The organism is Streptomyces rubellus, from assembly GCF_036323805.1.
Taxonomy (GTDB): Bacteria; Actinomycetota; Actinomycetes; order Streptomycetales; family Streptomycetaceae; genus Streptomyces.
The window spans coordinates 283,649-340,849 of record NZ_JAZDCX010000002.1 but is presented as its reverse complement, the minus strand read 5'-3'; the positions used below and the strand labels follow the sequence as shown (position 1 = coordinate 340,849).

General features: G+C 73.6%; 47 protein-coding genes, 2 tRNA genes and 1 riboswitch (2 of these 50 only partly in view). Of the genes, 14 read left to right on the top strand and 35 right to left on the bottom strand.

Features of this window, described 5'->3' with window-relative positions; translation table 11 throughout:
* Positions 1–281, bottom strand: partial view of a cystathionine beta-synthase gene (locus V1L54_RS03880; protein ID WP_330116405.1) — the start only. Its footprint begins 1,144 nt before the window's first position; only the first 281 of its 1,425 coding nucleotides appear in the window; it begins with the start codon at positions 279–281; the stop codon falls past the left edge of the window.
* 193 nt (positions 282–474) lie between these two features.
* Between V1L54_RS03880 and V1L54_RS03875 the strand changes: the two genes are divergently transcribed.
* From V1L54_RS03875 to V1L54_RS03865, 3 genes are all read left to right on the top strand, one after another.
* A complete protein-coding gene (locus tag V1L54_RS03875; protein WP_330116404.1) occupies positions 475–1,569 on the top strand; it encodes an SGNH/GDSL hydrolase family protein in 1,095 nt (364 codons plus the stop codon).
* Positions 1,570–1,735: 166 nt separating this feature from the next.
* A complete protein-coding gene (locus V1L54_RS03870; RefSeq protein ID WP_330116403.1) occupies positions 1,736–2,956 on the top strand; it encodes an acetyl-CoA C-acetyltransferase in 1,221 nt (406 codons plus the stop codon).
* Between the two features lie 267 nt (positions 2,957–3,223).
* Entirely contained in the window at positions 3,224–4,225 is a 1,002-nt protein-coding gene (locus V1L54_RS03865; RefSeq protein ID WP_330116402.1) for a hypothetical protein, read from the top strand.
* Here V1L54_RS03865 and V1L54_RS03860 read toward each other — a convergent pair.
* A complete protein-coding gene (locus V1L54_RS03860) occupies positions 4,212–4,553 on the bottom strand; it encodes a hypothetical protein (RefSeq protein WP_330116401.1) in 342 nt (113 codons plus the stop codon). The two genes, V1L54_RS03865 and V1L54_RS03860, sit on opposite strands and share 14 nt — an antisense overlap.
* Positions 4,554–4,652: 99 nt before the next feature.
* Between V1L54_RS03860 and V1L54_RS03855 the strand changes: the two genes are divergently transcribed.
* A complete protein-coding gene (locus tag V1L54_RS03855) occupies positions 4,653–4,883 on the top strand; it encodes a DUF4287 domain-containing protein (protein ID WP_330116400.1) in 231 nt (76 codons plus the stop codon).
* A 350-nt stretch (positions 4,884–5,233) separates the two neighbouring features.
* On the opposite strand, the gene V1L54_RS03850 is transcribed toward V1L54_RS03855, so the two are convergent.
* Both V1L54_RS03850 and V1L54_RS03845 read right to left on the bottom strand, forming a co-directional pair.
* Positions 5,234–6,082, bottom strand: coding sequence for a Bax inhibitor-1/YccA family protein (locus V1L54_RS03850; RefSeq protein WP_330116399.1), 849 nt, complete (start codon positions 6,080–6,082; stop codon positions 5,234–5,236).
* Between the two features lie 415 nt (positions 6,083–6,497).
* Positions 6,498–6,579 (bottom strand) — tRNA-Leu (locus tag V1L54_RS03845).
* Positions 6,580–6,958: 379 nt separating this feature from the next.
* Between V1L54_RS03845 and V1L54_RS03840 the strand changes: the two genes are divergently transcribed.
* Together V1L54_RS03840 and V1L54_RS03835 are read left to right on the top strand one after the other, a co-directional pair.
* The gene (locus V1L54_RS03840) at positions 6,959–7,747 is read left to right on the top strand and encodes an ABC transporter ATP-binding protein (protein WP_330116398.1); all 789 of its coding nucleotides are present in this window, start codon (positions 6,959–6,961) and stop codon (positions 7,745–7,747) included.
* A 151-nt stretch (positions 7,748–7,898) separates the two neighbouring features.
* Positions 7,899–10,439, top strand: a complete 2,541-nt coding sequence (locus V1L54_RS03835) for an ABC transporter permease (RefSeq protein WP_330116397.1) — start codon at positions 7,899–7,901, stop codon at positions 10,437–10,439.
* A 131-nt stretch (positions 10,440–10,570) separates the two neighbouring features.
* Here V1L54_RS03835 and V1L54_RS03830 read toward each other — a convergent pair whose 3' ends face one another.
* Together V1L54_RS03830 and V1L54_RS03825 are read right to left on the bottom strand one after the other, a co-directional pair.
* Positions 10,571–11,899, bottom strand: coding sequence for a class I SAM-dependent methyltransferase (locus tag V1L54_RS03830; protein ID WP_330116396.1), 1,329 nt, complete (start codon positions 11,897–11,899; stop codon positions 10,571–10,573).
* Positions 11,900–12,174: 275 nt separating this feature from the next.
* Positions 12,175–13,566, bottom strand: coding sequence for an NAD(P)/FAD-dependent oxidoreductase (locus tag V1L54_RS03825; RefSeq protein ID WP_330116395.1), 1,392 nt, complete (start codon positions 13,564–13,566; stop codon positions 12,175–12,177).
* A gap of 463 nt (positions 13,567–14,029) precedes the next feature.
* Between V1L54_RS03825 and V1L54_RS29410 the strand changes: the two genes are divergently transcribed.
* On the top strand, positions 14,030–14,167 hold the full coding sequence (locus V1L54_RS29410; RefSeq protein WP_443076462.1) for a hypothetical protein: 138 nt from the start codon (positions 14,030–14,032) through the stop codon (positions 14,165–14,167).
* A gap of 44 nt (positions 14,168–14,211) precedes the next feature.
* On the opposite strand, the gene V1L54_RS03815 is transcribed toward V1L54_RS29410, so the two are convergent.
* From V1L54_RS03815 to V1L54_RS03785, 7 genes are all read right to left on the bottom strand, one after another.
* Entirely contained in the window at positions 14,212–15,168 is a 957-nt protein-coding gene (locus tag V1L54_RS03815; RefSeq protein WP_330116394.1) for a Ppx/GppA phosphatase family protein, read from the bottom strand.
* The gene (locus V1L54_RS03810) at positions 15,165–15,746 is read right to left on the bottom strand and encodes a DUF501 domain-containing protein (protein WP_330116393.1); all 582 of its coding nucleotides are present in this window, start codon (positions 15,744–15,746) and stop codon (positions 15,165–15,167) included. Before V1L54_RS03810 ends, V1L54_RS03815 begins: the two co-directional genes overlap by 4 nt.
* Positions 15,747–15,811: 65 nt before the next feature.
* Positions 15,812–16,378 carry an FtsB family cell division protein gene (locus V1L54_RS03805; RefSeq protein ID WP_330116392.1) on the bottom strand — a complete coding sequence of 189 codons (567 nt, stop codon included), beginning with the start codon at positions 16,376–16,378 and terminating at the stop codon, positions 15,812–15,814.
* A gap of 141 nt (positions 16,379–16,519) precedes the next feature.
* Positions 16,520–17,809: a phosphopyruvate hydratase gene (gene eno, locus V1L54_RS03800; RefSeq protein WP_330116391.1), complete on the bottom strand. Its 1,290-nt coding sequence runs from the start codon at positions 17,807–17,809 to the stop codon at positions 16,520–16,522.
* 300 nt (positions 17,810–18,109) lie between these two features.
* Positions 18,110–18,766, bottom strand: coding sequence for a LysM peptidoglycan-binding domain-containing protein (locus V1L54_RS03795; RefSeq protein ID WP_330116390.1), 657 nt, complete (start codon positions 18,764–18,766; stop codon positions 18,110–18,112).
* A gap of 4 nt (positions 18,767–18,770) precedes the next feature.
* Positions 18,771–18,943, bottom strand: a riboswitch (cyclic di-AMP (ydaO/yuaA leader).
* Positions 18,944–19,181: 238 nt separating this feature from the next.
* Positions 19,182–20,192: a transglycosylase family protein gene (locus V1L54_RS03790; RefSeq protein ID WP_330116389.1), complete on the bottom strand. Its 1,011-nt coding sequence runs from the start codon at positions 20,190–20,192 to the stop codon at positions 19,182–19,184.
* A gap of 132 nt (positions 20,193–20,324) precedes the next feature.
* Positions 20,325–21,551 carry a cytochrome P450 family protein gene (locus V1L54_RS03785; protein ID WP_330116455.1) on the bottom strand — a complete coding sequence of 409 codons (1,227 nt, stop codon included), beginning with the start codon at positions 21,549–21,551 and terminating at the stop codon, positions 20,325–20,327.
* 236 nt (positions 21,552–21,787) lie between these two features.
* Between V1L54_RS03785 and V1L54_RS03780 the strand changes: the two genes are divergently transcribed.
* Entirely contained in the window at positions 21,788–22,252 is a 465-nt protein-coding gene (locus V1L54_RS03780; protein ID WP_330116388.1) for a DUF4190 domain-containing protein, read from the top strand.
* Between the two features lie 8 nt (positions 22,253–22,260).
* On the opposite strand, the gene V1L54_RS03775 is transcribed toward V1L54_RS03780, so the two are convergent.
* Entirely contained in the window at positions 22,261–23,724 is a 1,464-nt protein-coding gene (locus tag V1L54_RS03775; protein WP_330116387.1) for an MFS transporter, read from the bottom strand.
* Between the two features lie 403 nt (positions 23,725–24,127).
* Here V1L54_RS03775 and V1L54_RS03770 point away from each other — a divergent pair, with 403 nt between their 5' ends.
* Positions 24,128–24,550, top strand: a complete 423-nt coding sequence (locus V1L54_RS03770; RefSeq protein WP_330116386.1) for a DUF4190 domain-containing protein — start codon at positions 24,128–24,130, stop codon at positions 24,548–24,550.
* 226 nt (positions 24,551–24,776) lie between these two features.
* On the opposite strand, the gene V1L54_RS03765 is transcribed toward V1L54_RS03770, so the two are convergent.
* From V1L54_RS03765 to V1L54_RS03745, 5 genes are all read right to left on the bottom strand, one after another.
* Positions 24,777–25,151, bottom strand: a complete 375-nt coding sequence (locus V1L54_RS03765; RefSeq protein WP_330116385.1) for a DUF6479 family protein — start codon at positions 25,149–25,151, stop codon at positions 24,777–24,779.
* A 42-nt stretch (positions 25,152–25,193) separates the two neighbouring features.
* Positions 25,194–26,267: a nucleoside triphosphate pyrophosphohydrolase gene (locus V1L54_RS03760; RefSeq protein WP_330116384.1), complete on the bottom strand. Its 1,074-nt coding sequence runs from the start codon at positions 26,265–26,267 to the stop codon at positions 25,194–25,196.
* A complete protein-coding gene (locus tag V1L54_RS03755) occupies positions 26,264–28,582 on the bottom strand; it encodes a polysaccharide pyruvyl transferase family protein (protein ID WP_330116383.1) in 2,319 nt (772 codons plus the stop codon). Before V1L54_RS03755 ends, V1L54_RS03760 begins: the two co-directional genes overlap by 4 nt.
* Complete coding sequence (locus tag V1L54_RS03750) at positions 28,579–29,922, bottom strand: hypothetical protein (protein WP_330116382.1); 1,344 nt, start codon at positions 29,920–29,922, stop codon at positions 28,579–28,581. The genes V1L54_RS03755 and V1L54_RS03750 overlap by 4 nt, the downstream gene beginning before the upstream one ends.
* A 159-nt stretch (positions 29,923–30,081) precedes the next feature.
* A complete protein-coding gene (locus V1L54_RS03745; RefSeq protein WP_330116381.1) occupies positions 30,082–30,732 on the bottom strand; it encodes a SurA N-terminal domain-containing protein in 651 nt (216 codons plus the stop codon).
* A 250-nt stretch (positions 30,733–30,982) separates the two neighbouring features.
* Between V1L54_RS03745 and V1L54_RS03740 the strand changes: the two genes are divergently transcribed.
* Positions 30,983–32,137: an acyltransferase gene (locus V1L54_RS03740; RefSeq protein ID WP_330116380.1), complete on the top strand. Its 1,155-nt coding sequence runs from the start codon at positions 30,983–30,985 to the stop codon at positions 32,135–32,137.
* Between the two features lie 102 nt (positions 32,138–32,239).
* On the opposite strand, the gene V1L54_RS03735 is transcribed toward V1L54_RS03740, so the two are convergent.
* The 6 genes from V1L54_RS03735 to V1L54_RS03710 form a co-directional block, all read right to left on the bottom strand.
* Positions 32,240–32,965 carry a hypothetical protein gene (locus tag V1L54_RS03735; RefSeq protein WP_330116379.1) on the bottom strand — a complete coding sequence of 242 codons (726 nt, stop codon included), beginning with the start codon at positions 32,963–32,965 and terminating at the stop codon, positions 32,240–32,242.
* A complete protein-coding gene (locus V1L54_RS03730) occupies positions 32,950–33,834 on the bottom strand; it encodes a hypothetical protein (protein ID WP_330116378.1) in 885 nt (294 codons plus the stop codon). The genes V1L54_RS03735 and V1L54_RS03730 overlap by 16 nt, the downstream gene beginning before the upstream one ends.
* Before the next feature lie 547 nt (positions 33,835–34,381).
* Entirely contained in the window at positions 34,382–35,815 is a 1,434-nt protein-coding gene (locus V1L54_RS03725; RefSeq protein ID WP_330116377.1) for a polysialyltransferase family glycosyltransferase, read from the bottom strand.
* A gap of 1 nt (position 35,816) precedes the next feature.
* On the bottom strand, positions 35,817–36,797 hold the full coding sequence (locus V1L54_RS03720) for a glycosyltransferase family 2 protein (protein ID WP_330116376.1): 981 nt from the start codon (positions 36,795–36,797) through the stop codon (positions 35,817–35,819).
* 171 nt (positions 36,798–36,968) lie between these two features.
* The gene (locus V1L54_RS03715) at positions 36,969–38,285 is read right to left on the bottom strand and encodes a serine/threonine-protein kinase (protein WP_330116375.1); all 1,317 of its coding nucleotides are present in this window, start codon (positions 38,283–38,285) and stop codon (positions 36,969–36,971) included.
* On the bottom strand, positions 38,282–38,890 hold the full coding sequence (locus V1L54_RS03710; protein WP_330116374.1) for a hypothetical protein: 609 nt from the start codon (positions 38,888–38,890) through the stop codon (positions 38,282–38,284). Before V1L54_RS03710 ends, V1L54_RS03715 begins: the two co-directional genes overlap by 4 nt.
* Positions 38,891–39,136: 246 nt before the next feature.
* Between V1L54_RS03710 and V1L54_RS03705 the strand changes: the two genes are divergently transcribed.
* Positions 39,137–39,733, top strand: a complete 597-nt coding sequence (locus tag V1L54_RS03705; protein WP_330116373.1) for a DUF4352 domain-containing protein — start codon at positions 39,137–39,139, stop codon at positions 39,731–39,733.
* A gap of 93 nt (positions 39,734–39,826) precedes the next feature.
* Here the strand turns inward: V1L54_RS03705 and V1L54_RS03700 are convergent, their stop codons facing one another.
* The 8 genes from V1L54_RS03700 to V1L54_RS03665 form a co-directional block, all read right to left on the bottom strand.
* Positions 39,827–41,863 (bottom strand): CocE/NonD family hydrolase, encoded by a 2,037-nt coding sequence (locus V1L54_RS03700; RefSeq protein WP_330116372.1) that lies wholly within the window; start codon positions 41,861–41,863, stop codon positions 39,827–39,829.
* 8 nt (positions 41,864–41,871) lie between these two features.
* Positions 41,872–43,146: an ATP-grasp domain-containing protein gene (locus V1L54_RS03695; protein ID WP_330116371.1), complete on the bottom strand. Its 1,275-nt coding sequence runs from the start codon at positions 43,144–43,146 to the stop codon at positions 41,872–41,874.
* Positions 43,147–43,342: 196 nt separating this feature from the next.
* A complete protein-coding gene (locus tag V1L54_RS03690) occupies positions 43,343–44,326 on the bottom strand; it encodes an aldo/keto reductase (protein WP_330116370.1) in 984 nt (327 codons plus the stop codon).
* 114 nt (positions 44,327–44,440) lie between these two features.
* The gene (gene mfd / locus V1L54_RS03685; protein ID WP_330116369.1) at positions 44,441–48,007 is read right to left on the bottom strand and encodes a transcription-repair coupling factor; all 3,567 of its coding nucleotides are present in this window, start codon (positions 48,005–48,007) and stop codon (positions 44,441–44,443) included.
* Positions 48,008–48,241: 234 nt separating this feature from the next.
* Positions 48,242–50,815: an ABC transporter permease gene (locus V1L54_RS03680; protein WP_330116368.1), complete on the bottom strand. Its 2,574-nt coding sequence runs from the start codon at positions 50,813–50,815 to the stop codon at positions 48,242–48,244.
* On the bottom strand, positions 50,812–51,600 hold the full coding sequence (locus V1L54_RS03675) for an ABC transporter ATP-binding protein (protein ID WP_330116367.1): 789 nt from the start codon (positions 51,598–51,600) through the stop codon (positions 50,812–50,814). Before V1L54_RS03675 ends, V1L54_RS03680 begins: the two co-directional genes overlap by 4 nt.
* A 412-nt stretch (positions 51,601–52,012) precedes the next feature.
* Positions 52,013–52,084 (bottom strand) — tRNA-Gln (locus V1L54_RS03670).
* Between the two features lie 25 nt (positions 52,085–52,109).
* Complete coding sequence (locus tag V1L54_RS03665; protein WP_330116366.1) at positions 52,110–52,793, bottom strand: hypothetical protein; 684 nt, start codon at positions 52,791–52,793, stop codon at positions 52,110–52,112.
* Positions 52,794–52,949: 156 nt separating this feature from the next.
* Between V1L54_RS03665 and V1L54_RS03660 the strand changes: the two genes are divergently transcribed.
* Positions 52,950–54,377, top strand: coding sequence for a sensor histidine kinase (locus V1L54_RS03660; RefSeq protein ID WP_330116365.1), 1,428 nt, complete (start codon positions 52,950–52,952; stop codon positions 54,375–54,377).
* A gap of 121 nt (positions 54,378–54,498) precedes the next feature.
* Here V1L54_RS03660 and V1L54_RS03655 read toward each other — a convergent pair whose 3' ends face one another.
* Together V1L54_RS03655 and V1L54_RS03650 are read right to left on the bottom strand one after the other, a co-directional pair.
* Entirely contained in the window at positions 54,499–55,011 is a 513-nt protein-coding gene (locus V1L54_RS03655; protein ID WP_330116364.1) for an SUKH-3 domain-containing protein, read from the bottom strand.
* Entirely contained in the window at positions 55,008–55,532 is a 525-nt protein-coding gene (locus tag V1L54_RS03650) for a YwqJ-related putative deaminase (RefSeq protein WP_330116363.1), read from the bottom strand. Before V1L54_RS03650 ends, V1L54_RS03655 begins: the two co-directional genes overlap by 4 nt.
* Positions 55,533–55,778: 246 nt before the next feature.
* Between V1L54_RS03650 and V1L54_RS03645 the strand changes: the two genes are divergently transcribed.
* Both V1L54_RS03645 and V1L54_RS03640 read left to right on the top strand, forming a co-directional pair.
* Positions 55,779–56,783 carry an SMI1/KNR4 family protein gene (locus tag V1L54_RS03645; RefSeq protein ID WP_330116362.1) on the top strand — a complete coding sequence of 335 codons (1,005 nt, stop codon included), beginning with the start codon at positions 55,779–55,781 and terminating at the stop codon, positions 56,781–56,783.
* 5 nt (positions 56,784–56,788) lie between these two features.
* Positions 56,789–57,201, top strand: partial view of an SUKH-4 family immunity protein gene (locus V1L54_RS03640; protein ID WP_330116361.1) — the 5' end (the start) only. The gene runs 1,639 nt beyond the window's last position; 413 of the gene's 2,052 nt are visible here — the first part of the coding sequence; it begins with the start codon at positions 56,789–56,791; the stop codon falls past the right edge of the window.

The window sequence follows — 57,201 nt, the reverse complement described above, 5'->3', positions numbered from 1 at the left end:
CAGACGAAGACGCAGCGGTAGCCCTTCCGCTGGGCCACGATCGCCAGCCCGACCCCGGTGTTGCCGGAGGTGGGCTCGACGATCACACCGCCCGGCGCCAGCTCGCCGGAGCGCTCGGCGGCCTCGATCATCCGCAGCGCGATCCGGTCCTTCACCGAGCCGCCGGGGTTGAAGTACTCGACCTTCGCCAGGACGGTGGCCCTGATCCCGGCCGTCACGCTGTTCAGCCTGACCAGCGGGGTGTTGCCGACCAGCTCGATCATCGACTCGTGATACTGCACCTGGGTTCTCCGCGCTCGGGGGCAGTCGCCGTCGCCTGCCCGTACCCGCCAGCCTAGGGTCCACTCCCCGCCGGGGAAGCCGTCGGGTGACGCGCGTTGCGCGACGGGCCGCGGCGGGCAACACACCGTTAGTGACGGGTGGTGGCGCACGGGCGCGTACACGGGAGGACCCCCTATGCCGAACATTCCGAACATGCCGAAGCTGCCGGGCGCGCCGGGTGTGACGGGCGTGCGCAGAGCGAGAGCGGCCCGCCGGATCGCCGCCGCCGCGGCCTACGGGGGCGGGGGTGCGGGGCTGCTCGGCGGCGCCGCCGTCGGCCTGCTGATGGTCCAGGCGCGGCTGGCCAGATGGCGGGTGGGCGAGTCCGGCGAGGTGCCGCCCCGGGCGGACGGGCTGTACGGCGCGGCCTTCGGGCGCACCGGGCCCGGCGCGCAGCTCCCGCCGCTGCGGCTGGCGGTGCTGGGCGACTCCACCGCCGCCGGGCAGGGCGTCCACCGGGTGCGGCAGACCCCGGGCGCGCTGCTGGCCTCGGGACTGGCGGCGGTGGCGGAGCGGCCGGTGCGGCTGCGCAACGTGGCGGTGCCGGGCGCCCGCTCGGACGACCTGGACCGCCAGGTGACCGAACTGCTGCTGGGCGGACACACCGAGGACGACGCGGACGGCACGGACGGCACGGGCACCGCGCCGGACGTGTGCGCCGTCATGATCGGCGCCAACGACGTCACCCACCGGATGCCGCCCGCCCGGTCGGTGCGGCTGCTGTCGGACGCGGTGGCCCGGCTGCGGGCGGCCGGCAGCGAGGTCGTGGTGGGCACCTGCCCGGATCTGGGGACGGTCGAGCCGGTCGACCCCCCGCTGCGGTGGCTGGTCCGCCGGGCGAGCCGGCAGCTCGCGGCGGCGCAGACGATCGCGGTGGTGGCGCAGGGGGGCCGCACCGTCTCGCTGGGCGATCTGCTGGGCCCGGAGTTCCGGGCGAACCCGCGCGAACTGTTCGGCCCGGACAGTTTCCACCCCTCGGCGGAGGGGTACGCGACCGCCGCCATGGCCTTCCTCCCCGCCCTCTGCACCACCCTGGGTCTGTGGCCGGAGGACGAGCGGCCGGACGCCGCCCGCCGCGAGGACATCCTCCCGGTCGACCGGGCCGCCGCGGCGGCCGCCGGAGAGGGCGGTACGGAGGTCGCGGCGGTCCAGGGCGGCCGCGGCCCCTGGGCGCTGCTGAAGCACCGCCGCGGGCGGCGGCCGCCCCCGGTGCCGGAGACCGCCGCCGCGCACTCCCCCGGCGCCTGACACCGGTGCCGCGCCGTACCGGGCTCCGGGGCCCGGTGCGGCAGACGGGTGAGCAGGCGCTCGGCAAAGAGGTCCGAATCACACACGGCGGGACGTGACCGCCACCATACGTATCGGTAGCTTTCCAGAAGTCCACCGTCCACCGCCCCGTTCCCTGGAGCAAGTGATGCCCGAAGCAGTGATCGTCTCCGCCGTGCGCTCGCCGATCGGACGCGCCTTCAAGGGCTCGCTCAAGGACATGCGGCCGGACGACCTGACCGCCGCGATGGTGCGGGCCGCCCTCGACCGGGTGCCGCAGCTGGATCCCGCCGGGATCGACGACCTGATGCTGGGCTGCGGCCTGCCCGGCGGCGAGCAGGGGCACAACCTGGGCCGGGTCGTCGCGGTGCAGCTGGGGATGGACCACCTGCCGGGCTGCACGGTCACCCGCTACTGCTCCTCCTCCCTGCAGACCACACGCATGGCGATGCACGCCATCAGGGCGGGCGAGGGGGACGTGTTCGTCTCGGCCGGCGTCGAGACGGTCTCCCGCTCGGTCAAGGGCACCTCCGACGGCCTGCCCGACACCCACAACCCGCTCTTCGCCGAGGCCGAGGCCCGTACCGCCGCCCGCGCCGAACAGGAGGGGGCGGGCTGGCACGACCCGCGCGAGGACGGGCAGCTGCCGGACGTCTACATCGCCATGGGCCAGACCGCCGAGAACCTGGCCCGGCTCAAGGGCGTGACCCGCGAGGAGATGGACGAGTTCGGCGTACGGTCGCAGAACCTCGCCGAGCAGGCCATCGCCGCCGGTTTCTGGGAGCGCGAGATCACCCCCGTGACCCTCCCAGACGGCACCGTGGTCGCCAAGGACGACGGGCCGCGCCCGGGCGTCACCCTGGAGGGCGTCCAGGGCCTCAAGCCGGTCTTCCGCCCCGACGGCCTGGTCACCGCGGGCAACTGCTGCGCGCTCAACGACGGCGCCGCCGCCCTGGTGATCATGTCCGACACCAGGGCGCGCGAGCTGGGCGTCACACCGCTGGCCCGGATCGTCTCCACCGGCGTCTCCGGTCTGTCGCCCGAGATCATGGGCTACGGCCCGGTGGAGGCCACCCGGCGGGCCCTGAAGCTGGCCGGGCTGACCATCGACGACATCGACCTGGTCGAGATCAACGAGGCGTTCGCCGCCCAGGTGATCCCCTCCTACCGGGACCTGGGCATCGACCTGGACCGGCTGAACGTCAACGGCGGCGCCATCGCCGTCGGCCACCCCTTCGGCATGACCGGTGCCCGGATCACCACCACCCTGATCAACTCCCTCCAGTGGCACGACAAGCAGTTCGGGCTGGAGACGATGTGCGTCGGCGGCGGCCAGGGCATGGCCATGGTCATCGAGCGGCTGAGCTGAGACCGCTCCCCGCTGCCGGGCGGATTCCCCGCCGGGGCCCCGGCGGGGTCCCTGAAGACCCCCTGAGACCCCGGTGAGACCGAAGTTCACCCAGGATGTGACCTATGTCCTGCGGGGCAGGTGTTCTTCCTGCTCAGGGCGGTCCGTTCGTCCGCCCGGAGCCCTTCCGCCGTCCTTTCGGGGGTGTTCACCGCCCGCTCCGACAGGAGATTCCCGGCGGGCTGCGGTAGGAATTCAGGGATCGCAGTTCCCAACGGGAGTACGTCAGTGAGCGCCATATCCCTCGTCCTGCTGCTCACCGCCGGTGCCGCCACGGCGGTGAGCGGCGCGGCCCTGTACGCCGTCCGCGGTCTGCGCCGGGCGGTGGACTCGCTGTGCGAGCAGCTCCTCGCCTCGGCCGCGCCGCACGGCGCCCCGGACGGGACCGCGCTGCCCGCGCCCCGTACGTCCCCGAGCCAGGCGGAGATCCGGTCCGCCGTGGCCGCCGCCCTCGCCGAGGAGCGCGAGCGCGAACTGGCCGAGGCCCGCGCCTTCTGGGCCGCCCAGGAGGCACGCGACACCTGCACCGAAAACATGCCGGCCGAGACGCACGGCACCGAGTACGGCACCGGCGCCGGCCACCGGGCCGACGACAGGCCCGCCGGACACGGTGCCGGCGGGGCGGCGGACGACGGCGCGGAACCGCTGGACGCGCTGCTGGAGCGTGCCCTGGGGAACGCCCACGAGAGCGGCCCGCCCATTCCGCACCAGCTCGACCGGGAAGGGATCGAGCGGGGGGCGGAACCGCGGCTCGGCTCCCGGCGGTCCGCCGACCCCGAAACGCCCGGCACCGGCGGAACCGACGCGGACACCGCCCGGGACGGTGCGGCCGACTCCCCGGAGCTGGCCGCCGCCCGCCGCCGCCATCCCTCGAACCCCGGCTTCGGTCTGGACGGCGAACCCGCCGGGCCGCCCGTCCCCGCCGGGCCCGGCGGCTGTGAGACCACCCGCCGGTGCCTGGCCGGACTGGCCGACGCCCGTACCCCGCTGACCGACGTCCGGTCCGGTCCGCTGGGCACGCTGGACGTCTACGTCTTCGCCGACGGCACCACCGTCTGCCTGGCACCGGGCCACCGCGAGGCCGCCGAGCGGCTCGGCACCGCCCTGCGCGAGGGCGCCGAGCCGGTGCTGCTGGGCGGCTCCGGGGTGTTCGGCGCGTACACCCTGACCTTCGCCTGCGGCGAGGAGCACGTCTACGTCCTGGCGGACCGGGTCATCACCTCGTTCTGAGTTCGGCGGCCTCCACCAGCGCCACGGCCTCGGCCGCGGCGTCGTCGGCGGCACCGCCGGCACCGCCGGCACCGCCGGCCGCGCGGAGCGCCTCCGCCAGGTCGTGCCCGGCGACGGCGAGCTGGTCGCCGACGGCGAAGACACCGGCGTCGGGCAGCCGCCGGGGGGCGCGGCCGGGGAACTCCAGCCGCTGGGCGCGGCCGGCCAGTTCCCTGGCCAGCTCCAGCCCCTCGGCCGCGGCGCCCCGTGCCAGGGCGCTGTGCGGCATGGCGCGCAGCCGGTCGGCGAGCCGCTCCACGGCGGTGAGCAAGGGGATCACATCGGGCACGGGGTCAACCCTACGCACCGCGCACGCCCCGTTGCCAAGGGGTGGACATTGGGGCACGGTGCAGTGAAGAGGACTCATCGAAAGCGTCCGGAGGCGCCGATGTCCCAGCCCTTCTCCAAAGAGGAAACCCACCGGAACCTGCTCTCCCGCATCCCCCGCTGCACCGGCCGGGACATCTCCGACTGGCTGCGCACCCTCGCCGACGCCCCCGCCTCTCCCCGTCTGGAGGACAGGGTGAGCTGGCTGCGCCGGGAGTACCACCTCGCCTACGGCCACGCCAAGGCCCTCGTCCGGGAGTACGAACTGCGACGGTCGGCCGGCGCCCACTAGCGCCGCGCCGGTCAGGACCTGCCCGACACGAGGCCCGGGGCCCAGATCTTCCCGGCTCTCGGGCCCCCGGGGCCGGGAGTGGGGGTATCTCCCGGCCGAAGGCCAGGGGTGGGGGTACCTGAGTGCCAGGGCGGCCGAGGCCGAGGGGCCGCGCCGGGGCGCCCTCCGCCCCCGCACCGGGCGTACCCGGGCGGCGCCGGCCCGGCCGGGGACGCACGAGCACCCGCGCGAGCACCACGGAAGCACACCGCAACGGGGGTCCGGAAGCCGGAAGGGGCCCGCGAGGCGATGCCTCGCGGGCCCCTGACGTGCCCTGCCCGGCCGGCGGCACACCACCACCGGCCGCCGGGTCAGTCGCTGCTCTGCAGGATGGCGATCAGCCGCAGGAACTCCAGGTAGATCCAGACCAGGGTCAGGGTCAGCCCGAAGGCGGCCAGCCAGGACTCCTCGCGCGGAGCGCCGTAGGCGATGCCGTCCTCGACCTGCTTGAAGTCCAGGGCGAGGAAGGCCGCACCGAGCACGATGCCGATGATGCCGAACATGATGCCCAGGCCACCGCTGCGGAAGCCGAGGCCGTCACCGCCGCCGAAGACCGCGAACAGCAGGTTGATGCCCATCAGCAGGATGAAGCCGATGGCGGCGGCCATCACGAAGCGGTAGAAGCGCCGGGTGACGCGGATGATGCGGGCCTTGTACATGAACAGCACCGCGGCGAAGACCGCCATGGTGCCCAGTACCGCCTGCATCGCCGCGCCGTTGGCGATGTAGCTGTCGACGTAGTTGCTGATCGCGCCGAGGAAGAGACCCTCGAAGGCGGCGTAGGCCAGGATCAGCGGCGGCGACGCCTTGCGCTTGAAGGCCTGCACCATGCCCAGGACGAACGCGATCAGCATCGCGCCCAGGGCCAGCCCCAGGGACAGGTCGGTGATCCAGGCGACCGTCGCCGTGGCGACCACCAGGCCCACCGTCATGGCCGTCCGGGCGACGACGTCGTCCATCGTCATCCGGCCCGCCTGCGGCGGGGCGGCGGGCGGCGCGCCCTGGGTCTGGGCGTACGGGTTGGTGGCGTATGGGTTCGCGGTCTGGGGGCCGCCCGCGTACGGGTTCCCGGCCTGCGGCTGCTGCGTGGCGTTGAAACCGGCGTAGCCGTTGTCTCGGCTGAATCCCCGTCGCGAGAAGACCGGGTTGCTGCTCCTCATCTCACTCCTCCATGGCCGCACCGCGCGGCCCTTCCTCCAGAGTAATGTCTTAGCAAAGACCGCACGGTAGTGCACTCGCTTGAACGACGGAAGGACTCGTGATTGTTCCGGTACCCGGCGTACAACCGGTGACACCCCGGAGGGATCCCGGCACGCTCCGGGGGCCGTGCCGCCCTCCGGGGCCCGCCGCCGCGCCGCGGGCTCCGGAGGGCGGCCGGGCACGGGTGTGAGCGGGGAGGCGGGGAGTGCGCGCGTGAGGGTGTGACAGTTCTCGCGCCGCCGGCGCTGTGAGAAGCGGGAGCACGTGTTCGCCGTTCGGCGGAACACACGGACGGGATCCCCGCGACCCTTCTGGACCCCCCGGAGGGCGGCGGCCGTGAAAAAACGTTTCCTTCTACCGGGGGTGAGTCCGGTGTGCCCGGAGCCGGATTCGAACCGGCACGGCCTGTAGGCCAACGAGGTTTAAGCTCGTCGTGTCTGCATTCCACCATCCGGGCACCGGCTCCTGCTGGGCCGCGCTGCCGACTGCCAACGGCCCCTCCCCTGGACGCTGGACGAGCCTAGCCGGGGCTCCCGTTCGAACAACGGGGCCATGGCCTCAAGTTGTCTGATTTTATTGGCAACTGATAGCGCATCAGCGGCGCGCGCCCCTCTTGGGTGCAGCTTGCCCACCCTCTCCCCACCTCCAGGAATGACGGAAAGTCGCTGCCCAGGGACGGGGCGCCAGGATGGTTCTCCTCCCCAGGGATGATCCGGGGCCGCCCCCGTCCCCCTGAGGAGCTCCCCGAAAACCGGTTCGGGGAGGGACGCGGGTGTCCGAATCCGCACCCACCATGGTGGGGAACCGTCAATTCGCTGTGACAGGAGCCCTCCCTCGTGACCACCACCCCCACCGGTGCCGCCACCGCCCTCACCACCCCCGACGGGACAGCGGCCGCCCGGGCCGAGAACCTGAGCAAGGTCTACGGCCAGGGTGAGACACAGGTGGTCGCCCTGGACGCCGTCTCCGTGGAGTTCACCCGCGGCCGGTTCACCGCGATCATGGGCCCGTCCGGTTCCGGCAAGTCCACGCTGATGCACTGCATGGCCGGACTGGACTCCTTCTCCTCCGGCTCGGCGTGGATCGGCGACACCGAACTGTCCGGGCTGAAGGAGAAGAAGCTGACCCGGCTGCGCCGGGACAAGATCGGCTTCATCTTCCAGGCGTTCAACCTGCTGCCCACCCTGAACGCGCTGGAGAACATCACCCTCCCGATGGACATCGCCGGCCGCAAGCCGGACAAGGAGTGGCTGGACCGCGTCGTGGAGACCGTCGGCCTGTCCGGACGGCTCAGGCACCGCCCCAACCAGCTCTCCGGCGGCCAGCAGCAGCGCGTGGCCGTCGCCCGGGCCCTGGCCGCCCGACCCGAGATCATCTTCGGCGACGAACCGACCGGCAACCTCGACTCGCGGGCGGGTGCGGAGGTGCTGGGCTTCCTGCGCAACTCCGTGCGGGAGCTGGGCCAGACCGTCGTCATGGTGACCCATGACCCGATGGCCGCCTCCTACGCGGACCGGGTGGTCTTCCTCGCCGACGGCCGCATCGTCGACGAGATGGCCGACCCCACCGCCGACGGCGTCCTGGACCGCATGAAGGCCTTCGACGCCAGGGGCCGTACGAGCTGAGGCGCGGCGCGCCCCGCCCGCCCGCTCCGGGAACCACACCTCCAGGGCCCCCTCAGGGCCGCCCCGGGGACCGCCGCACCCCGGGCGCGTCCCCTCACCGCGCACGCCCGGAAGCGCCCCACCACCCCGACTCCAGAACACGAGATCCCCCATGTTCCGAACCGCCCTGCGCAACGTGCTCGCGCACAAGGCCAGACTGCTGATGACCACGCTCGCCGTGATGCTCGGCGTGGCGTTCGTCGCCGGCACCCTGGTCTTCACCGCCACCCTCTCCGAGGCATTCGAACGCAGCTCGCAGAAGGGCTACGAGGCCGTCGACGTCTCCGTCCAGCCCGACTGGTCCACCGGCGGGGGGACGGACGGCGAGTCGGTCGACCCCGAACTCGCCCTCACCGAGGACCTGCTGGAGAAGCTGCGGGAGGTGGACGGCGTCGCGTCCGCCTTCGGGACCGCCACCGACACCGTGGCCCTGGCCGGCAAGGACGGCGAGCTCGTCGGTGACGGCTGGTCCACCTTCGGCAACAACCACGCCGCCGTGGACGGCGGAAAGGACCCGCGCTACGACCTGCGCGAGGGCCGCGCCCCGCGGCGGGCCGGCGAGATCGCGCTGGACTCCCGTACCGCCGAGCGCACCGGCTACGAGATCGGTGACACCGTGCGGCTGTCCGTCGACGGCCCCGTCCGCGAGGAGAAGGTCGTCGGCGTCTTCGACACCGACGACGGTTTCGTCGCCGCGGGCGGCGCCCTGGTGCTGTTCGACACCGCCACCGCGCAGCGGCTGTTCGCCTCCCCCGGCCACTACTCCGAGATCATCCTCGCCGCCGAGGGCGGGGTGACCCAGACGGAGCTGAAGGAGCGCGTCGAGGAGGTCCTGCCGCCGCGGACCGAGGCCACCACCGGCGACGAACTCACCGCCGACCAGGCCAGGATGGTCGAGGGCCAGATGGAAGGCATGCGCACCGGCCTGCTGGTCTTCGCCGGGATCTCGCTGTTCGTGGGCAGCTTCATCATCGCCAACACCTTCACCATGCTGGTCGCCCAGCGCACCAGGGAGCTGGCCCTGCTGCGCGCGGTCGGCGCCGGCCGCCGCCAGGTCACCCGGTCGGTGCTGATCGAGGCCCTGGTCGTCGGTACGGTCGCGGCGGCGGTCGGTCTGCTGGCGGGCATCGGGATCGGCGCCGGGCTGCGCGCCCTGCTGGGCGCCCTGGACCTCACCGTCCCCGACGGTCCGCTGGTGATCCCGCCGAACGCCGTGGTCGCCGCGCTGGCCGTCGGCGTCCTCGTCACCGTGCTCGCCGCCTGGCTGCCCGCCCGGCGCGCCGCGAAGATCCCGCCGGTCGCCGCCATGAGCAGTGTCCACGCCGCCGCCACCCCCCGCAGCCTGGTCGTCCGCAACACCATCGGCACGGTCCTGGCGGCCGGCGGCGCGGCACTCGTCGTGGCCGCGACCGGCATGGCGGACAGCGAGATGGTGATGGGCGCGGGCGCCGCGCTGACGGTGCTCGGCGTGTTCGTGCTGACCCCGCTGCTGTCACGCCCGCTGATAGCCGCGTCCGCCCCCCTCCTGCGCGGGTTCGGCGTCTCCGGGCGGCTCGCGCGGCTGAACGCCGCGCGCAACCCGCGCCGCACCGCGGCCACCGCGTCCGCGCTGATGATCGGCCTCACCCTGATCACCGGGCTGACCGTCATCGCCAGCAGCGTCCAGAAGAGCATCGACAACATGGCCGCGGAGTCCCTCCGGATCGACTACGTCGTCTCCATGGCCACCCCCGCCTACCTCTCCGAGGAGGTCGAGAAGACCCTGGAGAAGCACGAGGACGTCACCGCCCTCACCCCGGTGCGTCCCTCCTACGTCGAGTTCGGCGACGACTACCTGGACCTGCAGGGGGTGGACGCCGGCAGCTTCGGCGAACTGACCAGCCTCGACTTCACCCAGGGTTCGTACGAGGGGCTGGGCGGCGGGAAGATCCTGGTGGACTCCGAGACCGCCGACGCGCACGGCTGGAAGACCGGCACCTCCCTGGAGGCCGAGTACGAGGACGGGGAGCGCGGTGAGCTGACCGTCGGCGGTGTGTACCGCAGCAACGAGGTGTTCTACGGCGCCCTGATCGGCACCGCCGACCTTGACCCCCACCTGGGCAAGATCGAGAGCCAGCAGATCATGCTCTCCGTCCAGGGCGGTACGAGCGACTCCGCCAAGGACGCGCTGGCGAAGGCGCTGGGGGACAACCCCGCCATCCAGATCCAGAGCGAGCAGGACATCTCCGACAAGGCCGCCGGAGAGATCGCGATCATGCTGAACATCCTCTACGGGCTGCTGGCCATGGCCGTGATCGTCGCGGTGCTCGGGGTGGTCAACACCCTGGCGATGTCGGTCTTCGAGCGGTCCCAGGAGATCGGCATGCTGCGGGCGATCGGCCTGGAGCGGCTCGGCGTCAAGCGGATGGTGCGGCTGGAGTCGCTGATCATCTCGCTGTTCGGCGGCGTGCTCGGGGTCGGCCTGGGCGTCTTCTTCGGCTGGGCCGCCGGTGAGTTGCTCGCCGGCCCGATCACCACCTACGAACTGGCGCTGCCCTGGGGCCGGCTGGCCCTCTTCCTTGCGCTGGCCGCGCTGGTCGGCATCCTGGCCGCGCTGTGGCCCGCGCGCCGGGCGGCCCGCCTGAACATGCTGACGGCCATCAAGACCGAGTGACCCGGCCGGACGGCCCCACGGGCGGGGGCCCGGACCGCACTCGCGGTCCGGGCCCCCGCCCGTGCCGCCGGGTTCCGTCCCCGGGGCGGCTCCGGCCGGTCCCCGGCGCGGTCCCGGGGCTGAACCCCGGTTCAGTCCCGCCAGTCGCGGGTGCGCAGCGGCAGCCCCGAGACCCCGCTCTCCGGGGTGCGCACGGCCAGGATCTGGTTGACGCCTATCTCGTTGCGTTCGAAGGCGAGCGCGCAGGCCGCCATGTACAGCCGCCACACCCGGGCCCGGCCCGGACCGGCCAGCCGGGCCGCCCGGGGGAGGTCGGCCTCCAGGTTGGCCACCCAGCGGCGCAGGGTCAGCGCGTAGTGCTCCCGTATCGACTCCAGGTCGCGGACCTCGAACCCGGCCCGCTCCAGGAGCGTGACGGTCCGTCCGACGGGGGACAGCTCCCCGTCGGGGAAGACGTAGGCGTCGATGAACGGGTCCAACCGGTACTTCTCCTCGTCCGGCGCCGGGCGCCGGGCGATCTGGTGGTTGAGCAGCCGCCCGCCGGGCCGCAGCAGCGCGTACAGCCGGTCGGCGTACAGGCGGTAGCGCGCCGCACCGACGTGCTCGGCCATCCCTATGGAGGAGACCGCGTCGTACGGGCCGTCGACGACCTCGCGGTAGTCCTGGACCCGGATGTCGATCCGGTCGGCCAGCCCGGCCTCCGCGACGCGCTTGCGGGCCAGCCCGGCCTGCTCCCGGGAGAGGGTGACGCCCACCGCCGTCACGCCGTACTCGCGGGCCGCGTGCAGCACCAGCGAGCCCCAGCCGCAGCCGACGTCCAGCAGCCGCTGCCCGGGGCGCAGGGCGAGCTTGCGGCAGACCAGGTCGAGCTTGGCCTCCTGCGCCTCCTCCAGCGTCATGACCGGCTTCCCGTCGGCGTCCCCGCCGGCACTGCCGTCCCAGTAGGCGCACGAGTAGACCATGGACGGCCCGAGCACCTGGGCGTAGAAGTCGTTGCCGACGTCGTAGTGGTGGCTGACGGCGCGCCGGTCGCGGCGCAGGGTGTGCCGCAGCCCGGTGCGGCCCCGGACCTCCTCCCGGGGCGGAGGCGGCGGGGGCAGCGGCCCGGCCAGCGCCAGCAGCTCACGGCCGAGCCCGAGCCGGCTCTCCAGCCGCCGGGACAGCGGCGGGGCGGGGGCGGCGGGGGTCGCGGCCCGCTCCCACACCTGCCCGGCCAGCCGGCCCAGCGCCTCGTACAGGTCACCCTCGATGTCCAGCTCCCCGGCCACCCAGGCCCGGGCGAGCCCCAGTTCGCCCGGTCTCCACAGCAGCCTGCGCAGCGCGCGCCGGTGCCGTACGACGAGGACGGGCCCGCCGGGCGGCCCGGCCTCGCTGCGGTCCCAGGCCCGCACCCGGACGGGTACGGGCCCGCCCAGCACCTCCTCCAGGGCTCTGACGAGTCGTGCCGCGATCTGTGCCATCGGTCCCCCTTTTCCACGGAGCCGGCTGCCCCGCTTCACCGCGTTCACAGACAGCTATCCCCGCGCGCCCCGGCGTTCACGCCGGGGCGCGGCGGCACCGGCCGTGCCGTCCGTACGGCACGGCGGGCGGGCAGCACCGGAGAACGGCGGAGGGCAGCCGGGGACAGCGCGAAGGGCCGCCCGCCTCCCCGGCCGAGGGAGACGGGCGGCCCTTCGGAGGGCGCCGGAGCGGTGATCCGCCGGTGCTGTCCGCTACCGCCCGGCGCCGTCCGGCCTCAGGAGGCCCTGGCCTTCGGCCGGGCGTCGCCGGACTCCCGTGCCGCGGCCGAGACCGGCGCGGCGGCCTCGTAGAACTCCTCGCGCGGATTCTGCACCGCGCCGAGGGAGACGACCTCGCGCTTGAGGAACAGGGCGAGCGTCCAGTCCGCGAAGACCCGGATCTTGCGGTTCCAGGTGGGGACCGCCAGGCCGTGGTAGCCGCGGTGCATGTACCAGGCCAGCCGGCCCCTGAGCCTGATCTTGACGCGCTTGCCGACGGCGATCATCGCGACGCCCTTGCGGAGGCCGAGCCCGGCCACCGCGCCCTTGTTGGCGTGCCGGTACTCGGTCTGCGGGAAGCCCCGCAGACCGGCGATGACGTTGTCGCCGAGCACCTTCGCCTGGCGCAGCGCGTGCTGGGCGTTCGGCGGGCACCAGGCGTTCTCGTTGCCCGCCGCGCGGGCGGCGAGGTCCGGGACCTGGGCGTTGTCGCCCGCGGCCCAGATGTGGTCGGTGCCCTTGACCTGAAGCGTCGCCTCGGTGTCCACATGGCCGCGCGGGCCCAGCGGCAGGCCGTAGCGGGCCAGCGCCGGGTTGGGCTTCACACCGGCGGTCCACACGATGGTGTCGGAGTCCACCTCGAGGCCGTTCTTGAGCACCACGTGGCCGTCGACGCAGGACTCCATCGACGTGGACAGGTAGACCTCGACGCCGCGCTTCTTGAGGTGTTCCAGGCCCCAGCGGCCGAGCTCGGGGCCGACCTCGGGGAGGATCTTGTCGGCGGCGTCGACGAGGATGAAGCGCATGTCCTCGCGGCGGACGCTGGTGTAGTACTTCGCCGCGTCCCGGGCCATGTCCTCGACCTCGCCGATGGTCTCGGCGCCGGCGAAGCCGCCGCCCACGAAGACGAAGGTGAGCGCCCGGCGGCGGACCTCCTCGTCGTTCGTGGAGTCGGCCTTGTCGAGCTGCTCCAGGACGTGGTTGCGCAGGCCGATGGCCTCCTCCACGCCCTTCATGCCGATGCCGTTCTCGGCCAGGCCGGGGATCGGGAAGGTGCGGGAGACGGCGCCGAGGGCGACGACCAGGTAGTCGAAGGGCAGCTCGTATGCATCGCCGACCAGCGGCGCGACCGTGGCGACCTTCCGGTCCTGGTCGACGGCCGTGACCCGCCCGGTGAGGACCTCCGCCTTGGGGAGCACGCGCCGCAGCGGGACGACCACGTGGCGCGGGGAGATGGAGCCGGCGGCGGCTTCCGGGAGGAAGGGCTGGTACGTCATGTAGGAGCGCGGGTCGACGACGGTGACGGTCGCCTCGCCGTACCGCATCTTCTTCAGGATGCGGCGCGCTGCGTACATACCGACGTACCCGCCACCCACTACGAGGATTCGCGGACGCTCCGTGGTGCTCATGTCTTCGAGTATCCCCCGCCGTCCGGGGGGCACCTCGTGAGCCCCTTCACAAGCACCTTCGGTACCTGTGTTATAGTGCCCCGACTCGCGGTCCGGGCCTTCCGCGACACTGTGGGGCATCAAGCCTCCCAAGGCTCCGCACCCCCTCTGTGAGCTGCGATGTCTCATGTCGAGGACAGTGGCGGGCAATGTGCCGGACCTCCACGGGGACGGCACCGTAACGACCCCGAAACGCCCCCTCCCGGCCCCGGCCACCCGGAATTCGGCCTACCGGCCCGTAACGTGGACGGCTCACGCGGTTTTCCTTGTGAAGAACTTCACGAAGCTTTCCGGCGGGGCCCGTGGCCGTCGGCCCGGGCCACCCTCCCCACGTCTCCGGGGCGGTCAGCCCGGCAGCAGGTCGATCACCCCCGTGTCGTCCTCGTCGCCGTGTCCGTCGGCGAGCCGCCGCTCCATCAGCCGCATGTACGGAAGCAGGAGTTCGGCGCTGACACCCTGCTCCTCGGCCGTCCGCAGCAGCGTCGTGCTCGGCGCCTGGGGCCGCAGGCACGTGCTGGGGAAGGCGCCGGACGGTTCCGGGGCGGTGGCGCCCCGGCCCTGACCCGGCGGTGACGGGTGCCGGGCGGGCCGGGTCCGCCGGCACCCTCACACCTCGCCCAGCACGCTCCAGGCGATGCCGTCCAGGATGTCGTGCTCGCTCACCACGACCTCGGCCAGCCCGGTCCGCTCCATGACCGCCCGCAGGATCAGGGCGCCCGCGCCGATCACGTCCACCCGGCCCGGGTGCATCACCGGGATCGCGGCACGCTCGGCGTGGGTGGCGGCCAGCAGGCGGTCGGTGACCGCGGCGACCCGCGCGGCGGGGATCCGGGAGTGGTGGATGGCCGCCGGGTCGTACTCCGGCAGGTCCAGGGCGACGGCGGCGACGGTGGTGACCGAGCCCGCCAGCCCCACCAGGGTGCGGGCCTCGCGCAGCGGGACGGTCCTCTCCGCGAGGTCGAGGGCGGCGTCGATGTCGGCACGCAGCGCGGCGAGCTGCCCGGGGGCGGGAGGGTCGGCGATCGAGCCGTCCCGCAGCAGGTGGCGTTCGGTCAGCCGCACGCAGCCGATGTCCACGCTGCGGGCGGCCCGCACCGCGTCGTCGCCCACCACGAACTCGGTGGAGCCGCCGCCGATGTCCACCACCAGGTACGGCCGGGGCAGGCGCATGCCGCCGGTCAGCTCGCGGGTGGCGCCCGTGAAGGACAGCGCGGCCTCCTCGTCGCCGGTGATCACCTCGGGCCCGGTGCCCAGGATGTCCACCACCCCGCGCACGAACTCGTCCCGGTTCTCGGCGTCGCGCGAGGCCGAGGTGGCGACGAAGCGGACGCGCTCGGGGGTGACGCCGTGGGCGCGGATCGCCTCCGCGTACTCGCGGCAGGCCGCGAAGGTGCGCTCCAGCGCCTCGGGGGCCAGCCGCCCGGTGCGGTCCACGCCCTGGCCGAGCCGGACGACGGTCATACGGCGGTCGAGGTCGGTCAGGGTGCCGGTGGCCGGGTCGAGATCGGCCACCAGCAGCCGGACGGAGTTCGTACCGCAGTCGACGGCGGCGACCCTGGTCATGCGGTGCTCCCCTGTCCTCCGGCCGACTGCCCGGCCCCGCGGTCCCCGGTCCCGTCCTCCGGCCCGGCCGCGGACACGCACGGCCCCTTGCGCCACCACTCGGGCAGCATGGCGATCGCCTCGTCACCCAGCGGGTTGACGCCCGGTCCGGCGGCCAGCGAGTGGGCCACCAGGACGTGCAGGCACTTGACCCGGTCGGGCATCCCGCCCGCGCTGGGGAAGCCCGCCAGCACCTCGATGGCGTCCCGGCGGGCGAGGTAGTCCTCGTGCGCCCGGCGGTAGGCCGCGGCCAGCTCCGGGTCGGTCCGCAACCGCTCGGTCATCTCCCGCATCACGCCCTCGGCCTCCAGCGTGCCGATCGCGGAGGCCGCGCGCGGGCAGGTGAGGTAGTACGTCGTCGGGAAGGGCGTGCCGTCCTCCAGCCGGGGCGCCGTCTCCACCACGTCGGGCAGGCCGCAGGGGCAGCGGTGCGCGATGGCGCGCAGGCCGCGCGGCGGGCGGCCGAGCTGCCGTCGGAAGGCCTCGGTGTCGGTCTCGGTGGGCGCGGTGGGCGGAGTGCGGGGCGGGGGCGTTTCCATGGTTCCTCGAAGGGTGGCGGGCGTCGGACGTCGGAAGGGGCCGGAGCGGGGGCGGGCGCGGGCGGTCAGGGGCGGCCGGTGTCGGGCGGCCGACCCCCGGGACCCTCGGCGATCCCGGCGTCCGCCGCGTCCAGGCCCTCCCACAGCCGCCGGTGCCAGGACCGGCCGGGGGCCGTCTCCCGGCCGTCGGAGGAGCGCCGGGCGCGGGAGGACCCGTCGTCCTCCCGGTCCCGCTCCCGGCCCGTGCCGGCCGTGCCCTCCGGCAGGAGGAAGCCGGTCTCGCCGGGGCGCAGGTAGAGCAGGCGCTCGCGGGCCATCCGCTCCACATAGGCGGGATCCTGCCAGCGGGCCTTCTCGTCGCGCAGCCGCTCGACGCGCTCGCGCTTCTCCTCGACCAGGCGGCGCTGCTCGGCTATCTCCGCGCGCTGCGAGACGTACTGCCGCATCGGGTAGGCGAGGACGACGACGAGCGAGCACAGCACGAGGACGAGGAGCGCGGCGCGGCCGGTCAGCCTGCTGCGCCGCGGAGCGCGCATCCGGCGGTGCTGCGCCCGGTAGACGCGCTCCGCCGCCTGGGTGCCCAGCGCCCTGAGTCTGGTCGCGGTGGAGAACCGCTCCCGTTCCGCGGCCACCTCGCCTCCCCTGTCCTGCTCCGTGCGCGGTCGTCGCACGGACGTGTGCCCCCGCCCTCCCGCCACCGTACGGGACGGTGCCGGCGGGAGGGCGGGGGCGGTGCCCGGCGCGGCTGTTCCTACCGGCGGCTCACCGGCGGCTCACCGGTCCGCGGAGCGGAACCGCGGGAACGCCGAGCGTCCGGCGTACACCGCCGCGTCGTCGAGGATCTCCTCGATGCGCAGCAACTGGTTGTACTTGGCGACGCGCTCGGAGCGGGCCGGGGCGCCGGTCTTGATCTGGCCGCAGTTGGTGGCGACGGCCAGGTCGGCGATGGTGACGTCCTCGGTCTCGCCGGAGCGGTGGGACATCATGCACTTGAAGCCGCTGCGCTGGGCCAGCTCGACGGCGTCCAGGGTCTCGGTGAGGGAGCCGATCTGGTTGACCTTCACCAGCAGGGCGTTGGCGGCGCCCTCCTCGATGCCGCGGGCCAGGCGCTCGGGGTTGGTGACGAACAGGTCGTCACCGACGAGCTGGACCTTGTCGCCGAGGCGCTCGGTGATGGTCTTCCAGCCGTCCCAGTCGTCCTCGAACAGCGGGTCCTCGATGGAGACCAGCGGGTACGCCTCGACCAGCTCGGCGTAGTAGTCGGTCATCTGGGAGGCGGTGCGCTCCTGGCCCTCGAAGACGTAACGACCGTCCTTGTGGAACTCGGAGGCGGCGACGTCCAGGGCGAGGGCGATGTCCTGGCCGGGGGTGTAACCGGCCTGCTTGATCGCCTCCAGGATGAGGTCGAGCGCCTCGCGGTTGGAGCCGAGGTTCGGGGCGAAGCCGCCCTCGTCGCCCAGGCCGGTGGACAGCTCGCGCTCCTTCAGCACCTTCTTGAGGGTGTGGTAGACCTCGGTGCCCCAGCGCAGGGCCTCGGAGAAGGACTCGGCGCCGATCGGCGCGATCATGAACTCCTGGATGTCCACGTTGGAGTCGGCGTGCGAGCCGCCGTTGAGGATGTTCATCATCGGGACCGGCAGCAGGTGCGCGTTCGGCCCGCCGAGGTAGCGGAAGAGCGGCAGGTCGGACGCCTCGGAGGCGGCGTGGGCGACGGCCAGCGAGACGCCGAGGATGGCGTTGGCGCCGAGCGAGGACTTGTCCGGGGTGGCGTCCAGGTCGAACATCGCCTGGTCGATCAGGCGCTGCTCGGTGGCGTCGTAGCCGACCAGCTCCGGGCCGATCTGCTCGATGACGGCGAGGACCGCCTTCTCGACGCCCTTGCCCCCGTAGCGGCCCTTGTCGCCGTCGCGCAGTTCCAGGGCCTCGAAGGCGCCGGTCGAGGCACCGGACGGGACGGCCGCGCGGCCGGTGCTGCCGTCGTCGAGGCCGACCTCGACCTCGACCGTGGGGTTGCCTCGCGAGTCGAGGATCTCGCGGGCCACTACGACGTCGATGGACGGCACGGGGGTCTCCTTCGTGTGTGTCTGGCTGGGTGTCCGGCCGGAGTGCCGGACCGAGGTGTCTGCGGGGTTGCCGCCCCTGAGCCTATCCGCCCCGCGGCACCACCTCGCCGGGAGTCCGCGCCGTACGGCCGAACGGTCGGCGAAGACGCGCCGAAGACACGCCGAAGACTGCGGAAACACCGGCTCGACAGGGAACGGCACCATTTTGTTTCCGAAGTAAATAAACCCGATACGGCGCGCCCTCCGCAAGAGCGGTGACGCGCCGCACCGGGCCGGATCCGCCGGGTGACGGGCCCGGACTCAGACCCTGAGCTGCTGGCCCGGGAAGATCAGGTCGGGGTCGTCGCCGACCACGTCCCGGTTGGCCTCGTAGAGCCGCTGCCAGGTGGTGCCGTGGGCGGCGGCGATCTCCCGCAGGGTGTCGCCCGGCCGCACGGCGTAGGCACTGGCCTCGTCCGCGGCGGAGCCGGCCCCGCTCTCCGCCCCGGCCCGGGCGCCGCCCTGGACACCGGTCCGGGCATCGACCCGGACCCCGGTTCCGGTCCCGTCCCCGCCGTCCGGGTTCACCTGCGCCCGGGGACCGCCGGCGGTGAGCCCGCCCTCGTCCGCGCAGCCCCAGGCCCGCGGCCCCTGCATGGCCAGCAGCCGCTCGGCGACGGCGATCTGCTGCTCTCTGGTGGCCAGATCGGCACGCGGCGCGTACCGGGTCCCGCCCGCGGCCTCCCAGCTGGACTGCGAGAACTGCAGTCCGCCGTAGTAGCCGTTGCCGGTGTTGATGGACCAGTTGCCGCTGCTCTCGCACTCGGCGACCCGGTCCCAGGTGTCCACGGACGCCGCGGCGGCGCCCTGGGCACCCGCCAGCGGAACGGCGATGGCGGCGCCCGCGGCGCCGGTCAGGGCGGCCGCACGCACGGCCTTGACGGTACGGCTGTCGTGACCCTTGGCGGTGAACAGCATGAACGTCCCTACTCACCGACGCCTGCGAGGTGAGCTGTCGGGTTCGGGCCGTGAGCAGCCCGGCCGGACGGGGACGGGCGTCCCCGTACCGGCTTCACCCCAAGCCGCCGTGGGCGCGGTGCGCCCACGGCGGCGCCTACCTGGTTCCCCCGCTCCTGCCAGCGGCGCTGACGCGACGACTACCCCACCGGCCGCCGGCAGGATTCGGCGCTGCGGTCGGTGGCACTCGCGGTCGCGAGCGAGTAGACCGTAAGCACACCCGGGCAAATACCTCAAAACATGTCAGAACCCATTCCGTCACCCTTCCTGACGGCCAGAATGGTGGAGTACGCAGGTCAGGGGGCCGGCATTAGGCCGGACAGCGAGGACACGCCGCAAGGCCCCGGAATTGGTCCGGAAGGGTCATCCCGCGGGCTCAGTCGAGCTCGATCCCCTGCCCCGGCACGATCAGGTCCGGGTTCTCACCGAGGACGTCCTTGTTGGACTCGTACAGCTCGCTCCAGCTCAGCTCGTGCTGCTGGGCGATCCGCACGAGCGAGTCCCCCGGCTGCACGAGGTAGTCCCCGGCGGTGAGGCTCTCCTGGCCTCCCGCGGTGGCCGCGTCGGAGCGGTCGGCCGTCTCCCCGGCGCCCGCCTGCCGCTCCAGTTCCAGCTCGAGCGGGTCGCGCTCGCCGCGGTGCTTCCCGGCGCCCTCCGCCGGGCCGGCGCCCTCCGCGCCCTCGGCTCCGGCGGCCGGGTCCGTACCGGCCTCCCCGGACTCCTCGGCCGCCTCCGGCCCGGGGCTCTCGACGGCCGCCCCGTCGGCGGAGTCGTCCGCCTTCCCGTCGGCCTTCCCGTCGGCCTTCTCGCTCTTCTCGGCCTTCTCGGCCTTCTCGCTCTTCTCGGCCTTCTCGGCCTTCTCGCTCTTCTCGGCCTTCTCGGCCTTCTCGGCCTTCCCGGTCTTCTCCGGGGCGTCGTCCGCGCTCTTCTCGACGGCGGGGGCCGACGGGGAGGCGGGCTGCTCGCCGGGCAGGTAGTTCTCGGGGGCGATGGCCGGGGCCTCACCGGTGGTGTCGTAGCGCAGTCCGGCGTTGATGCCGCAGCCGGGCCAGGCCTCCGGCCCCCGGTCCGCGAGGATCTTCTCGGCTATCGCGATCTGCTGGCTGCGGCTGGCCAGGTCGGGACGGTCGGCGTAGGACAGGCCGCCGTACTCCTTCCAGAGCTTCTGGGTGAGCTGGAGGCCGCCGTAGTAGCCGTTGCCGGTGTCGGCGCTCCACAGGCCGTCGCTCTCGCACTGTGCGACCCGGTCCCAGGTGTCGAGGTCGGCTGCCTGGGCGCCCGAGGCGCCGAGGAGGGGTATGGCGATTCCCGCGCCGGTCATCCCCGCCGTGACGAACGCGGCGGGGGCCTGACGGGGGCGGCGGTGCTTACCGGTCCCGGAGAGCATGTGTGGGGCCTCTCGTACGTGGGGAGACAGAAAGGTTCTGCGGGTTGTTGACGGCAGAACGTAGCGCCCGAGACGGATCATCACAAGCCAGTGTCGCGTAGATCACGTGTAGGTCACGTAAGTGACACTGTGTCACCAGTGTACCGGTTCGAACTCCACCGGGAGCGCCCGCAGTCCACGCATGATCAGGCCGCCGCGCCACCGCAATTCGGGCGGTTCCGCCGCGAGCCGCAGGTCAGGGAGGCGCCCCAGCAGGGCGGACAGCGCGATCCGTCCCTCCAGCCGGGCCAGCGGCGCCCCCAGGCAGTAGTGGATGCCGTGCCCGTAGCCGAGATGCTGGTTGTCACTACGTGTAAGGTCCAGTACATCCGGGTGAGCGAACCTCTCCGGGTCGCGGTCGGCGGCCGCCAGCACCACCAGTACCGGGTCGCCGGCCTCGACGCGCTGCCCGCCGAGCTCCAGCGGCTCGGTGGCGAACCGCCAGGTGGCCAGTTCCACCGGCCCGTCGTAGCGCAGCAGCTCCTCCACCGCGCTCTCCAGCAGCCCGGTGTCCCCGGCGGCCAGCGCGTCCTGCAGGAGCCGCCGCTGCTCCGGATGGCGCAGCAGGGCGTAGGTGCCGTTGCCGATGAGGTTCACGGTGGTCTCGAACCCGGCGAACAGCAGGATGAAGGCCATCGCGGCGGCCTCGTTCTCCGTCAGGTGCTCGCCGTGGTCGCTCGCCCGGATCAGTCCGGAGATCAGGTCGTCGCCCGGTTCGCCGCGCTTGCGGTGGATCAGCTCGGCCAGATACGCGCGCATCCGTTTCACCGCCCGGCCCACCCCGCCGCGCGGCCCGCGGTCGTGGCGGATCATCATGCCCGCCCAGTCGCGGAAGTCGTCCTGGTCCTCGGCGGGGACGCCGAGCAGGTCGCAGATGGCGTGGATGGGCAGCGGGAAGGCGAACTCGTGGATGAGGTCGGCGCTTCCGCGCCCCGAGAAGCCGTCGACGAGCCGGTCGGCCAGCTCCCGCACCCGCGGCTCGAAGGCCGCCACCCGGCGCGGGGTGAACGCCTTGGACACCAGCCGGCGCAGCCGGGTGTGGTCGGGCGGGTCGATGTTGAGCAGATGCGTCATCAGGTTCGCGCTGCGCTCCCCCGGGATGCCGATCTTCCCCCGGCCGTGCGCGGTCTCGCTGTGGCGGGCGGGGTTCTTGCTCAGCCGCGGGTCGGCCAGCGTCTCGCGCGCGTCGGCGTACCGGGTCACCAGCCATGCCTCCACCCCGCTGGGCAGCACGGTCCGGTGCACCGGCGCGTGCTCGCGCAGCCAGGCGTACGCGGGGTACGGGTCGGTGGCGAACTCGTGGGTGAACAGGGCGGGCATCGGCGGCGGTACGGCGGTGTCCGGCCGGGTGTTCGGACAGGCTTCCGGGCCTCGGTTCTCCTGGTGCACGCCCCGACGCTAACGCGCCCGCCGGAGCGCGCCCTCCCCGCCTGCCCCTCCCCGGCTCCCCCGGCTCCCCCGGCTCCCCCGGTTCACCGGGGGAGCCCGATTGCCGGGCCGTGCCGGGGGTACGGCGCGGGGGACGGAACGGCGAGAACCGCCGGAAGGAGGCCGTGGTGTCCTCGCACTATCCCCCTCCACCTCCCCCGCCGCGGGACTGGGAGCCCTACTTCCCCGAACCGGAACCCGAGCCCGGGCCGGAGTCCGGTCCGGGGCCCGAGCCGCCCGCGGAACCGCTCCGGGACGGGCTGGGGACCGCCGCGCTGGTCCTCGGCCTGCTCGCCCTCCTGACCTTCTGGACCGTCGCCGGCGGCGCGGTGCTGGGGCTGTCGGCGCTAGTGCTCGGACTTGCCGGGCGCCGCCGGGACCGGCGCCACGGGATGCCGGGCAGCGGTACGGCACTGGCGGGGACCGTGCTGGGGTTCCTCGGCCTGGCGGGCGCCGTCCTCGTCCTCTCCGCGGCCACGGTGGCCGTGGAGTCGGGTGAGTTCGGCGCTCTGCGGCAGTGCCTGCGCGACGCCGGGGACGGCGCCGCGGTCGAGCGGTGCGTGGCGGACTTCGGCGAGGGCCTGTGGCCCTGAGCCGCGGCTCAGCGGACCGCCGCCCGGCGGCGACCCTCCCCCGGCACCCTCGGCAGCGCCAGCAGGATCAGCAGCCCGCAGCACAGCAGGATCACCGAGCCGGTGCGGAAGGCCAGCGCGTACCCCGGGGCGAGGCCCTCCGGGGTGTCGCCGGTGACCCGGGAGGCGGCGACGGTGGACAGCACCGCCAGGCCCAGCGAGCCGCCCATCGTGCGCGAGGTGTTCACCAGCGCCGAGACCACACCCGCGTCCCGGTGCGGCGCCCCGGTGGTGGCCAGGGCGGCGAGCGGGGTGGCCAGCAGCCCGACGCCGAACATCGCCGTCATCCCGGGCCCCAGGACCGTGCTCGCGTAACCGCCGTCGGCGGCCATGACCAGGCCGTACCAGAGGAAGCCGGAAGCGCCCAGCGCCACCCCGGTCAGCGCGGTGTTCCGGGCGCCCGCCCAGGGCATCAGCCGGGGCGCCAGCATGGAGCCGACCACGATGCTCAGCGAGTGCGGCAGAAAGCCCAGGCCCGCCTGGAGGGGCGTGAAGCCCAGCACGTTCTGCATGTACAGGGACATGAAGTACCAGGAGGAGAACGTCGCCGCGCCGCAGACGAACATCGCGGTGTTCGCACCCGCGACCGACGGAAGCCGGAACAGCCGCAGCGGCATCAGCGGCGCCGCGGCCCGGGCCTCCACCGCGACGAACGCGGCGAGCAGCGCCAGCCCGCCCAGCAGCGGCACCAGGGCGGCCCGCTCGTCCCAGCCGGCCGCCTCCGTCTGGACGATTCCGTACGCCACCGTGCCGAGCCCGCCGGTGACCAGCACCGCGCCGGGCACGTCCAGGCCGCGCCCGTCCCCGCCCGCCCGGTCCCTGACCAGGCCGAACGCCACCGCGGTCAGGACGAGCGCCCCGATGGGCACGTTGACCAGCAGCACCCACCGCCAGGACAGCGCGTCGGTGAGCACCCCGCCGACGAAGCCGCCCGCCGCGCCGCCACCGGCGCCCACCGCCGTCCAGGTGCCGATGGCCCGGTGCCGGGCCGGCCCCTCGGGGACGGAGGTGGTGAGCAGGCTGAGCGTGGAGGGCGCCAGCACGGCGGCGCCCACGCCCTGGACGGCCCGCGCGGCGAGCAGTTGCCAGGGCTCCTGGGCGAGGCCGCCGGCGAGACTGGCGGCGGTGAACAGGCCGAGCCCGGTCAGGAAGACGCGCTTGCGTCCGAAGAGGTCCCCGGCCCGCCCGCCGAGCAGCATGAACCCGGCGAAGGTCAGGGTGTAGGTGTTGACGACCCACTGCAGACCGGGACCGTCCATGCGCAGGTCGGCGCGGATGGAGGGCAGCGCGACATTGACGACGGAGACGTCGAGGACGACGAGGAACTGCCCGGCGCAGGCGGCGACGACGACCAGCCAGGGGGTACGGGCCCGGCGGGCGGTGTCCGCAGCGGGCGGTCGGCGGGTGTCGGCTTCCACCGGGTGTTCGGCCATGCCGTCATGCTAGGCGGGCCCGAAGACGCCGGACAGAGCGTGAAGCGGAAGGCGGGAGTCCGGATCGTTTCCCGGCCGTGGGCCCCTCCCCGGGCGCGGCACACGGCGTGGATTCCCGGAACTCCGGCCACCGCGCCGCACCGGTCTCCCGCCGCCGGGGACGGGGGGGGAAACCCACCCGCCCCCGGCCCTGGCGGGGGGAGCCGGCCTCCGCTCCCCCCCCGGGACAACGGAATGGCCGCGGACCACCGGACCGGGAAACACCCGGCCGGTTTCCCGCCCGCGCGGCGGACGTTTCGGCGGTACGGGCCAGGGCACCCGGACGGCGTGAAATCCGCGCCCGCGGGCGGAACTTCACGGGCCTGGCACAGCGGTCCACCAGTCGAGCCGAAAGGACTCCACAGTGACTTCGTACTCCTCGCCCGAGCAGGGCAGGGGCACCGGCGCCCCGGAAACCGCTCCGCACCGGGGCAACCCCCGCAACGGAATGGGAATCACCGCCCTGGTTCTCGGGATCCTCGCCCTGGTGACGTTCTGGACGGTCCTCGGTGGAATCCTGCTGGGAGTGGCGGCGATCGTGTTCGGCGTCATCGGTTACCGCCGTACGAAGCGCGGCGAGGCGACCAACGGCGCGATGGCGCTCATCGGCGCGATCACCGGCGCGCTCGGCCTGGTGGCCTCCGGCGTCATCCTGGCGGCGGGCGTCTCCCTGCTGAACTCCGAGGAGTTCGACAGCTACCAGGACTGCATACGCGAGGCCGACAGCACCTCCGAGGAACGGCAGTGCGCCGAGGACTTCAGCGACGAGATCAGCCCGAACAACTGACCTGATCCGGCCGGTCACCGCGACGGACCGCGGCCGCCCTTCCGCCGCCCGTGCGTTTGCTGTCGCGCACGGCCTCGACGACGGTGGGGTACCGCGCCTACGGCCCGGGGCGAAGCACCGCTCCCCCCTGTTCCCCCGGTGGTCCCCGGACGGAGGCCCGCCCGCCCTCCGCGCCGGGCACGGCCGGGCGGTGCCCGGCGCGCGCTCCGCCGCGGTCCGGAGCGGGTCAGGTGTGGCCGGGGCCTCCGGAGCCGAAGCCGCCGCTGCTGCCGGGACTCCAGGTGGGCCGCTCGTTCGGGTCACAGGGATGGGTGTCCTCGTGCTCCTGCAGCTCGTGGGGATAACGGCGCCTGCCGTCGGTGGGGATCGGGTCGTCGTCTCGGACGCCGTCCTCGTAGCCCCGCGGGTTCTCCGGGCGCTCGGAGGGCGTGGAGATGCCCTCGTCACCCCTCTTGAGCAGGCGCAGTCCGTACACCACGGCCAGGACCAGTCCGCCCGCGACGATGATCCCGGGAATCGCGGCACCGAATCCCTCCAGCGGCAACTCCAGGGCGACGGGAAGCGTGTCGTCCGCTGCGTATGTGCCGTATGTACCGTTCATGACCCTCGGGTACCCCCCAGCGGCCCGGTCACACGGTCCCGGTCACTCCGTCCCGGCCGCGCTCCCGCGGGACTCCGCCGCCAGGATGGCGTCCCGGTAGGCGCGGGCCGCCGCCCGCAGGGCCGTCTCCGGGTCGGTGCCCTCGGCCTCGGCGCGGGCGGCCAGGGCCAGCAGTTCGTAGCCGACGCCCCGGTTCCCGTCCAGGACCGGGCCCAGGGCGTCGCCGATGCCCGCCGTACGGGCCCGGCCCGCCAGCTTCGCGGCCAGGGACAGCGCGGGCTGGCCCAGCGGTACGCCCTCGGTCACCGAGGTGCGCCGCTTCTCGACCGCCTTGGTGCGCAGCCAGTGGGCCTTGACCTCCTCCGGGGTCTCGGCGGTGGCGTCGCCGAAGACATGGGGGTGGCGGTGGATCAGCTTCGCCACGATCGTGCCCGCGACGTCGTCGATCGAGAACGGCTCGCCGGGATCGTCCTCGGCGATCCGGGCGTGGAAGACCACCTGGAGCAGCACATCGCCCAGTTCCTCGCGCAGTTCCTCGCGGTCGCCCTCCTCGATGGCCTCGACCAGCTCGTACGCCTCCTCCAGGCCGTACTTGGCCAGCTCCCGGTGGGTGCGCGTTCCGCTCCAGGGGCATTCGGCGCGGATGCGGTCCATCACCCGCACCAGATCGAGCAGCCGGGCGCCGGGCAGGTCGTAGGAGCCGGGGAGCAGCTCCAGCTCCGGCAGCGCCGCGCGGCCGGAGCCGGCCAGCCGGGCGAGGCCGTCGGTCAGCTCCGGCTCGCCGTCGGCCCCGGCGATGACGGCCACCGTGCGGCCGCCGCCCCCATCACCGGCGCCCTCGTCACCGGCACCGCCGTCCCCGCCCGCGCAGAGGTCCGCCAGTTCGCGGGCCGTGGGCGCGGCGATCCCGACCGTCACCCCCGCCTGGCGGACGTACGGCAGCTGCGGGTGGTCCGGGTCCGCGCACAGCACGCGGTCGGCGGTGCGCAGTGCCTGCCAGGCGGGCCAGGACAGCAGTCCGGGGGCGACCCGGTGGCTGGTGGTGAGCAGGACGACACGGCCGGCGGCCGGGGCGGGCCGGGGGGACGGGGATGCCGGGGATGCTGTGGCGTTCACGCTCCGAACGTAACCGATGCGGGCCGCTCCCCGGCCGGGAGCGGCCCGCCCCCGGCGTCCGCCGCGACGGGCACGTCCAGCAGGCCGCCCAGCTCGGCGAGGTTGGCGCGGGTGGTCTCCCACAGCAGCCGCTGCCGTCCCAGGACGTCGGCCACCGCCGCCTCGTGGTCGTCCAGCAGGGCCGCCGCCCGCTCGGCCAGCCGTCCGCCCAGCTCCCGGTCGTGCACGGACACGCCCCACTCGGGGCGGCCGATGTCGGCCAGGAAGTACGCCAGCTTGGGGTGGGAGATCAGGCTGAGGATCGGGGTGCCGCAGCCGAAGGGGATCATCCCGGCGTGGCCGCGCATGCCGACGACCAGCCGGACGCGGCGGAAGCGGTCGTAGACCTCCGCGTTGGACAGGTCGTACAGCGGCTCGACGGGCAGCGCGATGCCGTGTTCCCGGCGCAGGTCGTACACGAACCGCTCGTCGGCGGGCGCGTGGGGCGCGTACCGCACCTCGGCGCGCTTGCCGATCGCGCGCACGGCCTTGGCCATCTCGGCCAGGAAGTGGCCGTAGTCGTGGCCGAAGCGCAGGCCGGCGCGGTCGTAGGCGCAGTTGAGCAGCACCGTGTCGGTGCGCTCCGCCGCGTCGCGCCAGCCGGGGGACAGCAGGCGCAGCACGGTGGTCGGACAGGGCTGGTGGCGCACCTTCTCGCGCAGGGACGGCGGCAGCAGCTCGCGGACCCGCTCGACGGAACCGTGGTTGCGCAGCCCGAAGAACGACGCCTTCTCGGCCAGGGCCCGCAGGCTCCCGGTGAACCGGGCGCGCCGGTAGACCTGCCCGTCGAAGACGTTGTAGCCCACCGCCAGGACCGCCAGTGGCACCTCGATCCGGGCCAGCGTCTCGTCCCGGACGTTCCACTGCCAGGCGCTGTTCCCGTTGGGCCAGGTGTCGGGCAGGAAGAGGCCGCCCCCGCCGACGACCAGGGCGCGCCGGGCGTTGACGCGCTCCAGCGCCACCTCGTCGAAGTGCCGGTGCACCGGCACCGACAGCCAGCGGCGCGGCCCGGTGTCGGGCCCGAAGCACAGCCGTACGGCCTCGGGGAGCACCTTGTCGCCCGCGTTCTCCTGGCCGGAGGCGAACAGCGCCACATGGGCGAGCTGCTCTCCGTCGGGGACGTCCGGGGCGGGCTCGGCCGGCAGCAGGGCCAGGTCGCGGCAGGTGCGGTTGACCGGTTCGCAGTCCAGGCCCTCGCGGGCGTGGGCGCGGGCCGCGTCCTCGTCGCCGCGCAGCCAGGCCAGCCGCGCCAGGCGGCTGAACGCCTTGGGCGCGACCTCGGGCGAGGCGGTGGCCAGCAGCAGGTGCGTCTCCGCCTCGGCGTAGCGGGACTCGGCCAGCAGGGCGCTGCCCAGCGTCTCGTGGAAGCGCGGCTGGTCGGCCTTGGGCGTCACCGACAGCAGCACCTCGACGGCCTCGGCGTAGCGGCCCTCGGCGGTGTGGTGGACGGCCAGCGTGCGGGCCAGGTCGACGGTGGCGCCGCGCTCGGCCAGCGGGCGGGCGAGATGGGTGAGGAGCTCGGGGTGCTTGGGGCCGGGCAGGGCGCAGTAGGCGGTGCGGAAGTCGTCGTCGGACAGCTCGTGGCGGGCCCGGGCGCGTTCGGCGGGGCCGTATCCCTCGTCCCGGCCGGCGCCCTCCGCCGCACCGTCGAACCGCAGGATCACGGTGTCCTCCGGCACGGGCGCGCCGTCGTACAGGCGGCGGACCAGGAAGTCGTGGCGGGCGGGGAGCGGGACGCACTCCAGGGTGCCGTCCGCCAGCCGGCCGGGGGTGTCCTCGGTGAGGTGTTCGCGCTGGATCACCAGCAGGCCCTCGCCGGTGTCCACCCGGCGGGGGCCGGACGGCAGCGGGAGCTGCGGGACCGCCGCCACACCGTGCCGGGCCCGCAGCAGTTCGCCGAGGTCGCCCAGGACGACCATGTGCGGGCTGAGGGCGATCACGGTGTCGTGGCCGGTCGTCCGGAAGATCTCGGCGCGGAGGTTCCGGCCGGCCGGGACGGCGCGGTCGGTGATCCTCGGGTGCAGCCGGCGGGCGGCGTCCAGGGCGTGCCCGGGCAGCCCGGGGTGCAGCAGGAGGAAGTCCTCGCAGACCCGGGGGTTGGTCAGGGCCAGGCTGCGCAGCAGGGTCAGCAGCCCGGGGAGGGTGTCCTCGTCGGCGTGGCAGGCGAAGGCGATCCGGCGCCGGCCGGTCAGGGCGGCGCTGTCCGCCGGGCCGCCGGCCGGGCGGTCGGGCCGGCCGGCGGCCGGTGCGGGGGTGTGCGGTCGGGGCACGGTCATCGAAGGCTGATCCTCGTCGGGGTGCGGTCCGTGGCGCGGGCCTCGACCCAGGCGCGCTCGGCGGGGCCGAGCCGGCCGGGGCCGGGCAGGTCGAAGCCGATCAGGTCCAGGACCGGGACGGCGTCCAGGAAGTCCAGCAGCCGCAGCACCGAGAAGGCGGTGCCCGGAGCGGGGTGCTCGGCGCCCTCGCCGATCAGGTCCGGGTCGGTCACCGGGCGGCGGAGCGTGTCGTCGCCGACCCGGCGCTGCGCGCCGGGCACCAGCCGCCGTACCGCCTGCCGCCACTGTTCGGCCGGGTCGCCCAGGAGCAGCCGGATGTCCACCGGGTGGTCCAGGCGCGCGGTGGTGCGGTGGTCCAGGACGTGGATGTCGGTGCGCTCCCCGGCGCCGGGGGCGGGGTGGGGGAAGGCGTCGCAGCGGATCACCAGGTCGTAGTCGTCGACTCCGGGGTCGGGCGGGTGCCCGGCGAGCTCCCGGGTGTTCGCCACCAGGCACACCGTCCGGCCCGCCACCGCGTTGCGCAGGTCCCACACCCCGACCGGTTCTGCGCCGCCGAGCAGCGGGTCGGGCATCCGGTCCCGCTCGGACAGCCGGCAGTAGGTGGCGTACAGCGCGGCCAGCCGGCGTACGGCCGGGTCGGCGGCGCCGTGCTCGCGCAGCCGCCGCCCCACGCAGGCGGTGAAGGCCGCGCGGACCTCGGCGGCGGGCCGCTCCTGCGCGACGGCCTCGGCCAGGGCACGTGCCTCGGCGCAGTCGTCCGCCGGGAACAGCCGCAGCGCCCCGGTCAGGCAGTCCCGACGCTCGGTGAGCGTGGCCAGGTGCGCGGCGACCGTACGGGCGCCGGGGCCGGGCTCGCACAGCTCCAGATGCCGCTCGTACGCCTCGGCGGCCGCCGCCTCGCGGCCCAGGGCCTCCAGCGCGCGGGCCCGCAGCAGCTGGGCGCCCCGGGACCGGCGGCGGACGGCCAGCGCGGTGTCCGCCAGCCGCAGGGCCAGCCCGGCCCCGTTCCCGTCGGCCGCCGGTCCCGCCGCCAGGGCGCGGTCGCCGGCGCGCAGCAGGGCGTCGAAGGTGTCCCGGTCGGCCGCCGGACCGGACCGCCCCGCGCGGGCGGCGTGGGCGGTGTAGGCGGCGGTCAGGGCGCCGAGCGCGGCCACCAGCCGGGGATCCCCGGGGCGGTCCGGCCCGGCCAGGGCGGCGAGCCGCCCGGCGCAGTCGTGGACGCACTCGGCGAGCGCGGCGCGCGCCGCGGCCTCGCGCGCGGCGCCCGGTCCGGCCGGCCGGAGGACCTCCGTCCAGGCCCTGGCCCTCCTCGCTCCCTCGGGCCTCTTCGTCCCCTTCATGGCTCTCCACGGTTCGGCGGCAGGACGCCGAACTGTGCCCGAGCGCGAGGCGGCGCACGTGGCGCCCGGGTGCCCTGCGGGTGAACAGTGGGGGAAGCGTCGGCGGGCCGCCGCACGGCGCGCCCGCCGGGCGGCCGTCAGGCACCCGGCGGGCGGACGTCAGGCGGGCTGCTCGGGCCCGGGGTTCGTGAGCTCCCTGATCCACGGCCGGTCGGCCTCGGCCAGACTGACCTGCTCGTCGTCCCACTTGCCGTAGCGCGGGTTGACGCTCACGTCCAGCTCCCTGGAGGCCTTCTCCAGCTCCGCACGCAGCTCCTCCTGGCCCTGCGGGGTCTGCAGGTTCGCGCCCAGCTTCTCGGCCAGCCCCTGGACCAGGAGCTGGACGCGCAGCATCTCGTCGATCTCGTCCGGGGTGGCGGCCTGCTGCCGCAGCATCAGCGACTCCAGCCGCTCCGGGCCGCCCACCTGGCGCGCGGCCAGCTCACGGGCCTCCTGGATCTCCGCGCGGCTCACCGTCACCCCGGCGTCCCCGGCGGCCCGCTCCAGCACCCGCCGGAGGACCAGGCCGCTGAGGGTGCTCCGGGTGAGCTGGCCGGTCTCCTTGATCAGGACGTCGGCCTGCTCGTGGTCGCGCTGGGCGGCCCGTACGGCCTCCACCTTCGACTGGACCTGCGACATCGTGATCCGCTCACCGCCGACGACGGCCGCCGCGCCCGCGTGGGCTTCACCGCCGCACGCGGTCAGCAGCGGCGCCGCGACGAGCACCGCTGCCGCGGCGGAGAGGGAGAGCGAGGTCCTGCGGCGGAACATTGAGCCTCCTGAGAGCGGCGGTGGAACGGACGGTGTGGACGGTGCTGGGGAACACCTGTGCAGGGCCGTCCCGGCGATGATCGATGCTAAGCAGTCCACTCGGCTCCCACCACCGTTTCGGAGCACCGTTCGGCACCGTTTCGGCCAACGAGCCGGGCGGCGGTACGGTTCCGGGCCGCGCGGGCCGCGTCGGCCCGCCGTTGCCCGCCGTTACCGTTCCGTACACCCGGGTGAACCACAGTGGTGCGCCGTGTCCAACGAAACAACCCTCCAGCCCTCCGGGAACGGCACCGGCACGGTCCCCGGGGGGAACGAGCCCCGGCAGCCCGCTCCCCCCGGCGCGCCCGCCGCCCTCTCCGCCGGTCCCCCCGGCGCGCCCCGCCCGCCCCGTGAGCACCGGTACGACGTGGACCTGGCGCGGCTGGTGTGCTCGGTCGCCGTGATGCTGGGGCACATCGGCGGCGTGTTCATCGCCGCGGTCGAGCGCGAGGAGGCCAACGGTCCCGCCGTGTACTGGACCGGGCACCTCGTGGAGGCCGTCAACCCCTTCGCGGTGCCGATGTTCTTCGCCATCGCCGGCTGGGCCGTGCTGGTCGGGGCGCCGCCCCGCGACAACCGCCGGATGTGGCGGCGGATCACCCGGAACGTGCTGCCGATGTTCGTCTGGACGGCCCTCTACCTGCTCTGGGGCCGGCTGTGGGGCACCAACGACGGGCCCGTGACCCGGCTGGCGCTGGACGCCGTCTTCGGCTCGGTCCGGCCCGCCTACCACCTGTGGTTCATGTACGCCTACATCCCGCTCGTCGTCGCGCTGGCCTTCGCGGTGCTGGTCCGGGCCGGGAAGCGGCCGTGGGGCCTGGGCGCCGTGCTGCTGGTGTGCGCGGCCGCGCCCTCCCTCCTGGCCGACCTGGAGCGGTGGACCGGCTGGGACCTGCCGCACTTCGGCTGGGGCTTCGGCGTCTACCAGCTGATGTACGCGCTGGCCGGCGCGCTGCTGTTCGCCCTCCCGCCGCACGCCGTGGCCGGACGGCGCCTGCTGTGGACGGTGCCGCTGCTGCTGTCGGCAGCCGGGGTGCTCTGGTACCACACCCAGGTCCACTACGTGCTCCCGAACGCGCATCCGCTGGTCGCCGTGATGACCATCGCCCTGCTCCTGACGCTCACCCGGGTGCGGGTGCCCGAGCGGTGGCGGCCGCTGCTGGGGCGGCTGTCCGGGGCGGCGCTGGGCGCCTACCTGGTGCATGTGATGGTGATCTCGGCGATCGTCGAGCCCCTGGTCACCCCGGAGCTGTCCGGCGCGGTCACGGGCCCGCTGTTCGTCCTGCTGCTGGCCGCGACGGTCGCGGTGTCGTTCGGCGCCAGCCTGCTGTGGGGGCGGCTGGGACTGCGCAGGTACCTGGGGTAGTGCTCCTGTCCGGTGCCGGCCGGGGGCGGGCCCGCCCCCGGCCGGCACCGAGGCGGGGAGGACCAGGCGGAAGACGGCGACCGGGTCCCGCTGTGGGCGGGTTCACCACGGTCTGCTCCGGCGGCTCGGGTCGAAAGGCCCCGTCCCCAGGTCACGCATGTGCTGGAACCGCCGGCTCGTGGCCATGTACCACTGTCCCAGGACGGCGATCGTGACCAGCGCGCCGACGGCGCACACCGCGACCGTCTCGAGCACCCCGCCCTGCAGGTACACCCATGTCCCGAGGCCGACCACCACGAAGAGCCATCCCCGCAGCCACACGAAGTAGAGGTGGGCGCGGAAGAAGACGAACTGGTGGACGGCCAGCACTCCCATCGCGACGAACCAGTGCCCGCTCTCGGTGACCGCCAGCCATCCGAGCAGACAGAACGAACCGACGAAGAAGCACCCGAAGAAAAACAGCCGCGCCAGGAAGGAGAGCAGCGCCCTGCGCACCATGACCTCCTTGGGCTGCGGGCCCTTCTTCGGCCACAGCAGGTAGGTCGGGGACCACCTGACCGGCCGGAACAACGCGGGCTTCACCTCCTCCTCGTCGGTGGCGGTGTTGTAGACGACGACCTCGTAACCGGCGGTCTTCCGCCAGCGGAAGACCGTGGTCGGAGGCGCCGCGTTCAGGTAGTCGAGTATTCTGACCGCTCCGTGCAGCTCACGGGGATTGCCCTGGGTGACGAGGAACAGCCCGAAGGTGCCGAGGAAGACGACCCGCGCCGTGAGCCACGCGGCGCTGAGCACGAGGTCGGGCGAGATGTCCATCAGCCGAGCAGCCACTCGACCAGTTCCAGCAGGTCCACGGGATCGAACGGGTCACCCGGGTCGACGGGGGCGTTGACGACCACCTCGCCGACGACCCGGGCGGCCCGTGAGCCGCCGTCCTCCAGGGCCTCCACCAGTGCGGCGCCACCCGCGACGGCGAGCGCCCACGCGGCGACCTTCCTGCCTCCCCGTCGCCCGGTGGGCGGGGCGGGCAGACCCCCCGCGATCGCCATGGCCGTCAGCAGCGCGCCACCGCGGCGGGGATCGGCCAGATCGTCGAACAGCGTGGCCATCGCCGAGGAGAACGACTTGTCGGCCACGGCGCGGGCGAACGTCTCGGCGGTGGGCCTGCGCTCGGCCCGCGCTCGTTCCACGAGCGCCGCGAGCCGGGGCGAGGTGATCCGGGCGAGCTCGCCCTGCCAGCCGGACGGCAGTTTTCGGGCGGTGACCACCGGCCACAGCGAGAAGACGATCAGGTCGAGCAGGATCTGCTCGGGCACCGGCTCGTCCGGCGGAGTGCCGGGCCCGGCCAGGTAGCCGATGACGCCGCCGACGACGAGGCGCCGGACCACGTCCCTGCGCCGTTCGCTCCCGGGACCGGAGTCGTCCAGCCCGGCGCGCACAAGGTTGATCTGCCGGACGTGCGCGATGCTCGCCCGGTCCCCGGCGTCCTCGACCGCCGCGCGGTAGTCCGCCGCGATACGGCCGACCCACGACCGCAGTGCGGGTAAGTCCAGCGGCCGCCGGTCGTCCCCGTAGTGATAGTGGATCTGTCCGGTGAACGTGCCGGCCTGCACCACCGGGCCGAAGACGACGGCGCCATCGGTGATCTGGTTGCGCACCGCCCCCGGCTTCGGGGCCGTCTCGTCGGCGCCACCACCCATCCCCCACCCCCCTCGGCGCAGGCTCGACCCGGTCGAGGGTAGCCAGCGGGGGAACGCCGGCGTAACCCGAACACCGGAATCCGGCCCGCCGCGCGGCAGCGGAAGGGCCTGCTCCGGGCGGCCTTCGCGGACCGGGCACCCGTCCGTCGTCGCCGACGCGTCGCCGCCCGAACCGCGGGTCCCGGCCGTGTGCCGGCCGGGGCCCGCCGCTGTGGCGCGGTCGGCCGTGGCTGCGAGCTGCCGGACCCCGGGAGTGCCGGAGCCCGCGCGCCGGGCGAGGAACGTCCGGCGAGCCCGCCCGACGCGATGGCGGTCGGCGCCGGTGCGGGCCGGGGCGGGAAGGTCGCGCGGTTCTCCTCGGCGAGCCGCACGGTCGAACGGGCCGACCCGTCCTCGTACCGGCCGACTCCGCCCACCGCCGGGACACCCGACGGGGTCCGGTTCCCGGCCGGACCGCTCGGCCGGACACCCGGAACCGCGCCGGAGTACCGGCTCCCGCGGCGGGGACGGGCCGGGGCCATGGACCGGCCCGTCCCCGCCGCCGCTCTCAGCTCCCGCGGTCCGCGCGGGCGCGGGCGGCGGCGGCCCGCCTCACCCGGCGCGCGGCGCGCAGCGCGGTACCGCTGCCCGGCAGCCGCCGCACCAACCCGGGCGTGAGGCCGCCGGGGAGACCGAGCGCGGTCAGCCGGCGCCGTTTGAAGTAGCGCGCGGTGTCCTCGCCGAGGTGGACGGTCAGCCACTCCTCGGCCCCGGCCCGCAGACCGGGGTACCGCTCGGCCTGCATGCAGTACCCGACGGCCCGCACCAGCGGCCCGATCCGCCGTACCGCCGCCGCGGAGTCGGTGACCACCTCGCCCCGGCGCTCCGTCTCCAGATCCGGCACGAGGGCGTCGACGACGGTCAGCGGGACGCGGTTGCTGTTCTGGTACGGCGCCAGCCGGTCCAGCAGCGGCTCGGTGCCCACCCGGGCGACGGGCACCCCGTACAGCGCGGAGGCGGTGAGCATGGCCGTGGAGAAGCAGCCCACCACCAGCCGGGGGCGGCAGCGCCGGAACACCGTCTCGGCCAGCATGGGGCGGTCCAGGACGATCAGCCGCACCCCGGCGTCCGCGGCGGCCTTGTCCAGCGTCCTCGAGTAGCTCACGGGGGCCGTGGGGTGGGGCTTGAACAGCACGGACCGGTGCCCGGCCGCGGCGGCGCCGCGCAGCATCCGCTCGTGCAGCGCCTCCTCCTCGGCCACGGTGAGGATGCCCAGCGCCGCCAGGTACTGGCCCAGCAGCACGGCGGTGGGCGCGTTCTCCGTGCCCGCGGCCGGTACGGCGTCCGGCCCGTCCTCCGGTGCGGGTTCGTCGAGCTCGTCCAGCACCGCCCGGAACACCTCGTTCGGCACCAGTTCGGCCGGCACCCCGTACTCGGTCAGCAGCAGCGGCCGCAGACCGGGCACCAGATCGAGGTGGAGCAGGCGCCGGATGCGGCAGGCGGTCGTCTGCGGCAGCTTCTCGCGGGTGGGGCCGTAGCTCATCAGGCCGTCGGCGTAGACGTGGACGGACGCGCTCGCGAACACCGCGGCCAGCGCCTTCGCCGGGCTGACGTGCACCGACTCCACCACCAGGTCGACCGGCCCGTCGCCCAGCTCCCAGTTCGCCCGGAACAGCCGCTCCCACAGCGGGGCGTCGTCGGCCGCCGGGGCCCAGGTGCCGGGGTGGTGGGGGCGGATGGTGTCGTTCCAGTCCACCACCCGGTCGAAGCGGGCGGCGATCCGGTGCCAGCCCCGCATCCCGTCCAGCCGGGAGGCGGTCTCGGGCACCTCGGCGTTGTTGGAGACCAGCAGCACGCGCAGCGCCCGGTGCCGGGGTCCGAACAGACCCGCGTCCAGGGCGGCGGCCAGGGTGGCGGCGCCGTAGAGCGTGGAGACCTCGAAGAGCTGGACGGGGGTGCGCCCGCCGGCCGTGGCGCCGGGCGTGTCGGTGGTGTCCGGCATGTCAGGCCGCCTTCCGGGTCGCGCCGCCCAGCAGCCGCCGCAGCGTCCGGGCTCGTTCGTGGTCCATGGCCGCCAGCGTCTCCCCCAGCACCTCGCGCGGCATGCGGCGCAGCGCCGCCGCCGACTCGTGCCGCAGCCGCCGGGCGGCGGCGGGCTCGTAGCGCTGCGCCCCGGCCGCGTGGAAGGCGATCATGGCGCAGTAGGTCCGCACGATCTTGGGCAGGAAGCGTTCGGCGTCCCGGTCGGCGGCGACCTCGGCCAGGATCAGGTCATGGGCCGGGATGAAGTCCAGCTGCCGCGCGTCGCGGATCTGGGTCAGGGAGTTCGCCACCCCGCGCCGGTAGAAGACCCCCAGCAGGCCGACCACGGCGAACGTCCGCGCGCGCAGGTGGAGCTGCCAGGTGAACACCCGGTCCTCGGCGGTGCGCAGATGCTCGGTGAACCGCAGGCCGGCCCCCTCGCCGGGGTCGAACAGGGCGCGGCGGTAGATCCCGGCCCAGACGAAGGGGTAGTCCACCATCGTCTCCATCTCGGGCGGCGCGACGGCGTCCCGGGGGTCCAGCACGGCGTCCCGCCGCCGCGCGGGCGCCCGCTTGACGGAGCGCGCGCGGCCGGTGGACCGCACATGGTCGGTGCGGACGAAGTCGCAGCCCAGCTCCTCGGCGGCGGCCACCAGCTCGTCCAGATAGCCGGGCGCGTACCAGTCGTCGCCGTCGAGGAAGGTCAGGTAGTCGCCCTCGGCGGCGTCGATGCCGGTGTTGCGGGCCGCGGAGATGCCCCGGTTCTCCTCGTGGCGCAGCAGCCGGGCGCGCGGCAGCCCGGCCGCGGCCCGCTCCAGGATCTCCCCGGTGGCGTCCGTCGAGCAGTCGTCGACCAGGATGAACTCCGTCCCGGGCCGCGCGTTGGCCGCGAGGCTGCGCAGGGTGTCCGGCGCGTAGTCCTGGACGTTGTGGAAGGGGACGATGACTGAGAGCTTCGGCACGTGGTTTCCAGACGCTGCGGGCAGGACGGCGCGGCCGGTCGCGGCATTGAACCACCCGGCCCCGGCTGGAGGGTAACCACGCGCCCGGCCCGGCGGGTGCCCGTCGGGGGACGCCCGGATTAACTCTCGGCGTACGGCCGGTGGCGGCCCGGCCGGGCAGCGGCCGCCGGGTCAGCGGCCGAGCCGCTCCCGGCACAGGGACTCGTCCCGGCGGAGCTGGGCCACCACCGGGTCGTACGGCCCGCGCTCGGCGGTGTACTCCTGGGCGAGCCGGGTCAGCTCGGGCAGCGCCCGGGCGTACTGGCCGGTGTCCAGCAGCACCGCCGCGTACTGCTTGCGCAGGGTGCGGACGACGGGCGACTGCGGGCCGTGCTCGGCGACGGCGACGGGCAGGGCGCCGCCGAGCAGTTCGGCGACCCGGGTGTAGTGGCCGGCGGCGAGCAGGGCGCGCGCCTCCTCCAGGGTGGCGCCCAGTCCGGCGGGCGCCGGGGACGGCGGCGGAGCCGCCGGAGGCGGCGGCCCGAAGCCCGGCGCGGGGGCGGCGGACCCGGCGGGGCCGTACGGCGGCCACGGCGCCATGGGCTCGCGGAACGGGCGGGTGGGGTCCAGCGGCAGGGCCGGTCCGGGTGCCCCGGGCCGGGGCAGCAGCGGGGCGAGGGCCGCGTACACCTCGTGGGCGTCGGCGGGACGCCCCTCCGGATCGCGGTCCAGCAGCCGCCGCACCAGGTCGGCCAGCTCCGCGGGCGCCTCGGGGCGCAGTTCCCGCACCGGGTGGGGGGTGTGGTGGAGCTTCTTGTACAGCACCCCGTGCGGTTCCGGGGCGTGGAAGGGGACCCGTCCGGTCAGCAGCTCGTACAGCAGCGTCCCCAGCGCGTACAGGTCGGCGCGGGGACCGACGGGGCTGTCCCCCACGGCCTGCTCGGGCGCCATGTAGGCGGGGGTGCCGACGAGGGCGCCGGTACGGGTCAGCCGGGCGGTCTCGCCGCCCGTCCGCACCGACGCGATGCCCAGGTCCAGGATGACGGCCCGGCCGTCCTCCCGGACGATGACGTTGCCGGGCTTGAGATCCCGGTGGACGACGCCGACGCCGTGCACCGCCGCCAGCGCGGAACACAGCTGGGCGGCCACGGCCACCGCCCACCACCAGGGGTAGGGCTCCCGCTCGGCGAGGTGGTCGCGCAGGTCGCTGCCCTCCAGCAGCTGCATCACCAGATACAGGTCGTCGCCGTCCCGGCCGGCGTCGTGGACGGCGACCAGGCCCGGATGGTCGAGCTGCGCGGTGACGCGGCACTCGCGCTCGAACCGCTCCCGCAGCTCCTCGGGGTCCGTACCGCCCGACAGCGAGGCGACCTGACCGGAGTGCATCAGCTTCACGGCGATCCGGCGCCCGCCGAGTCCGTGGTCGCGGGCGCCCCACACCTGGCCCATGGCGCCCCGGCCCAGTGGTCCGGTCAGCTCGTACCGCCCGGCGATCAGCCGTCCGTTCACCGGCTCCCCTGCCCGTGCCCGTCCCGTCGTCCGCGCAGCAGCGCGTCCAGCTCGTCCAGCTCCGAGGCGACCTGGCGCATGCGCGTCGACGGCGGCTGCGGCGGCTGCGGCTGCGGCTGCGGCTGGGACGGTACGGGGGCGGTGGGCCCCGGATACCCGTAGCCCCCGGGCCCGGCCGCGGGAGCGGCGGCGTACGGCGCCGGATACCCGGCGGAAGGCGGGCCGGAGTGCCCCACGAGGGGATACGGCGCGGGGTCACGCGGGAAGCGGTCGCCGAGGACGGCGTGCACGGTGGCGCCGCCGAACAGCAGCACCATGTACAGCCCGGCCAGCAGGGAGGCCGTCCCCTCCTCGCCCTCCGGCTCGTTCGCGGGCACGTTGACCAGCAGCACCACGTAGACCGCGGTCAGCACGACAAAGACGGCGAGGACCGCCCAGTCCGCCCGGCGCCCGCGGATGACCGCGAAGCGCAGCGAGGGCACCCAGGACAGCAGTCCGAGCGACAGCAGCGGGACCGCGGCGAACAGCAGCCGTACCACCATGCCCCCGGCGCCCGGCCCGCGGCGGGAGGGCACGGGGGGCGGGGCGGCGGCCGGACCGTACATCAGCGCTCTCACTCCTGGTTCCGACTGGTCCCGACATCGTTCGCAGCGAGGGTATACACCGCCCCGGACATCCCGGGCCCGCTCCCGGGACGCCGATACCGATCCGATGCCGGACGGGTCCCGGCACCCCGCCATCCGGCATCCATTGACATCTCAATGAGATAACCGTGCATTGACTCTATTCACACGCCCTGCTGTAGTTGGTTCACCGTTCAAGGCTCCACACGTCCGGAAGGTGTCCCGCCCATGCCCGCTCAGCAGAACCGCCCCGCCCGCAAGCGTCTGACCGCCGCCGCGGCCGTCGCCGTCCTCGCCCTGGGCGGTCTCACCGCCTGCGGGACGGCGGAGGAGCCGACCACCACCAAGGCCACGGCGTCCGGTGCGGACAAGAGCGGGGACGCCGAGGACGCCGGGGACGCCGGGAAGAAGGAGACGGAGACAGCGGAGGACGGGCCGCTCGGCGCGGGCGACACCGCGAGCTACGACAGCGGTCTGAGCATCACCGTCTCCGAGGCCGTCCCCTACACCCCCGGTGAGTTCTCGATAGGCCACACCGAGGGCAACAAGGCCCACAAGGTCACCGTCACCCTGGAGAACGCCGGCGACGAGAAGATCGACATCAGTCTGGTCATGCCCGCCGCCCGCGCGGGCGAGGAGGGCGTGAACGCCGAGCAGGTCTTCGACGACAAGGTCGGCGAGGGCTTCCAGGGCAACCTGCTGCCGGGCAGGAAGGCCACCGCGGAGTACGTCTTCGACGCCCCGGCCGACGCGAGGAACCTCGACGTCGAGGTGGACCTGCTGGACTTCACCACCGAGCCCGCCCAGTGGAGCCTGCCGCTCTGAGGGGCACCCCGCCGGGCGCGGACCGGGCCTGCCCCGCTGCCGTCGGCGGCTCCCCGGGGGACAGGCCCCTTCCACAGGTCCGCGCCGGGCGCGTCAGACGTGGTCGCGGGGCAGGCGCTCGTTCCAGGTGCGGGAGAACACCCGGTGCTCCCCCTCGTAGCCGTCCAGCGTGGCGTCCAGCAGGAACTCCTCCTCGGTGCACCGCAGCACCTGGCGGGTCACCGTCCGCGCCCGCCATTCGCCGCGGGAGAACTCCATCGTCCACTCCGTCTCGCCCCGTGCGGAGGTGAGGTCGTCGGCCACCGAGGCGTAGCGCTCCCAGGCGCGGCGGCGCACCGTCAGGTCGATGCCGTCGAAGCGGACCGTGCCGCCGTCCTTGACGATCTCCAGCGCCGACTCGTAGTCCACCAGGTCCCGGGTGACCGTCCAGCGCTGCTCGGGCGGGGTGAGCTGGGTGGTCCGCAGCGGCTCGGTGCCCTCGGGCTCGCCGAACGGGTCCCCGTACACCTCGTCGGACTCGGCGGTCGGGCGCGCCGGCAGCGTCAGGGTGCTGGCGGGCGTGTACACGCTCAGCAGCACCGGCCTCGGCGGCGGCCAGGCCAGCGGCCAGTACGACGTGGACAGCGACAGCCGGATGCGGTGGCCCGGCGGGAAGGCCTGCGCCACCCCGTTGAGCCGCACCGTCGCCCGGTAGCGGCGGCCCGGCACCAGCGGCTCGGGCTCGTCGCGGCCGTCGCGGCGGGTGAGGTTCAGCAGCCCGTAGGTGACCCGGGTGGCACGGCCGTCCGGGGCCACGTCCGATAGCCGGGCGGCCACCGTCGCCACCGGCTCGCTCACCGAAAGCTCCAGCTCCACGCTCGGCGCGCCGAGGATCTCCACCCGCTCGGTGAGGACGTCGCTGTCGAACACCAGGGAGCCGCCGTCCTCCTCGCGCTGGTCGTACGGCAGGTCCGGCGGCGCGTTGTACGAGGCCCACTTCCCGGCGAACTGGCCCACCGACAGCGGCGACTGCACCGTCAGCTCCGTCTCCTCGGCCCGGCCGTCGGCCGACTCCGCCGGGCGGCCGATCCGGTGCGCGCCCAGCGGCAGCACCGTCGGCGTGATGTGCGGCGACGGCCAGTCGGGCTCACCCACCCAGCGGCCGGGCCGCTCCTCGTACGAGGTGGACGGCGGGACGCTCTCCTGCATCCAGGCGCGCAGCACGGGCGTGTCCAGCACCCCGTTGTCGGCGCCCTTGAGCCAGTGGTCCCACCAGCGCACCACCTCCTGCAGATAGCCGATCGCCGGCCCCGGCTGCCCCAGGTGCGGGTACTTGTGCGACCACGGGCCGATCAGTCCCCGGCGCGGCACGTCCAGGTTCTCCAGCAGCCGGGTGACGGCGTTGGAGTAGCCGTCCGCCCAGCCGCTGGAGGCCAGCACCGGGACGTCCACCGCCGAGTAGTCCTCGCACACCGAGGCGTGCCGCCAGTACTCGTCGCGCCGCTGGTGGCGCAGCCACTCGAGGGCCCACGGCCGGGTGTTCTCCAGCCGCTCCCGCCACATCCCGCGCCACCGCTCCCCCACCAGCGCCGGGTCCGGCGGGCAGGTGGCGTAGGCGAACATCGTGCCCGCCTCGGCCAGGTTGTCCGACAGCAGGCAGCCGCCCATGTAGTGCATGTCGTCGGCGTACCGGTCGTCGGTGAAGGAGGAGATGACGATCGCCTTCAGGCTCGGCGGGCGGCGGGCGGCCACCTGGAGCGCGGCGAAGGCGCCCCAGGAGATGCCCATCATCCCGGTGCCGCCGTCGCACCAGGGCTGCTCGGCCAGCCAGGCCAGCACGTCCTCGGCGTCGGTCTGCTCCACCTCCAGGTACTCGTCGCGCAGCACCCCCTCGGACTCGCCGGTGCCGCGGACGTCCACCCGCACGCACGCGTAGCCGTGCCCGGCGATGTAGGGGTGGTGGATCGAGTCGCGCACCGAGGTCAGATCGCGCCGCCGGTAGGGGATGTACTCCAGGACCGCGGGCACCGGCTCGGTGTCGGAGGAGACCGGGCGCCAGATCCGGGCCGCCAGCCGGGTCCCGTCCGAGACCGGGATCCAGACGTGCTCCTCCTCCTTGACCGCGTACGGCAGGCTGGTCACACAGCGCACGGGGGAACCTACTCCTCTCCGAACTCGTAGGGCAGCATCGCCAGACAGTGGTCGTACTTCTGGCGCATCTCCGCCTCGCTGTCCGCGCCGACGTAGACGTGCGTCAGCTCGTAGCTGTAGCTGTCCTGGCCCGACAGCTGAGACAGCCGCTGCCCCTCCGCCACCTTCACCGCGACCCGCACCCCGGGGATCTCGCGCTCCACCCGCTCGACCTCCTCCGCCGTCGGCATCCGCCGCACCACGCCGTCGGCGAACTGCCGGTGGTACCACTTGCCGGACACCGCGTAGGGGCCCCGGCGGTACGGCAGGTCCGGGTCGCGGCCCAGCGCCAGGCTGAGCATGCAGTGGTGGTTGGGCACCCCGTCGACGAACTCGAACAGCTCGGCGTGCGACTGGGAGTGCCGCGGGTTGATCTCCAGCAGGGCTATCTCGTCCTTCGCCGCGTCGTAGAAGTACTCGATGCTGAACGTCGCCCAGTCCAGGCCGATCCGCTCGATCACCCGCCGGGAGACCTCCCGCAGCCGCCGCACCACCGGCTCGGGCAGCGCCGAGGGGTACTGGTGGCGCAGGAAGGAGGAGGTGCCGGGGTAGTTGATCGAGTCCAGCACCCCGTAGACGACCACCTCGCCGTCGTACACATAGCCCTCGACGGCCGCCTGCACCCCCGACAGCGACTCCTCGGCCAGACACGCCTGCCCGCCCGCCTCGGCGACCTCGGGCGGCAGGTCGAGGCGGTCCATGACGAACTCGAAGGGACGGCCGATCCGGCCGATGCCCTCCCGGATCTCGGCCACGGCCCGCCGGAACTCCGTCTCGTCCTTCACCCCGAAGGCCAGCTCCGAGGAGTAGGACTTGACCGGCTTGAGCCACATCGGGAACCGCAGGCCCTCCGGCGGCCGCGGCTCACCGTCCAGGTCCACCAGCGCGAAGCGCGGGTGCTCGTCGATGACCTTGCTCTGCTCCAGCCGGCTCCAGTACTTGTGCTCGCACTTGACCACCGACTCCAGACTGGTGGCGCGCGTCCCGTACCGCTCGGCCAGGATCGGCACCAGCGTGCTGACCGGGAAGTCCCAGTAGCCGACGATCGCGTCGACGCTCCCGTCGAAGGCGTCCAGCTCCTTGCACGCCTTGTCCAGCAGCTCCGCCACCGGGATCTCGCCCTGCTGGAGCTCGGCGACGTCCAGCAGCGGGTGGAACCGGTAGTCCACCGCGTACGGCACCTCGCTCAGGGTCCGCCGGTTCTCCTCGTCCAGCCCGATGACGAACACGTTCGCCTGACTCACTGCCGCCTCCTCGTGCGTGGGACCACGAGTCCTTCCGGCTACCCGGCGGCCCTGGTGCCATTCGCCCACCTGGGGAAACACCGTGCATAACACTGGTAAGCGTTTCGAAAAGGAGCGGAAGCGGCCGGTGGGGCCGGGCGGTGTGCTCCCGCCCGGCCCCACCGGCCCCACCGGCCCCACCGGCCGCCCGCGCCCGTCACCAGCGGTGGTGCACCTGCGCCCGGATCCGCCGGTCGTACAGCTCCCCGATCGCCTGAAGCGTCTCCGCCGGCAGCGGCGGCAGCTCCGCGGCCCGCGCGTTCGCCCGCGCCTGCTCCACGCTGCGTGCCCCCGGGATCACCGAGGTCACCCCCGGCTGCTGGACGATCCACCGCAGCGCCGTCTGCGCCGGGGTGAAGCCCTCCGGAGCCAGCTCCGCGAACTCCTCCGCCGCCGCCAGACCCGTCTCGTAGTCCACTCCCGAGAACGTCTCGCCCTGGTCGAACGCCTCACCGTGCCGGTTGAAGTTCCGGTGGTCGTCCGGCGAGAACACCGTCTCACGGGTGTAGCGGCCCGACAGCAGACCCGAGGCCAGCGGCACCCGGGCGATGATGCCCACCCCCGCCTCCGACGCCGCCGGAAGGACCTCCTCCAGCGGCTTGAGCCGGAACGGGTTCAGAATGATCTGCACACTCGCCACCCCCGGCCGGGCGATCGCCGCGAGCGCCTGCGCACAGGTCTCCACACTCACCGCGTACGCCGCCACCCGCCCCTCGGCCACCAGGGTGTCCAGCCCCTCGAACACCTCGTCCGAGGAGATCACCTCCGACGGCGGGCAGTGCAGCTGCACCAGGTCCAGCGTCTCCACACCCAGATTGGTGCGCGAACGGTCCGTCCAGGCCCGGAAGTTGTCCAAGCTGTAGTGCTCGGGCAGCTGCTCCGCCCGGCGGCCCGTCTTCGTCGCCACGAACACGTCCAGGTGCGGACGCTCCCGCAGGAACCGGCCGATCAGCCGCTCGCTGCGGCCGTCCCCGTACACGTCCGCGGTGTCGAAGAACGTCACCCCCGACTCCACCGCCGCGTCCAGCACCGCCAGGGCGTCCTCCTCACGCACCTGACCCCAGTCCGCACCCAGCTGCCAGGTGCCCAGTCCCACGACGGACACCGCGCGGCCCGTCCTTCCCAGTACTCGCTGCTCCATGGACGCGATCCTACGGGCGGACCGGCCCGGAACACCGGACCGGTCCGCCTTCATACCTCCAGGTCAACCCTGCGGGACCGCTCCCATCGGCGGCCCCGCCCCGACCGGGCGCCCTCAGCCCAGCACCGTGGTCAGGAACTCACCCACCCACGCCAGCAGTTCACGCCCCACCACCGGCTTCCCGCCGATCCGCGCCGTCGCCGGACGCGGCACCAGCACCTGCCGCGCCGCCGGCTTGACCACCGACCGCGGGTACAGCCGCTTCAGCCGCAGCTCCTGCGACTCCCGCAGCTCCACCGGCGCGAACCGCACGTTCGGCCCCTGCAGCGTGACCTCCGTCACCCCGAACGACCGCGCCAGCATCCGCAGCCCCGCCACCAGCAGCAGGTTCTCCACCGGCTCCGGCAGCGGACCGTAACGGTCGGCCAGCTCCTCCCGGACCGCCGCGATGTCCTCCTCCGAGTCCGCCTCCGCGATCGCCCGGTACGCCTGCAGCCGCAGCCGCTCCCCCGGCGCGTAGTCGTGCGGCACATGGGCGTCCACCGGCAGCTCGATCCGCACCTCCGGCGGCGGCTCCGCCGCGCCCTCGGAGCCGCCGGACTCCAGCGCCGCCCGGAAGTCGGCCACCGCCTCCCCCACCATCCGCACGTACAGGTCGAAACCCACCCCGGCGATGTGCCCGGACTGCTCCCCGCCCAGCAGATTCCCCGCCCCGCGGATCTCCAGGTCCTTCATCGCCACATACATGCCCGCGCCCATCTCCGTGTGCTGCGCGATCGTCGCCAGCCGCTCGTGCGCCGTCTCCGTCAGCGGCCTCTCCGGCGGATACAGGAAGTACGCGTAACCCCGCTCCCGGCTCCGGCCCACCCGGCCCCGCAACTGGTGCAGCTGCGACAGCCCGAACATGTCGCCCCGCTCCACGATCAGCGTGTTCGCGTTGGAGATGTCGATGCCCGACTCCACGATCGTCGTGGAGACCAGCACGTCGAACTTCTTCTCCCAGAAGTCCACCACCACCTTCTCCAGCGCCGCCTCCGACATCTGGCCGTGCGCCGTGGCGATCCGCGCCTCCGGCACGATCTGCCGCAGCCGCGCCGCCGCCCGGTCGATCGACTCCACCCGGTTGTGGATGTAGAACACCTGGCCCTCGCGCAGCAGTTCCCGCCGGATCGCCGCACCGATCTGCCGCTCCTCGTACGGCCCGACGAACGTCAGCACCGGATGCCGCTCCTCCGGCGGCGTGGTGATCGTCGACATCTCCCGGATGCCCGTCACCGCCATCTCCAGCGTCCGCGGGATCGGCGTCGCCGACATCGTCAGCACGTCCACGTTCGCCCGCAGTTTCTTCAGCTGCTCCTTGTGCTCCACACCGAACCGCTGCTCCTCGTCGACGATCACCAGACCCAGGTCCTTGAACTTCGTCTCCGAGGAGAACAGCCGGTGCGTACCGATGACGACATCCACGCTGCCGTCCCGCAGCCCCTCCAGCACCGCCCTCGCCTCGGCGTCCGACTGGAACCGCGACAGCGCCCGCACCTTCACCGGGAACTGCGCGTACCGCTCCGAGAACGTCCCGAAGTGCTGCTGCACCAGCAGCGTCGTCGGCACCAGCACGGCCACCTGCTTGCCGTCCTGCACCGCCTTGAACGCCGCCCGCACCGCGATCTCCGTCTTGCCGTAGCCCACGTCCCCGCAGACCAGCCGGTCCATCGGCACCGGCTTCTCCATGTCCGCCTTCACCTCGGCGATCGTGGTCAGCTGGTCCGGCGTCTCCACATACGGGAACGCGTCCTCCAGCTCCCGCTGCCACGGCGAGTCCGGGCCGAAAGTGTGACCGGGTGCGGCCATCCGCGCCGAGTACAGCCTGATGAGATCCGCGGCGATCTCCTTGACCGCCTTCTTCGCCCGCGCCTTCGTCTTCGTCCAGTCCGCGCCCCCCAGCCGGTGCAGCGACGGCTGCTCACCGCCCACGTACTTGGTGATCTGCTCCAGCTGGTCCGTCGGCACGAACAGCCGGTCACCGGGCTGCCCCCGCTTGGCCGGGGCGTACTCCACCACCAGGTACTCGCGCGTCGCGCCCTGCACCGTGCGCTGCACCATCTCGATGTAGCGGCCCACCCCGTGCTGCTCGTGCACGATGTAGTCCCCCGCCCGCAGCGTCAGCGGATCGATCGTCTTCCGCCGCCGCACCGGCATCCGGCCCAGCTCACGGCTCGCCGCCCGCTGACCCGTCAGATCCGTCTCCGTCAGCACCGCCAGCCGCAGCCCCGGATCGACGAACCCGCTCTCGACCGTCCCGCACGACACGTGCACCACCGACGGGGCGATCTCACCCAGCTCCGGCTCCAGCCGCGCCGCGATCCCCTCACCGCCCAGCACCTCCACCGTCCGGGCCGCCGGACCCTGCCCCTGGGTCAGGAACACACACCGCCAGCCGTCCGCCAGCCACCCCTTGGTGTCCGCCAGCGCCCGCGCCGTGTCCCCCCGGTAACTCTCCGGAGCCCGCATCCCCAGCGTCAGCGCGTCCCCGGCCGGCTCACCGTCCAGCTCACCGCCCGCCGCGCCCGCGGCGAACGGGCTCACCGACCACCACATCATCCCCAGCTCGCGCGCCCGCTCCCGGACGTCCGCCAGGGACCACAGCGACGCCGCCCCCAGATCGACCGGCGCCTGTCCGCCCCCCGCCGACGCCGCCCACGACGCCTGCAGGAACTCCTTCGACGTGGCCACCAGATCCGCCGCCCGCGTCCGCACCCGCTCCGGATCGCACACCACCGCCATGCTCCCCGCCGGCAACACGTCCAGCAGCAGCTCCATGTCGTCCACCAGCACCGGTGCCAGGGACTCCATCCCCTCCACCGCGATGCCCTCGGCGATCTTCCCCAGCAGCTCGTCCAGCTCCGGATGCTCCCGCGCCAGCTCCGCCGCCCGCTCCCGCACCCGGTCCGTCAGCAGCAGCTCACGGCACGGCGGCGCCCACAGACCGTGCTCCGCCACCTCAAGAGACCGCTGGTCGGCCACCTTGAAATAGCGGATCTCCTCCACTTCGTCGCCCCAGAACTCCACCCGCAGCGGATGCTCCTCCGTCGGCGGGAAGACGTCCAGGATCCCGCCGCGCACGGCGAACTCCCCCCGCTTCTCCACCAGCTCCACCCGCGCGTACGCCGCCGCCCCCAGCGCGTCCACCACCGCGCCCATCTCCGTCTGCTGCCCGGCGCGCAGACCCACCGGCTCCAGCTCCCCCAGCCCCTTCACCTGCGGCTGAAGCACCGACCGCACCGGCGCCACCACCACCCGCACCGGCCCCGCCGACGGATCGTCCGCCCGCGGATGCGCCAGCCGCCGCAGCACCGCCAGCCGCCGCCCCACCGTGTCCGAACGCGGCGACAACCGCTCGTGCGGCAGCGTCTCCCACGCCGGGTACTCCACCACCGCGTTCTCGTCCCCCGCCGGCATCAGCGACCGCAGCGCCGACACCAGCTCCTCGGCCTCCCGCCCCGTCGCCGTCACCGCCAGCACCGTGCGCCCCGCCGACCGCGCCAGCGCCGCCACCGCGAAGGGCCGCGCCGCCGGCGGGCCGACCAGATCCACCCCGTACCGACCGCCGTCGGCCGCGGCCCGCACCGCCTCGTCCAGTGCGGGATCCCGAACGACGGCGTCAAGAAGACCGGTGAGACTCATCGAGGCATTCCATCCCAGGGGCTGGACGACAGGGACACACACCCGGACGGACCACGCCCGGACAACACGAACAGCCCGACACGCCGCGCGGGCCGGGGGTCCCAGCCTACGACGGACCCGCCCCCCGGCGCCGCCGCACCGCCCCCCGGCACACCGTCGGCGGCCCGGCCCCGGCAGGCAAGACCGCACCCACCGGAACCGGGCCGCCGACGACCGCGGAACAGCCCCCCGCGCCTACTCCGTGGCGATCGCGTTCAGGACGTTCATCCGCCCCGCCCGGAACGCCGGCACCAGCGCCGCCGCCAGACCCACCACCGCGGCACCCACGAACACCGTGATGATCGTCGGCCACGGGATCTCCAGGACCATCAGCCCCTCCAGAGCCAGCAGCTGCTGCGCCGCCGTACCCCAGCCCAGGCCCAGCCCCACGCCCAGCAGCGCACCGAACAGCGCGATCACCACCGACTCCAGCCGGATCATCCGCCGCAGCTGCCGCCGCGACAGACCGATCGCCCGCATCAGACCGATCTCCCGCGTCCGCTCCACCACCGACAGCGCCAGCGTGTTCACCACACCCAGGATCGCCACCACGATCGCCAGCGCCAGCAGCCCGTACACCATGTTCAGCAACTGCCCCACCTGGTCCTCCAGCAGCTGCTTGTAGTCGGCCTGGTTGCGGACCGTGTACTGCGGGAACGGCTCCAGCTCCTGCTTCAGCGCCGCGTACGCCGCGTCCTCCTGGCCCTCCTCCGCCTTCGCGAACATGATCTGGTTCAGCGGCATCTCCTCCTCCGGCACATACCGCTCGGCCGTCGCGATGCTCAGATACATCGCGCCCTGGTCCATGCTGCTGTCCGCCACCGTGACCGCGTTGACCGTCAGCTCCGCGGCCTCACCGCCGGCGAAGTCCACCCGGACCTTCTCACCGACCTCCAGGCCGTGCTTCTCGGCGAAGTCCTCCGGCACCGACATCGCGTCCGGCTCGTACGCGGCCGCCAGCTCACCCGAGACCGTCTCCGTCCCCAGATCCTCCGCGTACGTCGGAGAAGCAGCCGTCACCGACTCCTCCACCGGCTCCCCGCCCGGCGGCGTCAGCACCGCGTCCAGCACCCGGTACTCGGTGACATGCTCCAGACCGTCCACCGAGCGCATCGCCTCGGCCGCGCCCGGCACCAGCGGCGCACCCGTGTCCGACTGCAGGATGAAGTCCGCCCCCACCGACTTGTCCAGCTCGTCACTCACCGACGCCACCAGCGAGGAACCCACCACCGACAGCGACGCCACCAGCGCCAGCCCGATCATCAGCGCCGCACCCGTCGCACCCGTACGGCGCGGATTGCGCAACGCGTTCCGCTCCGCCAGCCGCCCCACCGGACCGAACATCCGCAGCACCGCCGCGCCCAGCCCACGCACCAGGAACGCCGCCAGCATCGGCCCGATCAGCACGAAACCCACCAGCGTCAGCAGCACACCCAGACCCAGGTACGTGCCGCCGACCGCCATCTCGTCCGCACCCGACGCCGCCAGCAGCGCACCCGCACCGGCCAGCGTCAGCACCAGGCCCACACCGGCACGCACCCGGCCCACCCGGCTGCCCTCCGCCGGCAGACCGTCGTCCCGCAGCGCCGCCATCGGCGACACCCGCCCGGCACGCCGCGCCGGAAGGTACGCCGCCAGCACCGTCACCAGCACACCCAGCGACACACCGACCACCGGCGTCGTCCACTTCACCGTCAGGTCGTCCGTGCTGAGGTTCATGCCCAGCAGGCCCATCAGCTCCATCAGCCCGACGGCCAGCCCCACCCCGGCGGCCACGCCCAGCACCGATCCCAGCACACCCAGCAGCACGGCCTCGACCAGCACCGAGCGGTTCATCTGCCGGCGGCTCGAACCGATCGCCCGCATCAGGCCGATCTCCCGCGTCCGCTGCGCCACCAGCATCGAGAAGGTGTTGACGATCAGGAAGATCCCCACCAGCAGCGCCACACCGGCGAAGGCCAGCAGCGCGTACTCCATGAAGTCCATGAAGCCGCCGATGTCCTCCATGCCCTCGGCGGTGTACTCCTCCCGCGTCTGGATCTTGTACTCGTCCGAGCCCAGCGCCGCGGCGACGTTCTCCTTCAGCTCCTCCTCGCTGACGCCCTCGGCCGCCGTCACGTGGATCTCCGTGTAGACGTCCGAGCCCCCCAGCAGCCTCTCCTGCACCGTCTCGGTGTCGAAGTTCACCACCGTCGCGCCCGGATTCGTCGTCCGGAACTCCGTCACACCCACGATCTCGGCCCGGAAGTCGCCCAGCGCCGAGATCGTGCGCAGCTCGTCGCCCAGCTCCAGGCCGTGCTTCTCCGCCGTGTCCGCGTCGACCATCACCTCCCCCGGACCGCGCGGCTCCCGGCCCGACGCGATCTCCATCGACCGCTCGTCGGACTCCCCCCAGTTGCTCGCGATCGTCGGAGCACCGGTGGTGGACCCGATGTTCTCGTTCTCGGAGTTCACCACCGTCACACTCGTGCTGAAGGCGCTCCCGGCCGCCGAGGCGACCCCCTCGACCCCCTGGATCTCCTCCAGCACCGAAGCCGGCACCGTCTCCGGCTTCCCCGTCGCCGGACTCTCGTCGCTCTCCGCGTCCTGGGACGAGACCGTCACGTCCGCCGACGTGTCGGCGAACAGCCGGTCGAACGTGGCGTTCATGGTGTCCGTGAACACCAGCGTCCCGCACACGAAGGCCACCGACAGCAGCACCGCCACCAGACTCAGCAGCATCCGGCCCTTGTGCGCGAAGAAGTTCCGCAGTGAAGTCTTGACGATCATGACACCCGCCCGAACGTGTCGAACGCCTTCATCCGGTCCAGAACCGCCTCGGCCGTCGGCCGCCGCATCTCGTCCACGATCCGCCCGTCCGCCAGGTACAGCACCCGGTCCGCGTACGCCGCCGCCACCGGGTCGTGCGTCACCATCACGATCGTCTGGCCCAGCTCGTCCACCGAACGCCGCAGGAAGCCCAGCACCTCCGCACCCGCCCGCGAGTCGAGGTTGCCGGTCGGTTCGTCGCCGAAGATGATCTCGGGTCGGGCGGCCAGGGCCCGGGCGACGGCCACGCGCTGCTGCTGGCCGCCGGAGAGCTGGTTGGGGCGGTGCCTGAGCCGTCCGGACAGGCCGACGGTCTCCACGACGCGGTCCAGCCACTCCTTGTCCGGCTTGCGGCCGGCGATGTCCATCGGGAGGGTGATGTTCTCCAGCGCGTTCAGGGTGGGCAGCAGGTTGAACGCCTGGAAGATGAAGCCGATCTTGTCCCGGCGCAGCCGGGTCAGCTTCTTCTCCTTCAGCGCGGTGATCTCGGTCTCCCCGATCCACACCTGCCCCGACGTCACCGAGTCCAGTCCGGCCAGGCAGTGCATCAGCGTGGACTTGCCGGAACCGGACGGGCCCATGATCGCGGTGAACGCACCCCGCGCGATGTCCACGTCCACCTCGTCCAGCGCCACCACCCGGGTCTCACCGGAGCCGTACGCCTTGAGGACCTGCCGCGCCCGCGCGGCGACGGCCGTGCTTCCTCCACTGCCCCCGGTCCTGGGATTCGCTACAGCCGTTGTCACGGTATGTCTCCTATGTCGACTACTTGTGTCTGTCGCGGTCGTTCTCTGGTTCCTGGGACGGAACTTCCGGGCGGCCCCCGGCCGTTTCCCCGGTACGCCCGAGCCTGCCGCCCCCGGGGCGGGTGCCGCGATGGTGCGCGGCACCGTGTCCACCGGGGGGTAACCCCACCCCTCGCCGTCCGGCGGTCCACACAGAAGCCTAGGGACGCCCCGTCCCGCCCTCGTCCTGCCGCAGGACGAACCCCGGGTAGGAGGAACGGGTGACGGCCCCCTAGGGGAATCAGCCTTCAGGCTGCCCCCTTCCCCTACGTCAAGCTCAAGTCGGCCCGCCCGCACGCCGGGCGGGCGCAGTCCGCGCACACGAGTGAGGGCCCTGATCCTCCGGATCAGGGCCCTCACTCGAACTCAACAGCTCCCCCGCCAGGACTCGAACCTGGACAAACGGCACCAAAAACCGTTGTGCTGCCAATTACACCACAGGGGATTACACAAGGCGTCAAATCGGGCACTCATTCAGGGCGCCGGCTGACTCCCACTACTATGCCGTACCACCAGCCCTCAATGCGACGGTAAAGATCCACCCCGTCGCGGACCCGCACCGTGAGACAGCCCCGGTATGTCTCGCCCGTGTTCTTGCGCGCTGTCACAGGGTTGTGCTTCTTGAGCGTGGTCTTGTCCAGGCCGACGACATCCACCCCCACGAGCTCCGCCCAGTAGCGTTCGGCGGCAGCTACATCCGCCGACTCGTGAATCATGACGCGGAACTGCCATCCACTCTTCGCGATCCCGAGCAGCGCTAGCCAGCTCAGGTAGACCTGAATCATCCCGGGGTCACTGTTGACGAAGATCACGTCCTCCCGCATCCGGTGCGGCTTGCTCTTAGCACCTTCGGCCCAGTAGAGCCCCACCCCGACCAGGAACAGGTCCCGGTCGGTCATGCGGCCGATCTCGTTGGCCGCCGCCAGCTTCGTCTGCCGGCGCTTGATGTCCCGGGCGCGCCGGTGCGGAGCCCAGCGCGCCTCTCTCATGCGGTGCAGCCGCTCCGGCGGGGTCGGCGGCTTCGGCAGATCCCGCACCCACAGCGACACCGAACTCTTGGCGACCCCCAGTTCGGCGACGATCTCGTCGTACGTCCTGCCCGCGCGGCGCAGGGCGCGGGCGCGTTCCCTCAGTTCCGTCTTGGCTTGGACCATGGCACCACCTTGACCCCGTAGAGGTGTTCCTGTCTCGAAAGTTCGCCTTGTTCATTTGTTCGGGTGAAAAGCGGCGCTTTCCCTCTGTTCACATATGGCCATTGGTCGGCGTTGCCGCCCCGAAAACCGGTGGCGGGCGGTCGTAGGCTGGGCCGTATGACCGAGACGGGGGAAGGCGTCAAAACCCGTGACCAGGGTGCTGCGCCTCGGGGGCCGCTGTGGTGGGAGCGGCGTCGGAGTGCGGTGCTGGATGTGCTGCTGGCGCTGGTGGCGGCTGCCGAGTGCGCGGCACAGGGGGCTTCGTTCGCGGGTGAGACCGGTGTTCCGGTGTGGCCGTCGGTGGGGCTGGGTGCGCTCGCCGGGTTGACGCTGGTGCTGCGGCGGCGGTGGCCGATCGCGGTGGTGCTGGTGGCGCTGGCGGTGACGCCCGCCGAGACGGGCTATGTGCTGGGGACGGTGGCCCTCTACACGCTGGCGGCGTCGGAGGTGCCGCGGCGGATCATCGCGTTGCTGGCCGGTATGCAGGGGCTGGGGACGCTGATCATCGTGCTGGTCCAGATGCGGCAGAGCGTGGGGCAGGAGGACTACGGCTACGACCCGCCGGCGTGGTTCTTTCCGTCGGTCTCGGTGACGATGGCGGTGGGGATGACGGCTCCGCCGGTGCTGCTGGGGCTGTATGTGGGGGCCCGGCGCCGGCTGGTGGAGAGTCTGCGGGAGCGGGCGGACGGTCTGGAGCGGGAGTTGTCGCTGCTGGCGGACCGTGCGGAGGAGCGTGCGGAGTGGGCGCGCAACGAGGAGCGGACGCGGATCGCCCGGGAGATGCACGACGTGGTGGCGCACCGGGTGAGTCTGATGGTGGTGCACGCGGCGGCGTTGCAGGCGGTGGCGTTGAAGGACCCGGAGAAGGCGTCGAGGAACGCGGCGCTGATCGGGGACATGGGGCGGCAGGCGCTGACGGAGCTGCGGACGATGCTGGGTGTGCTGCGGGCCCACGAGACGAAGCCGGCCGGGGTCGTCGTCGGGAAGGCCGAGGAGACAGAGCGGGCCGGGCGGGCGGAGCGGGCCGGGGAACGTCCGCTGGCGCGGGTGGCGGAGGTCGCCGAGGTGGCGGCCGCGGCGGCGGGGCGGGAGTCGGACGAGCGGCGCGCGTCCGGGCTTCCGGCCGGGGATTCCGCGGAGGGCGGGGGGCCGGGTCCGCGGCTGCGGGAGCTGGCGGTGCTGGTGGGGCAGTCGCGGGCGGCGGGGATGCCGGTGGAGCTGTCGGTGGAGGGTGAGGTGCGTTCGTACGCGGAGCGGGTGGAGCGGACGGCGTACCGGGTGGTGCAGGAGGCGTTGACGAACGTGCACAAGCACGCGGGGGGTGCGCGGACGCGGGTGCGGCTGGCGCATCGTCCGGGTGAGGTGGCGGTGCTGGTGGAGAACGAGGCTCCGGCGGAGGGTGTGCGGGACGCCGGGCTGCCGAGTGGGGGCAACGGTCTGGTGGGGATGCGGGAGCGGGTGGCGGCGCTGGGCGGGGGGTTCGTGTCGGGGCCGACGTCGGGTGGCGGTTTCCGGGTGTCGGCGGTGATCCCGGACCGGGCGTGAGCAGGCGCCGCACGATCCCCGGCCGGGGGTCCGGGGGTTGCCCCCGGGTGAACGCAGCCGGGTGTCGGCGGTGATCCCGGACCGGGCGTGAGCGGGCGCCGCACGATCCCCGGCCGGGTGGTCAGTCGGGTTCGCGGCTGAGGCGGCCGGGGCGGGTGCCGGTGACGAGGGTGGTCAGGGCGGCGTCGACGGTGGGGCCGAGGTACCAGTCGCCGGTGTGGTCGAGGCTGTAGACGCGGCCCTGTGCGTCGATGGCGAGGAGTGCGTCGCCGTGGTCCTCCTCGCCGAGGGGCGTGACGGGAGTGTCGAGTGCGCGGCCGAGGTCGGAGAGGGTGCGGGCCCAGTGGATGCCGCGCAGGGGATCGATGTGGAGGCCGACGGGGGCGATGTGGCGTCCGGGTCCGGTGCCGGTGATGTGGAGGTTGCCGAATTCGGCCCAGGCCTCGACGGCGGCGGGGAAGATCGCGTGCTGGTGCCCGGCGGGTGAGCGGTGGTCGCGGAGGGTGTCGGCCCAGACCTCGGCCTGTGCGATGTCCCGGCGTCCGGGGTGCCAGCCGGCGGCGCGGAGGGCGGCGTCGACGGGTGCGGGGAAGCGGGTGGTGGTGTGACGGGGGCCGGGGTGGGGGATGGTCACCGGTCTGCTGCTCCTGTGGGGTCGACCGCGCGGACGCCGAAGTGGTTGAGGAGGGCGGTGCAGGAGCGGCAGGGGGGTGCGTAGGTGCCGTGCCGGGGGTCGCCGTCCTCGCGGATGCGGCGGGTGGTGATCTTGGCCTGTTTGAGGGCTTTGCGCGCTTCGCCGATGGAGAGGGGTTTGCGGCGGGCTCTTTTGCTGCGGGCGGCTTCGACGGAGGTGAGGTGGCGGGAGAGGAGGATCGCCTCGGGGCAGCGGCCGGTGTGGCGGTCGCGGTGGTCGGTGGTGAGGGTGTCGAGGTGGTCCTGGACGAGGGGGTGGAGGACGGGGGGCTGGTCGGCTTTGCCGGCGGTGCAGGTGAGGGTCTGGCCGCGGACGGAGAGTGCGGCGGCGACGGTGGGCATGATGCCGTCGCGGCGGTGACGGAGAGTGGGCGCGTCGTCGTCGGGGGTGCCCCAGCCGATGCGGGGGTCGCCGGGCTGTCCGGGCTGCCGGTCCGCTGTGTGGTGCTGTGTGACGTGCATGGTTTGGGCTTCCTCCCCGCGCATCACCCCGATGGCGTGGGTTCAGGGTGCCAAATGTGACGGCTGTTGGGAAAGCAGGGGTGGTTGCAGCGCGTGTCTTGTGGGGGTGTGGGAGGGGTGGTGGTGCGGGGCGGCGGGGCGGGACCGGGGGTCGGGGTAGCGCATAGGCTGTGCCGGTCGGCGTTCGTCGTCGCTCATCGGCGCTTGTCGACGCTCATCAGCCAGTTGCCAGCAGGGGGCACCGCCATGACGACAGGTAGGCCCGGGTCGGGGGTTTCCTCCGGTTCTCGGTTCGGGGGAGAGTCCTCGCCGCCGAACACGGCCTATGCCGGGCAGGTCGTGCGTTTTCCGGATCCGGTGCGGGCCGCCCGTCATCCGCGGGGTGTGCGGGTGGACGAGCGGGGTTTTCCGGACTTCTCGCCGTATGCGCGTGCGGCGGTGGAGATCGCGGAGCCGCCGGAGGGTTTCGGTGCCGACGAGTTGCGGTTGACGGACTACGTGTCGGCGAACACGGCGCAGCACGCGGCGGGCCACGAGTTGTGGGCGGAGTTGCCGCCGGTGGCGACGCCGCACGGCTGGACGTGGCATCACGTGGCGCACAGCCGCCGGCTGGAGCTGGTGCCGATCGAGGTGAAGGCGCTGCTGCGGCATCACGGCGGGCTGGCGACGGCGGCGGTGGACCACGGCAAGCGGGGGACGCGGCCGTTGCAGGAGACGCGTCCGGTGCACTTCGAGGTGCCGCACCAGGTGGCGGTGTCCGAGGAGCAGGTGCTGGACGTGGAGGAGACGCTGGGGTACCGGCTGCCGGAGGCGTACCGGTTGTTCCTGAAGGCGGCGGGCGGGTGTGCGCCGGCGGGGGTGGCGCTGGACGCGGAGCTGGGGCTGCTGCTGGACCAGCCGTTCTTCACGGTGCGGGACGAGGCGGCGGTCAACGACCTGGTGTATGTGAACAAGTGCCTGCGGGACCACCTGACGAAGGACTACCTGGGTGTGGGGTTCGTGCAGGGCGGGATCATCGCGGTGAAGGTGCGCGGTGCGGGGCCGGGTTCGGTGTGGTTCTGCGCGTACGACGACGTGCGGGACCGGGAGGGGCTGTCGGTGGGGGAGCGGGTGGAGCGGCTGCTGCTGCCCTGCGGGGCGGATTTCGACGACTTCCTGCTGCGGCTGGCGGGCAATCCGCCGGAGTTGGAGACCGTGGCCGGCCTGATGGTGGACGGCGGGTTCGCGCGTGCCGTTCCGGTGGAGGGGTGAGCTCGATGGTGACGTTCGCGCAGGCGCAGGAGCGTGCGGAGCGCTGGGTCAACGGGGGCGTTCCGGCGTATCAGCACCGTGAGGTGCGGGTGCGGGAGTTCGGTCTGGGTTTCGTCGCGTGGGCCGAGGGGCCGCTGGGTTCGGGGAGCCCGGGGGGCGGTCCCGGGGAGGGCGGTTCGTCGTCGGGGGACGGCGGTCAGCGGCTGGTGATCGCCCGGGACAGTGGTGAGACGACGCTGTGGCCGGCGCTGCCGGTGGGTGAGGTGATCCGGCGGTACGAGGAGGAGTACGGTGCGGCGGCTGCCGAGCCGGTGCCGCCGTCGCCGCCGCAGCGGGTCGATCTGGAGGCGACGTCGTTCCTGCTGACGCCGCCGGAGTGGTTGCAGGAGGCGGCGGACCAGTTGGGCATTCCCGATCG

Coding starts and splice junctions, on each gene's coding strand:
- V1L54_RS03875 (WP_330116404.1), top strand. CDS start 475: ATGCCGAAGCTGCCGGGCGCGCCGGGTGTGACGGGCGTGCGCAGAGCG.
- V1L54_RS03870 (WP_330116403.1), top strand. CDS start 1,736: ATGCCCGAAGCAGTGATCGTCTCCGCCGTGCGCTCGCCGATCGGACGC.
- V1L54_RS03855 (WP_330116400.1), top strand. CDS start 4,653: ATGTCCCAGCCCTTCTCCAAAGAGGAAACCCACCGGAACCTGCTCTCC.
- V1L54_RS03850 (WP_330116399.1), bottom strand. CDS start 6,082: ATGAGGAGCAGCAACCCGGTCTTCTCGCGACGGGGATTCAGCCGAGAC.
- V1L54_RS03835 (WP_330116397.1), top strand. CDS start 7,899: ATGTTCCGAACCGCCCTGCGCAACGTGCTCGCGCACAAGGCCAGACTG.
- V1L54_RS03830 (WP_330116396.1), bottom strand. CDS start 11,899: ATGGCACAGATCGCGGCACGACTCGTCAGAGCCCTGGAGGAGGTGCTG.
- V1L54_RS03825 (WP_330116395.1), bottom strand. CDS start 13,566: ATGAGCACCACGGAGCGTCCGCGAATCCTCGTAGTGGGTGGCGGGTAC.
- V1L54_RS29410 (WP_443076462.1), top strand. CDS start 14,030: ATGTACGGAAGCAGGAGTTCGGCGCTGACACCCTGCTCCTCGGCCGTC.
- V1L54_RS03815 (WP_330116394.1), bottom strand. CDS start 15,168: ATGACCAGGGTCGCCGCCGTCGACTGCGGTACGAACTCCGTCCGGCTG.
- V1L54_RS03810 (WP_330116393.1), bottom strand. CDS start 15,746: ATGGAAACGCCCCCGCCCCGCACTCCGCCCACCGCGCCCACCGAGACC.
- V1L54_RS03795 (WP_330116390.1), bottom strand. CDS start 18,766: ATGCTGTTCACCGCCAAGGGTCACGACAGCCGTACCGTCAAGGCCGTG.
- V1L54_RS03790 (WP_330116389.1), bottom strand. CDS start 20,192: ATGCTCTCCGGGACCGGTAAGCACCGCCGCCCCCGTCAGGCCCCCGCC.
- V1L54_RS03785 (WP_330116455.1), bottom strand. CDS start 21,551: ATGCCCGCCCTGTTCACCCACGAGTTCGCCACCGACCCGTACCCCGCG.
- V1L54_RS03775 (WP_330116387.1), bottom strand. CDS start 23,724: ATGGCCGAACACCCGGTGGAAGCCGACACCCGCCGACCGCCCGCTGCG.
- V1L54_RS03765 (WP_330116385.1), bottom strand. CDS start 25,151: ATGAACGGTACATACGGCACATACGCAGCGGACGACACGCTTCCCGTC.
- V1L54_RS03755 (WP_330116383.1), bottom strand. CDS start 28,582: ATGACCGTGCCCCGACCGCACACCCCCGCACCGGCCGCCGGCCGGCCC.
- V1L54_RS03750 (WP_330116382.1), bottom strand. CDS start 29,922: ATGAAGGGGACGAAGAGGCCCGAGGGAGCGAGGAGGGCCAGGGCCTGG.
- V1L54_RS03745 (WP_330116381.1), bottom strand. CDS start 30,732: ATGTTCCGCCGCAGGACCTCGCTCTCCCTCTCCGCCGCGGCAGCGGTG.
- V1L54_RS03730 (WP_330116378.1), bottom strand. CDS start 33,834: ATGGGTGGTGGCGCCGACGAGACGGCCCCGAAGCCGGGGGCGGTGCGC.
- V1L54_RS03725 (WP_330116377.1), bottom strand. CDS start 35,815: ATGCCGGACACCACCGACACGCCCGGCGCCACGGCCGGCGGGCGCACC.
- V1L54_RS03710 (WP_330116374.1), bottom strand. CDS start 38,890: ATGTACGGTCCGGCCGCCGCCCCGCCCCCCGTGCCCTCCCGCCGCGGG.
- V1L54_RS03705 (WP_330116373.1), top strand. CDS start 39,137: ATGCCCGCTCAGCAGAACCGCCCCGCCCGCAAGCGTCTGACCGCCGCC.
- V1L54_RS03690 (WP_330116370.1), bottom strand. CDS start 44,326: ATGGAGCAGCGAGTACTGGGAAGGACGGGCCGCGCGGTGTCCGTCGTG.
- mfd (WP_330116369.1), bottom strand. CDS start 48,007: ATGAGTCTCACCGGTCTTCTTGACGCCGTCGTTCGGGATCCCGCACTG.
- V1L54_RS03680 (WP_330116368.1), bottom strand. CDS start 50,815: ATGATCGTCAAGACTTCACTGCGGAACTTCTTCGCGCACAAGGGCCGG.
- V1L54_RS03665 (WP_330116366.1), bottom strand. CDS start 52,793: ATGGTCCAAGCCAAGACGGAACTGAGGGAACGCGCCCGCGCCCTGCGC.
- V1L54_RS03660 (WP_330116365.1), top strand. CDS start 52,950: ATGACCGAGACGGGGGAAGGCGTCAAAACCCGTGACCAGGGTGCTGCG.
- V1L54_RS03650 (WP_330116363.1), bottom strand. CDS start 55,532: ATGCACGTCACACAGCACCACACAGCGGACCGGCAGCCCGGACAGCCC.
- V1L54_RS03645 (WP_330116362.1), top strand. CDS start 55,779: ATGACGACAGGTAGGCCCGGGTCGGGGGTTTCCTCCGGTTCTCGGTTC.